We start from the raw sequence: 57,671 nt of genomic DNA on the forward strand, positions 1-57,671 counted from the left end.
CTTCTTCCCAACTGGCCACATCATGGACCTGCACAACTACCCCGCCCCCGCCATGCCCAGCCCGGACTTATTCGGCAGCAAACAGGTACTGGTACTGGGTGAATACGGTGGGCTGGGTTTGCCCGTGGAAGGACACACCTGGCAGGAGAAAAACAACTGGGGCTACCAGACCTTCAAGACGTCCGATGAGATGTTTGACCGTTATCAGGGCTTCATTAAGAACATTACCGGACTAATCAAAGACGGTCTTTCGGCCGCCATCTATACCCAAACTACCGACGTGGAAGTAGAGGTAAACGGCCTGATGACCTATGACCGTAAGGTGCAAAAAGTACCCGTAGAAAAGCTCCATGATGTACATCAGAAACTATACAACGCTTCGCTGGTGAACATGAAAAAATAAATAATTTCAGATAAACAAAAAAGACCCGCAGTATTGATACTGTGGGTCTTTTTTGTTTATCTTTTCTCTCTAACGGCCAGTATGATAACTAAAACCTTATACAGCGGGTTAAGCTCTTGTTTTTCAACCTAAAACTAAACCGATGAAAGTAATTTCTCCCAAGTTTCACGCTATTCTTGATTATCTGGTGGTGGTTTCACTCTGGGCCGTAGCTGGCCTGTACAGTTGGGACTCTTCCCTATCTACTTTTACGTTTGTATTGGGAGGGATACATTTGGCTCTAACACTCCTGACCCGTTTTCCGGGTGGCATGTTCAAAATTATACCTCTGCCCATTCATGGCTACATAGAGCTGGTAGTAGGCATTCTGGCCGTAGCGGCCGCTCTGTTCTACCTTGAAGATGAACTGGCCCGAAACTTCTACCTGGGTTTTGGCATAGTTGTCCTGCTGGTATGGTTCCTGACCGACTACCAAAGCAGCGCAGCAACCTCTTAAAACCATTGCCTTCTGGATTGACTACCGTCTGTTGCGAGTTTCTGCCCGGCTACCAGCCATGCTCCGGGTTTTTAAAGAGCAGGTCTGGCATTATCTTTTTCATAGTACTGACTTGAACCTTTTAAACAGAATAAAGCTATGATTCGTATTCCGACACGTGCCCATGGTATCATGGACCTGATATACAGCGGGGCCCTGATGGCAGCGCCGCTGGTACTAAAAGCCATGACTAATGGCCCGGTAAAGGGCCAGGGTATTGCCAATAAATTACTGCCCACCATAGGCGCGGGTATCCTGACCCAGGGACTCATGTCCAACCATGAAGTAGGAGCTGTAAAAGCCCTTGACATGAAAACGCACATGAAAATGGACCTGGGTATCAGCGCGTTGATGATGGCCGCGCCCTACGTAATGAACCTCGACAAACGGATAAAGTACCCCATGATAGCCCTGGGGGTGATTGGCCTGGGCCTGGCGCTCATGACCAAGACCAAGCCCAGCTACGAGCAGGCTCCCACTGAGAAGCCGGATAACTTTCTAGAGCACGTCGAAAAACAGGTTCACTAAAAAAAGCACGGGCACTGGCTCTTACGCCAGTGCCCGTGTTACTTGCAGATAGCCAGGTACTTACAAACTACCCGTTTTGCCCCCGTCCACGGGAATGTTAATGCCACTGATACTGGCGGCCGCCGGGCTGCAGAGGAAAGCTACCGCAGCCGCTACTTCTTCGGGTTCGGCGAAGCGCCCTACCGGTATCTCCGACTCCATGTGATCGGCTACCTCATCCACCGTTTTACCCTGCGCCTCGGCGCGCATACCCAATACGGCATCAAGCCGACTGGTGCGGGTGTAGCCGGGCAATACATTATTAACCGTAATACCATAGCGCCCCAGCTCCAGCGACAGGGTTTTGGCCCAGCTGGCCACGGCCCCGCGAATGGTATTGGACACACCCAGGCCCGCAATAGGTTGCTTAACGGAAGTACTGATAATATTAACAATACGGCCAAAGCCAGCCTTCTGCATGCTGGGTACCACCGCCTGAGCCAGCAACTGGTTGTTGACCAGGTGCATGTGGAAGGTTTTCACAAACTGGTCGGTTTCTGCCTCAATGATAGCTCCTCCGGCCGGGCCGCCGGTATTATTAACCAGAATATGTACATCAGGTACCAGTCTCAGGTAGCCGTTTATGGCCTCCTGAACCGAAGCGGTATCCGCAAAATCGGCTACTATGAAGCGGTGGAGCTGTCCTTTTGAAATATCCAGAGAATCAACGGCCTCGCCTAGTTTTTGCTCATTACGCGCCATGAGGGTTACGTTAGCGCCCATCAGCGCCAGCTCCACCGCCGAGGCGTAGCCAATTCCCTGGGTGCTGCCGCATACCAGGGCGGTTTTTCCGGTAAGGTCCAGATTCATTTTAGAAAGTAAGAGTTAGTTAGGTAGTAGCAAAATCAGTACGTCTGACCGCCGAAGCAAGTATATAAAAATTAAGCCGGGATGCTATGCGCTCCCGGCTTTCAAACCCGTTGTTGTACTTAAATTTTTCTTTACATAGCCGGTCAGGTACCTGCTATGTAGTGCTCCAGGTAGTCGATATGCTCTCCCTGCTCCCGAATCAGCGCCATTACAATATCTCCTATACTGAGTATACCTACCACCTGACCCCCATCCATCACCGGCAGGTGCCTGATTTTTTTCTGGGACATCAGCTCCATACAATCTGTAATATCCATTTCGGGAGATACGGTAAAAACCTTGGGGGTCATTACTTCCGTCACGGGCGTGCTTTTGGCTTTTCTGCCCTGAATAATTCCCTTTCGGGCGTAGTCACGCTCTGAAAAAATGCCGGTCAGCGTTTGTCCGTCCATTACCGGAAGGGCACCAATTCCTTTCTCGGCCATGAGGTGAAGCGCGTCAATCACCATGTGCTGCGGAGTTACGTACCACACGCTCTGGTTTTTCTTGTCTTTTACTAGTTTTTCTACCGTACACATACGCCTGAGATTTAGGTTAATAAACACTATTTTTACTGGGCCGGTACGAGGAGAGTTATTTTAAAAGGGAAACTAATTTATTAAATAATTATTTGAAAGTCAAATCAGCCACGGCAAACACCCGCCAGCAGCGGCCCGTTTAACTCAACCGAACGCTCCTTATTCTTAGGCGCAGATTGCCCCTGGTACGGAGCGTCACCAAAGGATCCTGCTCCACCCGCTGCCCCGAATGAAGCAACTGAACGTCAAAATCCCGTACCAGTAGCGCCAGCACAACCTGCATCTCTAGCAGAGCGAAGTTATTACCGATGCACATCCTGGGACCGCCCCCAAAAGGCAGGTAGGCGTAGGTAGGGCGGGTTTTTACCGCCTCCGGCGCAAAGTGCTCGGGATTGAATACGTCCGGTTCCTGCCAGTAGTCCGGGTGCCGGTGCAGTACGTAGGGGCTTATCAGTACATACGAGTTTTCCGCAACCGGGTAGTCGCCCAGCTGGTCGGCGGCCAGGGCCTTGCGGCCAATCATCCAGGCAGGTGGGTACAGCCGCATTACCTCCTGTACTACCTGCAGGGTATAGCTGAGTTGCCGGGCCGTGTTGAAGGTAGGTACCCCCTGCGGACCAAGTACTTCCTGTATCTCCGTCCGCATTTTATTAACAACCTCCGGATGCTGCGCCAGTACATACAGCGCCCACGCCAGCGCATTGGCGGTAGTTTCGTGTCCGGCCATAAAGATAGTCATCACCTCATCGCGCAGTTGCTGGTCCGACATACCCTCGCCCGTTTCTTCGTCGCGGGCGTGCAAGAGCATATCAAGCAGGTCGTCGTGGCGGGCCTCCGGATTCAGGGTACTTTCCTGTCGGCGGTTGTTGATAATGTCATAAACAACCGTTTCAACCGTTTCAACCGCCCGCAGGAAACGCTGGTTACCGGGCGTAGGGTACTTAAGCGGAATATGAATAAAACTTTTTAAGGCGTTGTCGGCATAATACATGATGTCATCGAGGGCGCCGGATATACCCGCCACCCGGCTGCCCACGTCGGCACTAAACAGGGCCTTGTTTACAATGTTGAGGGTAAGCCCCAGCATATCGGTCGTAATGTCCCGGGCCCGGATAGGGTCGTGCCGGGTCCACTCGGCCATTAGTACCTGCGTTTCGTGCACCATCATGTCCGTCATCAGGGCCAGGCGCTGTTTGTAAAAAGCCGGCTGCGCCAGTTTGCGCTGTCGTCGCCAGAAGTCGCCTTCGCTGTTGAGCAGGCCGTTCCCCAGAAAAATAGCCAGTATTTTATACGCTTCGCTCTTGTGGTAGTTGCGGTTGTTTTCCTGCAGTACGTACTTCGAGTCCTCCGCCGTCAGGACTACAGTAATTTCCCGTCCCACCACTTTCACCTTTACCAGCCGGGGGTACTTTTCCCGCAGTCTGAGAAGAAAGCCCAGCGGGTCGCGCACAAAATGCCAGGTATTACCAACCACCGGCAGACCCTTGTGGCGGGGCGCAGCCGGAGAAGCAGAGGTTAGAGTTTGCATAATAGTTACTATTAGTTCAGGATTACACTATCTTTGCGGCTTATTTGAGACAGAGCCCCTTCCGGGGGTACTTTCCTGTTGGACAAGAACCTCTGTTTCACTACCTCTGAACATTTTTTTACTAAAATACGACCGAAGCTTCGCAATGTCTAAAAAAATTCAATCTGCGCTCATTTCTGTGTATTACAAAGATGGCCTGGAACCCATCGTCAGGCTCCTGCACGACCATGGGGTGCAACTTTATTCTACCGGAGGTACCCAAACGTTTATTGAAGAAATGGGGATTCCGGTAACGGCCGTTGAGTCGCTCACGGGCTATCCTTCCATTTTCGGCGGGCGCGTCAAAACCCTGCATCCGGCCGTTTTTGGCGGTATTCTGTACCGCCGTGACCACGCGGGCGACCAGGCTCAGGCCGCCGAGTACAACATTCCGGCGCTGGACATGGTGGTGGTAGACCTTTACCCTTTTGAGGAAACCGTAGCCTCCGGAGCGGGTGAAGAGGATATAATCGAGAAGATTGACATCGGCGGTATTTCCCTCATCCGGGCCGCCGCCAAGAACTTCCGGGATACGCTCATTGTATCGACCCGCAACCAGTACGCTCAGGTACTGGCCCTGCTCACCGAAAAGGGCTGCGCCACCGACCTCGACGACCGCCGCGCCTACGCCCAGCAGGCTTTTGGTACCTCCTCGCACTACGACACCGCCATCAACAACTACTTCCTGGGTATCGGCACCGACTTATATAATTTCCATAACCTGCCGTCGCAGACGCTCCGTTACGGGGAGAACCCCCACCAGAAAGCTACCTACTACGGAGACCTCGACGCCATGTTTGACAAGCTGCACGGCAAGGATCTCTCGTACAACAACCTGGTAGACGTAGACGCCTGCGTGGGGCTGATTGACGAGTTCGCGGAGGCGGGTCCTACCTTTGCCATTATTAAACATACCAACGCCTGCGGTATCGCTACGGCGGCTACGGCGCAGCAGGCTTACCTCAACGCCCTGGCCTGCGACCCGGTGTCGGCTTTTGGGGGGGTGGTCATTACCAATACCAAAGTAGATAAAGCCTCGGCCGAGGAACTGAACAAGCTATTCATGGAAATCCTGATTGCACCGGACTACGAACCCGAAGCCCTGGAAGTACTTAAATCAAAGAAAAACCGCATACTGCTGCAGCGTAAACCCCTGGCTCTGCCCGGCGAAATGTTTAAAACCATCCTGAACGGGGTACTGGTACAGGACAAGGATCTCGCTACCGAAACGGCCGCTCAGATGGCTACCGTTACCCAAAAAGCACCAACCGAAGCCGAGCTACGCGCCCTGGAGTTTGCGCTCAAAGTGTGCAAGCACACCAAGTCCAATACCATAGTACTGGCCAAAGAAGACCAGCTGCTGGCCAGCGGTACCGGCCAGACTTCCCGCGTGGATGCCCTGCGTCAGGCGATCGAAAAGGCGAAGTCGTTTGGCTTTGACCTCAGCGGGTCGGTGATGGCCTCGGATGCTTTCTTCCCCTTCCCCGACTGCGTCGAGATTGCCAAGGAAGCCGGTATTACGGCGGTGGTACAGCCCGGCGGCTCCATCCGTGACAAGGATTCCATAGAGTACTGCAACGCCAACGGCGTAGCTATGGTAACTACCGGCATACGGCATTTCAAGCATTGAAATACGCTGTAGGCTATATGCTTTAGGCGATAGGCTTCTTTTGCAGGAACACGACTATTTAAGCTAATAAGCAAAAGAAAAACTCCTCTGACAGCAGAGGAGTTTTTCTTTATATAATCTAATTAAATTAGCGGCTTCATACTCCTGACCCTACTAAAAGTACATGCGTATCCTTTCACTGCTCTATACCGTCTGGTGCGCTTTCTGGTTTGTGACGATTTTTCTGCTGCTGTTTCCTTTTACATACGTGTTTCTGCAAAGGGAAAAGTGGAAACCCTATGCACACTACATCAATCGCCTTTGGGGCAAGCTATTCTTTCCGCTGGCGGGCATCCGGTTTAGGATTGAATACCGCTTTCGACCCGAGCCGCGGGGTACCTACGTGTTCTGCGCCAACCATTTCTCCTACCTCGACATTGCCACAATGGGCGTTATTCTGGACAACTACTACGCTTTTGTGGGTAAGCACGGGGTGAAGCGGGTACCCCTGTTTGGTTATATGTTCGCGAAGCTGCACATTCAGGTAGACCGCGAAAAAGGGCAAAGCCGCGCTTACTCTCTTAATAAATCCATCCGGACGCTGGCTCAGAGCCGTAGTGTGATGATATTTCCGGAGGGTGGTATTTTCACCAAACACCCGCCTAAGCTGCACCTGCCCATCCAGAAGGGGGCTTTTATTATGGCCATTCAGCAGCAGATACCCGTAGTGCCCATTACCCTCCTGACCAACCACCTGTTACTCCCCGACGAAGTGCCCCTGCGCCTTCATCCCGGCACGGTACGGGCCATAGTTCACGAACCCATTTATACTACCGGCCTGACCCAGGACGACTTGCCAGCCCTGATAGAGAAGTGGCGGAGTGTAGTAGAGAGAGCGCTGGAAGGGGAAGGGGAGGGGGTGTAGGGGCGTTGGAAATCCTGCCCGATAGTACCTGGTAAAGCGGACTGGAACACAGTTTGTCTTTAATCAGGCTGCACTTTTGTCAAATCTCCTGATGCTATTCAGTTCCTCCGACTTGGTAACCGCCTCCTCTTCCAGATCATAGTCATCCTGTAGGCCCAGCCAAAACTTAGGCGAATTCCCAAAGTAGCAACTTAGACGCAGCGCTGTATCAGCCGTAATGCGCCGATTGCCTTTCAGGATTTCTGATACTCTCGTCTGTGGTATCCCTACGTCTTTGGCTAGTCGGTAGGCGGTAATGCCCAAAGGAATAAGAAATTCTTCCTGTAGTATCTCTCCCGGATGTACATTAGGTAAGCGTTCCATGTTTTGCTTTGTTAATGGTAGTCTACGATTTCTACTTCTGCGGCCTGACCATTACTCCATTGAAATATGATTCGATTTTTCTGTTTCCTTTGTACCAAAAGATACTATCATACTTCTGCGCTAAGGTAGTAACGTCAAAAGTTAAGTATAAAGTTTGAAGGCCAAAAGTGCAAAGTAATAATTACCTGGTATGCTCCACCCAAATCAGCTCAGATGTGTCGTAGCCGAGGCTGCGGGCCTGCTCGAGGTACTTCTGTTTTACGCTTTCGGGCATGGTGGTTTCACGGGAGAGCAGCCAGAGGTAATCCCGGTCTTTGCCAGCTACCATCTCGTACTTGTATTCAGGGTCTAGGGCAATGACGTTATAGCCTGAATAAAACGGCCCGAAAAAGGATACTTTAAGTTTCCCGGTATTGGCATCTTCCACAAACTTCGCTTTGCCAGTGGCATCTTCCCACTCCTGCTTTTTGAAGTTATACCCGCGGTTATCAACCTTGATACTACCGTCCGGATTCAATGAATAGGTAGCCGTTACATTGTTCAGGTTCTTTTCAAAGCGGTAGTTAAACCGGGCTATCTCATACCATTTCCCAAGGTACTTCTCCGCATCGAACGGCTGAACCGCCGCCACTCCTTTCGGAATAGTACGGCAGGAACTCAGCGCCCAAATAGCTACTACGCTAAGCAGGGTACCTCCGAGGAGTAATTTGCTTTTGTTCATTGTATTTACTCTTTTACAAGTACCTAACCTGTACCTGCCGATAAGGTTTTGTCCGGACCGCACTCTCTCATTCTCTCATTCAAACAATAAGCGCCCGCGCCATCTGCAAACCCGACTGAAAAGCTCCTTCCACATTCCCCATTCCGAAACCATCACCACCTAGTAACATAGTAAACGGGCCGCTAAACCGCAGGTAGGGCTCAGGATAGCGCTGGTCGGCCAGGCTGTACCGCCAGCGGTGTACCTGGTAGCTCGCTACGGACCCGGCAGGTATCCACTCGCTAAGGTGGTGTAGTAAATCCTGGCCTACCTCGTTCAGGTCGCCTTCCAGGTGCTCGCGGCTGTATTGAGGGCTGGCGTGGATGGTGACGGTAATTGGGTCACTGGCGATACCTTTCTGCTGGTTGTCGGCTACCCATGAGATTGGGCCTTCCGCGTATCTTATGTTACCGGGAGCGGGAATCCCGCTCGGCTGGTTTAGTACCGCAATAACGGCAATACAGGGCTGGTAGGAGATGGTGTCAAAGACGGAACGTTCGTGGGCAGTGAGCTGGATACCGCTGTCGCTAAGTAAGATCGAGGCCTGCGGTGCCGGGATGGTGATAAGAAGAGTATCGGCGCGGTAGGTAGTACCGGTTTCGGTCCGGACGGTGCAGCCGCTATTTTCCTGCTGAATGTGGATGACCCGCTCGCCGGTCCGGATGTCGAGCCCTTCGGCCAGGTACTTGGGTACGCTGCTCATGCCACCGGAGCCAATAAAGCGCGGATGGCTGTCGCCCACCGCCAGGTTCCACTCCTGCACTACCCCGGCCTCTTTCATGGAATGTACCAATTGCTGAAACTCGGGGGTGCGGGCCGAGAAGTACTGCGCGCCGTGGTCGGCGCGGGATGTACCTATGCGACGGGTGGCCATGCGTCCGCCTACGCCCCGTCCTTTGTCCAGTAGGATGACCTGCCAGTGATGTTGGGTGAGTTCGCGGGCGGCAGTAAGACCGGCCAGGCCGGCGCCAATGATTAGACAGGTAGGCATACTTTAAAAAAAATTGTTCGATGGAGGTGGGTGAGATAAAAAAGGATACTCCCTATTTTTGAAATTCAGAGTACTATTACTCACAACTACAAAACCCGGGATTTGTTGAACACCGCCCCTTTTTTGAAAAGCTGGCTATTTAAGGCCGGACGCTGGATTGGGGCGGGTATGCTGGCGGTGCTGGTGGGCTACTACAGTATTTATCCGCATATCTTTCACTGCCAGACCATCCAATTCTCCGATTTTGAACAGATCAATGAAAAACTGTACGTAAGCCCGGCGATCACCGCTTCCCAGCGCCAGCAAATGTACCGGACCATTGCGCGGAGTCGCCGGCGGGTAGCCCGCTTCTGGGGTACCTCCGTGGGCGAGGCTACCTTTATTCTGTGCAGCAGCCCCGCGCAGTACCAGAAGTACTGCCACAGCAGCCAGGGCGCGGGCTGCAGCCTGGGTACCCCCTGGGGCGACTCCTACATCATCCTGAATCCTTTTGGCCTGAACGAAGACGTTGTCAGCCACGAAATGTGCCACGACGAGTTGTTTACGCGCCTGGGCTGGTGGACCACCACGACGCAGGTACCCCAGTGGTTCAACGAAGGACTGGCCCTGATGCTGGACCGCCGCTTTGTGAGCAGTACCGACTCCATCCAAAGGTACCTCGACTACCTCGACGAGTGGATGTACCTGACCAGAGGTGCCCAGGAGTTTCTGGAACTGGAGGAGATCAACAGCATGCGGGGCTTTTTTGGCGGAGATCAGCGGCACGTGATGCTGGCCTACATGACGGCGGGTATGGAGGTGTCGCGGTGGATGGCGCTGACAGGTACTTCGGGGGTTCAGAAATTAACGGCCGGTCTTAAAAAAAAGAGGTCTTTCCGGGAGCTGTACAGGAAACTGGAAAAGGAAGGCAGCCGGGGCCATCCCAACCCATTACCCGGAAACCCGCTCCACTACCCGTAGCGTCCGTATTTTTCTGACCTTGGGGCCCCCACCCTGGGGTTGTCCTCAGAACAGTAGTTTTTTAGAGCAATAGCTCTATATGTATAGTGAACATCTTTCAAAAAAAAAGTACATTTCGAATCCATTTCCTTTAACCACTAAAACTACCCTCATTACCAAGTCTCATGCAACAGTTACAGCTCCTTGATTACCTTGTATTCCTGGTTTATTTTCTGGTAGTAGCCATATACGGTTACTGGATTTACCACAAGAAAAAATCGGCCGAAGCCTCCACTACCGACTTCTTTCTGGCCGAAGGCTCCCTGACCTGGTGGGCCATTGGTGCCTCCCTTATCGCCTCTAACATTTCGGCCGAGCAGTTTATCGGTATGTCGGGTAACGGCTTCACGATGGGTCTGGCTATTTCGACCTACGAGTGGATGGCCGCCGCCACGCTCATTATCGTAGCTATTTTCTTCATGCCCATTTACCTGAAGAATAATATTTATACCATGCCCCAGTTCCTTAATCAGCGCTACAACAAGTCGGTTAGCTTGATTATGGCCGTTTTCTGGCTGGCCCTGTACATCCTGGTCAACCTTACCTCCATCCTGTACCTGGGGGCGCTGGCGGTGTCGGGTATCTCGGGTATCGATTTCTATACCTGTATGGTTGGGCTGGCCATTTTTGCAATTATCATTACCCTGGGTGGTATGAAGGTAATTGGGTATACCGACGTAATTCAAGTGTTCTTTCTGGTTATTGGTGGTTTGGCTACGACCTACCTGGCCCTGAACCTGGTATCTGACGACGCCGGACGGACGGGTATGATCCAGGGATTCAATCTGATGCTGGACAGCCACGACGACCACTTCCACATGATTTTCCCCAAGGCAAACCCCTACTACATGCAGCTACCGGGCCTAACCGTACTGCTGGGTGGTATGTGGATCGTGAACCTCAACTACTGGGGCTGTAACCAGTACATCACGCAACGCGCCCTGGGTGCCGACCTAAAAACGGCCCGTAACGGTATCCTGTTCGCAGCCTTCCTGAAACTGCTGATGCCGGTGATCGTGGTACTGCCCGGTATTGCGGCTTATGCGCTGTATAACCGGGGTATGTTTCAGCAGGAAATGCTCGGCGAAGATGGTTTAATTAATGCCGACAAAGCCTACCCGGTGCTGCTTAACCTATTGCCCGTCGGACTGAAAGGACTATCATTTGCGGCTCTGACGGCCGCCGTAGTAGCTTCCCTGGCCGGTAAAGCCAACAGTATCTCTACGATATTTACCCTGGATATTTTCAAGTACTACTTTGGTAAAAACGCCAGCGAAAAGCACCTGGTGGTAGTAGGACGTATAGTGGTAGTAGTGGCCATGATTATCGCCATTGTGGCTTCTCCTTACATGGGTATTGATAAAAAAGGAGGCTTCCAGTTTATTCAGGAAATGACGGGTCTGCTTTCGCCGGGTATTTTTGCGGCCTTCAGTATGGGCTTCTTCTGGAAGCGTACCAACTCGGCCGGTGCCATGTTTGCCATTGTAGGTGGCTTTCTTATTGCCCTGAGTATGCACAACAACTGGCTCCCCTTTGCCGACTGGTCGGAGGTACCCTTCCTGGACCGCATGGGCTGGGTGTACCTTATTTGTGTCGTGGTGATGGTCATCCTGGGTTATGCGCTGCCAAGTGAAGAAAAAGGATTGACCATTGACGCTTCGATGTTTAAAACACACCGTACTTTCACCATCGGCGCGGCGGTAGTTATTGCTTTGATTACCTTCCTGTACACCTACTTCTGGTAGAGGGTACTTAGTAAAAAATAGCAAAGCCGGGTGGAATACGTTCTACCCGGCTTTGCTATTTACCTGCTATCTTCTTTTCAATAAACTCTTTATGCCGCTTCATTTCCGCCCTCACCAGTTCGTTTATTTCTTCTTCAGTCAGCTGCTCACCGTACGGCCGTTCCAGTTTAGCGGTTTTATCATCAAGCAAAACAAAGTAGGTACTATCTCCCAGCATAACATCAATTTTTGCGTTATGATTAAAATTCCCATACTCCGAATTAGCAAATACCCGGTACGAATAAAGCATCCCAAATTGTGTTGACTTCTCTGTAATCCTACTTTTTATTGCCGGTATTGCAGTATAAATATTATCTGATGCATAGTCGCTACTATTTAAGGAAAGATAATGCCTTGGCTGCACATAAAACCGCTCAAACTTCTTTCCTTCCTCCATAAACCTCTGAAACAGAGGAATAATAGACTTTTCATACAATTCCTGCACCACCTCCACCGTTTTTTCTACCTCCTGCTTTCCCTTTTTTAAACGCTGCTCCAGCAGCGCCAGCTCTTTGTCAAAGTCCTCCGGCTCTTCGATACTTTCTCCCTTAGCCCCCCGAATCATCAGGTCCAGCGACTGCACCAGATTGGTAGCGATGTAGGTAATAAAGGGTTCAATAATACCGGCATCCGCCTGACGGAGCGCGGACAGGTAGTTACTCTTTTCTTCGGTTTTAATAATAACGGGCGGAAAACCGTACTTCATCAGGATAAAGTTCATCAGAATACGGGCTGTTCGGCCGTTGCCGTCGTCGAAGGGGTGGATTCTGATGAAACGGTAGTGAAACTCGGCCGCCAGCAAAACAGGATTTACCTCGTCAGAAGCAGTTTTTTTTCGATACCACTTCATCAAATCGTCCATTTGAGCGGGCGTTTCTTCGGGCGTGGCAAAGTAAAACATCTCCCCCGTCGACGTTTGTACATGATTGGGTAAGCTTTTGTATTTCCCTACCTCCACCTTCTTTCTGGTGGGTGCCCCTTCGGGTGTCATGGCGTCAACCCAGTACGGTTGTTTCAGTAGCAACTGATGAAGCTCCCGGATAAAACTTTCGGTCAGGGGGTACTCGCCTTTTACCCTTTCCATTACCCATTCGATGGCTTCATTGTGGCCCTCCATTTCCAGGTGGTCTTTCAGAGGCTTTCCCTGCGCTGTAATACCGTGTAGCAACAGGGCCTTTGTCTCGCCATAGGTGAGGGAATTACCTTCCAGATGATTGGAATGATAATTCCAGTCCAGCCGGAACTTCTGCATGATTCTCAGCTCCTGCTCTCGGCTCAGGGGCCTTAAAGAATCAAGCTCTTCTTTCAGTACTAGGGCTTTTTCTACCTGGGTCATACGTACTTTTCTGTTCAGGGTAAATATAAAACTTTACCGGCGGAAAACCCTGATGTTGCTTTGTATTGGGCCAAACAGCAGCAGGGCCGAACCGGATACTACCCGTTCGGCCCTGCTGCTGTTTGAGAAGTACCTGCTTACGCCTCCTCTTCGTGGATGGTAATTTTCAGGATTTTATCGCCCTGCTTGATGTCGTCCACGATATCCACTCCCTCCACTACTTTCCCGAAGCAGGTATGGTTGCGGTCGAGGTGAGCGGTGTTGCGGCGGCTGTGGCAGATAAAAAACTGGGAACCTCCGGTATTGCGTCCGGCGTGGGCCATAGAAAGTACCCCCCGGTCGTGGTATTGGTTTTCACCGTCGAGCTCGCAGGGAATGTGGTAGCCGGGGCCACCGCGTCCGGTACCTTGCGGACATCCGCCCTGAATGACGAAGTCAGGGATAACCCGGTGGAACGAAAGTCCGTCGTAGAATCCTTTTTTTGATAGACCTACAAAATTTTCAACTGTCTTCGGTGCGTCCTTTTCGTAGAACTCAATCCACATCGTCCCCTTTTCGGTGACCATTTCAGCTTTCAGCATAGCAGTAACAATATTTTTTTGAATAAAAAAGTGCCTGTTTTCAGACCATACATCACTGATCAGCGCACATACATCACAAAGGTAATGACTCCTGCTTGGGATTTGAAAGTGAATGTTTAATTTACGCACTTGTTAAGCCTGAATTCAGCAAAAGAGTACCCTACCATTTAAAAACAAACTCCTCCTTACTTCTGCCATGAAGAAAAAGTTACTCCTGGCCGGGTTGTTCCTGGCTACTAGCGCTGTGGCCCAGGAAGCCCCTGTGCATTTTACCTCTTTCCCCACGCTTACTCCCGACGGCCAGACGGTCGTTTTTAGTTACGAATCAGACTTGTGGAAAGCTGACGTGGCTACCGGAGGGGCCACCCGCCTGACGGCCATGCAGGGGTCCGAAACCCGCCCGCACGTATCACCCGACGGAAAATGGATTGCTTTCACCAGTACCGAAAACGGAAACAGCGACGTGTACGTGATGGCTCTGGCGGGCGGGCCGGTCCGGCAGCTTACCTACCATAGTACCTACGACCTGGTGGAGGGGTGGTCGTGGGACTCCCAGACGATCTATTTTGAATCGGGGGTACAAAATGGGGGTACTACCTATACCATAGCCCTGAAGGGAGGTACTCCCCAGCGCCTGTTCAAGCACTTCTTTAACCGCATTCATAACGTAGCCGAGGCCCCCAACGGCGAACTGTACTTCAATGATACCTGGGAAAGCGAAAGCCAGGCCATGCGTAAAGGCTATCAGGGCGAATTTAACCCGGATATTCAATCCTATCATCTCAAAACCAAAGCCTATAAGCGCTATACCGACTACCGGGGCAAGGATATGTGGGCAACCGTAGACCGGGCCGGTAAGCTGTACTTTGTGTCGGACGAGGCCAACGGGCAGTACAATCTGTACACTTTTGAAGGAGGAAAAAAGACTCCGCTGACCAGTTTTACGGAGTCCATCAAGCGTCCTCAGGTAAGTGCTGACGGCCGTAAAGTGGTTTTTGAGAAGGATTACCAGTTGTGGCAGTATGATGTAGCCAGCCGCACCGCTCAGCCCATAAAACTAAGTACCGTACAGAACTTTACCCTTCCCAAAGCACAGGAGTTTAGTACCAGGGATAAAATCTCGGCCTTTGATGTAGCGCCCGACAACAAAAAGCTGGCCTTTGTGTCGCGCGGGGAGCTGTTTGTGTCCGACCACGAAGGGAAGTACGTCAAGCAATTGACAACCCGCCCCGACGCCCGCGTGCTGGAGGTGAAGTGGCTGGCCGATAGCGTAACGCTTCTTTTCAGCCAAACCGTAGGCGGGTACTCCAACTGGTTCACCATCCGGGCCGATGGCAAGGGTACCGAAAAGCAGCTGACTTCCGACCTTCAAAACAACCGTAGCATCAGCCTGAACAAGAAGCGCACCATGGGCGTGTACCTGAGCGGGCGCAACGAAGTCCGAACCATTGACCTCAAAACGCTGGAAAGCAAACCCATTCTAAAGGAGGAACTGTGGGGTTTTTACAACGACATGCCCAGTTTCTCGCCCAACGACGAGTACATCCTGTTTACAGCCTTCCGAAATTTTGAACGGGATATTTTTCTGCACCACATCAAGAAAAACGAAACCCTGAACCTGACCCAGACGGGTATATCCGAAGGGGAGCCTACCTGGTCGCCGGACAGCAAGTACCTGTATTTTTCCTGCGATCCTATGAATCCCACTTATCCGTTTGGGTCCCGGAATTTAAAAGTTTACCGGCTGGCGCTTACCAGGCTGGACGACCCCTACCGGACGGATAAGTTTGACGAGCTTTTCAAAAAAGAAACCATAGCTGCCGCCGAAGACAAGAGCGCCAAAGACAAAAAAGAGGAAGGAAACAAGAAAAGCAAAAACGCTAAAAAAGAAGAAAAGAAGCCGGAAGAAGCACCGGTAAAGCCCATTGACATAGACATGGAAGATATCCTGGACCGGATGGAGCAGGTGAGTCCTTCCTTCGGGGAGCAAGGGGCACCCCTGGTTATCCAGAAAGACGACAAAACGTACGTTTTCTATCTTTCGAATCATGATAAAGGCAAAACCGGCCTCTGGCGTACTACCTACCAGCCCTTTGAAGACCCCAAAACCGAAAAAGTGGAGGATGGTGTAAGTGGCTATGACCTGGCTCAGGCTGGTGATAAGTACTATATCCTAATCAATGGTACCATCAGCAAATTCCATTACGAAAACTGCAAGACCGATCCTATCCAGATTAACCATACTTTCCAGCGTAACCTGGCGGCCGAATTTAACCAGATGTTTCACGAAGCCTGGGCCGGCGTGGAAGAAAACTTCTATAACGAAACCTTCCACGGCGCCGACTGGAAAGCCATTCGGGACCGCTACGCCAGGTACCTGCCCTACCTGACCAACCGCGACGATTTCCGGACGCTGTTTAACGACATGCTCGGCGAGCTGAATGCCTCTCACCTGGGTTTCTATTCCAATGGCCCCGAAGAAAAGGTGTACTTTAAAAACAGTACCCTGGAGACCGGCCTGCTTTTTGAAAATAGACGCCCTTACGTAGTACAGCGGGTGGTGAAGCGCAGTGCCGCCGACAAAACGGATAAGAAAATTCTGGCCGGTGACCGCCTTACCCACGTCAATGGCCTGGCGGTGGATACCCTCCAAAACCGCGACTGGTACTTTACCAAGCCTGCCCGCGACCCCGAAATAGAGCTGACCCTACGCCGGACCGGAGCGGACACCTCGTATACGGTTCGTATTCACCCGCAGGTGTCGCTCAGCAGCAACCTGTACGACGAGTGGATGGACGGAAACCAAAAATACGTTGACGAAAAAAGCAAGAAACGCATCGCTTACGTCCACATGAAAAATATGGGTATGCAGGAATACGAGCGTTTTGTAGTAGACATGACCCGCGACTGGTACCGCAAGGATGCCCTGATTCTGGACCTGCGCTACAACACCGGCGGCAATGTACACGACCTGGTACTTAACTTCCTGTCGCAGCGCCCCTACCTGCAGTGGAAGTACCGCGAAGGCGCTCTAACCCCGCAACCCAACTTCGGCGTAGCGGCTAAGCCCATCGTACTGTTGATTAACGAGCAGTCCCTCTCCGATGCGGAAATGACCGCCACGGGATTCAAAGAACTCAAGCTGGGTAAGATTATTGGTACCGAAACCTACCGCTGGATTATATTCACTTCCGGCAAAGGACTGGTAGACGGCTCCTTTTACCGCCTGCCCTCCTGGGGATGCTACACGCTTGATGGAAAAAATATTGAGAAAGAGGGTGTCACCCCAGATATTTACGTGAAGCAGACCTTTGAAGACCGCCTCCTTGACCGCGATCCTCAGCTGGAAAAAGCCATTGAAGAAATCCTGACGACGCTGACGCTGAAATAGGGAAAAACAATCAAAAGCCTCTCCTTAGTCAAGGAGAGGCTTTTTGTCACTACTATTGCGTTGTAATAGAGAAAAAGATTGGTACTAGGAACCAGCCGCAGCCAGTACTGCTCTGACTACAGCACCTTCTTCAATTAACTTTTGAGTCTCGCTGATTTTAGCAATTCGCCTGAATACATCCTTGGCCCGCCATTCCTGGCACCGCTCCGGATTTGTAAACCATTCCTTGGCAGCTACTAATCTGAAAACGTACTGTGAGGTTTCCTGATTCATGCGCAGTGCGAAGTAGTCCTCATTTCCCTGTTGAACTACATGCCGACTAATGCGTCCGGGGCCGGCATTATAGGCCGCTGCTACTAAGGTCCAGGAACCCAACTGGCGGTGAAGCCGAAGCAGGTACTTGCAGGCAGCATGGGTAGACTTAACAAGGTTTTTACGATCATCAGCGGTACTGTCAACTGTAAGGCCAAATTCACGGGCAGTTTCCGGCATAAATTGCCAGTAACCTACGGCTCCTTTTGGTGATACAGCCGAAGCTGTCATGGTGCTTTCTACAATGGGAATGTACTTTAGATCGGTCGGAATACCGTAACGTTTGAGAATGGGCTCAATAACCTTCATGTTATTCTTTACCCGTTTTCTCATTTTTCTGAAGGTAGGATTATCGTAATCCTGAATGGTGCGGTGGTAGCGCTTAGCTACATATACTTGCTTCAGAGGGATAGTATCACCACAAAAGTTGATATCGATAAGCTTAGTATCAATATCCTCCACAATGACCAACTCGTTCTTTTCTTCTACTTTCTCTACACTCTGATTACTAAACTTAAATACTCCAAAGGACGCAATAGCAAGCATTAAAATTAGGATTCTTAGCATGCATGGTTGTTTTGGTTCTACATAATTTAATATTCAGGTTTCTTAACGGCATAGAAATTAAAAATGTTTCATCGTATTTTAAAAAACTGATTTTCAGGTAATAATACTACCATATTATTGTACAAAACTAAGTAATACAGAAGCAGGAGTATGTATAATATACAATTCGTCAGGGAAAGAAAAACATCAAGAAAATAGCCTAATACGCCCTTGATTAGGGTAAACGATGCACTACGTGCCAGTAGGATAAGAGGAGGAAAAAAAATTACGAAAAATGTAACGTAATTAATGAAATTCTCGGGAGGGGCTTCTCAAAAAGGCAGCTGTTGTTGCTGATTCTGCTACGAATATATAACAATTATTTAAATTGCAAAGGAAGTAGATTTAAAATTTATTATACGGCATATAGACCTTATACAATTCTCAATATTTAACCGCCTTTAAACAACAAAAATCTCTGCTTTCGCCCGGCTTAGCAGCTGTTTCTTTCTGATGCTAAAATCTCCTCGGCTTCCCATGTTTTAGGGACCTGAAAAGTGCTTTACCCCCACGCTCCCGCCGCGCCTACGCCTCCTTTCAAATGCCTGATGGTATGCCCGGGAAGCTCTTCCCGCAACAGCTCCAGGGCCTTCCGGCTCCGCATACCCGACTGGCAATAAAGTACTATATCAGGCTGCTCAAGTAGCTCGGGCAGGTGTTGCGTCAGAGTTTTCAGCGGCCAGTTAACTCCGGCAATATCGAATCGTTCGTGCTCGTGCGGCTCCCGCACGTCAATCAGGAATGGGGGATTGGTACCTTCCATCAACTCTTGCAACTCCGGGTAGGTTAACTCCTCTATTGCCGGGGCGGGTACCGCGCAGGCCAGGCCGTAATCGTCCCGCAGCCCCCGCCGCTCCCGCGAGGCCGGATTGGACTGGAAGCGGTAGGTCTGGAAGGTTGCGTGGAGGGCATCGTACAGCAGCAACCGACCGCTCAGTACCTCACCGGTACCGGTAATGAGCTTGATGGCTTCGGTAGCCTGCAGGGTACCTACTACGCCGGGCAGGATACCCAGCACACCTATTTCGGCGCAGTTGGGTACTTCGTTCTCGGCGGGCGGGATGGGGTACAGGCAGCGGTAGGTGGGACCGCCCTGGTAGTTGAATACCGTCACCTGCCCCTCAAATTTATAAATAGACCCAAATACCAGCGGCTTGTCCAGCAGCAGACAGGCATCGTTGACCAGGTACCGGGTAGGAAAATTATCCGAGCCATCCACTACTATGTCGTAATCGGCCATCAGCCGCAGGACGTTCTCCGTGGTCAGTTGCTTGTCGTAGGCCTGCACTTTAATGTACGGATTCTGGCCCCGCAGCCGCGCGGCGGCGGCCAGTGCTTTGGACTTACCTATATCATCCACGCCGAAGAGTACCTGCCGGTGCAGGTTGCTGGCTTCTACCTTATCAAAATCAATTACGCCCAGGATACCTACGCCCGCCGCCGCCAGGTAAGTCAGTACCGGACAGCCCAGCCCACCCGCCCCAATGACCAGCACGCTGGCCCCTTTCAGGCGCTGTTGTCCTTCCGGGCCAAACCCGGGAAGTGAAAGCTGACGGGCGTAAAACTGCTGTTCCTGCGGTGAAAACATAGGTAGTCTTGAAAAATGATAGAATTGTTCGTAGGCATTCCGGAGCAGCGTCCGTACATTTCGAAATAGAAGGTACCTACTTCAAGTCTTTATTTATACGCAAGAAAATGGTTAGCGTTCAGGAAGCAAAACAATTGGTGGTTGAAAATACGTTCCCGCTGCCGGCGGAGGAGCGCGATGTACACGAGGCCGTTGGCTACGTACTGGCAGCTGACGTACGGGCACCCCTGTCGCTACCGCTGTTCCGGCAGTCGTCCATGGATGGCTACGCGGTTCACCACGAAGATATTGAACGGGCGGGCGTGGCGCTGCCAGTGGTTGCCGAGTCGCAGGCCGGTGCGCCGGAATTGCTCACGCTCGAACGTGGTACCGCCGTTCGGATATTCACCGGTGCTCCCGTTCCGGACGGAGCCACCGCCGTGGTGATGCAGGAAAAAACAGGGCGGGAGGCCGACAAGGTACTTATTCAGGAATATCCGGTAAACGAGAAGCAGAATGTACGCGCCATTGGGCAGCAGATAAGGGAGGGCGATGTAGCTCTGCCCAAAGGTACCTACCTGACGCCCGGCTCGGTGGGTTTTCTGCTGGGAATGAACGTTCGGCGGGTGGAGGTGTACCGCAAGCCCAGCGTGGGTATCCTGGTCACCGGCGACGAGCTGGTGCAGCCGGGCAATCCACTGCGCTTTGGGCAGGTATTTGAATCCAACTCCTCCATGCTGGCGGCCACCCTGCGGCAGGAGGGCCTAACGCAGATTGACATTCAGTACGTAGACGATAATCCCGAAGCGACTACCCAGGCTCTACTTGAGCTGACCGAGCAGCATGACGTAGTATTGGCAACGGGCGGCATTTCGGTGGGCGACTATGATTACGTAGGTACTTCGCTGCAGGAAATTGGCGTTGAAACCATTTTCTATAAAGTACGCCAGCGCCCCGGCAAGCCGCTGCTGTTTGGTAAAAAGGAAGGTACCCTGTTCTTTGCCCTACCCGGTAATCCGGCTTCCTCGCTGGTATGCTACTACGAGTACGTACTGCCAGCCCTGCGCCGTCTATCCGGCCGGGTCGACGCTTTTCTGCCGACGCTGCGCCTGCCTATGACCCATGCCTACTCCTTTAAAGGCGAGCGGGATGAGCTGCTGAAAGCCTCCGCTACTACCCTGGGCGTGACGCCCCTGGAAGGACAGGAGTCGTTTGCGCTACGTTCTTTTGCCGTGGCTAACGCACTGATTTACCTGCCTTCTACCCAGCAGTCGGTGCAGCCCGGCGACCTGGTAGAGGTACATATACTGCCGTTTTTTTGTTAGGGGAGTATTGATAATGAATGTATAGGCAACTGTAGTACCTTAGTTTGCGTTATGGAGGAGATTAGTAAACTTTTCTACCACAGAGTTAAATGAGTTTTTGCACAGAGTTTACGCTGCGTACTTCTGTGCTTACCTCCCCTAAACTCGGTGGTAAAAATATAAATTATCAACAGGCGTATAGCATATAGCCTACCGCCTAAAGCCCTAAAAAATGACCCTTAGTATCCTTTATTTTGGCATGCTGGCCGAAGCCACCGGCCACCCCTCCGAAACCTGGGAGGTGACCGACCCACTATCGGTAGGACAGCTTCGCGAACAGCTTTTACAAAAGTACCCCAGCCTGCGCGACCGCAAGTTCCAGTTGGCCGTAAACCAGCAGGTAGCCGACCCGGCCACCCCAATTGACACTAACGCCGAAGTAGCTTTGCTTCCACCTTTTGCCGGTGGGTAGTAGTCCCAATAGCACACTACCGCAGGTACCGCTTTATTTTGAACCATGGAAAAAACACATACACCCAAAAAGGTATTCGTCGACGGCCCCATCAGTCCGCAGTTCATCAGCGACTCCATAGCGAAGCACCAGTCCAAAACCAACATTGGTGCCCACGCTATCTTCCTGGGGCAGATTCGGGCCGACCAAAAGGAAGGCGGCCCCGTAACGGGTATTGAGTACACGGCCTACACCGACATGGCCGAAAAGGCCTTTCACACGATTCGCGAAGCGGCTTTTGCGCGCTTTGACCTGGTGTGTATGCACATTTATCATAGTCTCGGGCTGGTACCTACGGGCGAAGTGAGCTTGTTTGTGTTTGTTTCCTCCGCTCACCGCCGCGCCAGCTTTGAAGCCCTGGAATTCGTAGTGGAAGAAATTAAGGCCAAGGTACCTATCTTTGGGAAAGAGCTCGTCGGCGAAGCGGGCGAGTACACCTGGAAAGAGAATAAGTAGCATGGTTGACATTACCCATAAAACCAATACCCTCCGTATTGCCACCGCGCAGGCTATAGTGCAGGTGAGCAAGCCGGAAACGATTGAGGCTATCCTGAACCGTACGGTACCCAAGGGCGATGTGTACGAAATGGCTAAAGCCGCCGGGCTGCTGGCCGTCAAGAAAACCCCCTACATGCTACCCGACTGCCACCCGCTACCGATTGAGTCCACCACGGTGGCCTACCGGGTAGAGGACCTTACGGTGGTAGTAGAAATGACGGTGAAGACCATTTACAAAACGGGTGTTGAGGTAGAGGCCATGCACGGGGTGTCGGTGGTAGCCCTGACCATGTACGACATGCTGAAGCCCATTGACAAGGGCGTGGAGATCCGGCATATTAAATTACTGGAAAAGAAGGGCGGCAAAAGCGACCGCAAGGCGCAGATGCCCGATCTCAAAACGGCCGTGGTGGTATGCTCGGATAGTATTTCAAAGGGTATCGGAGAAGATAAATCCGGTCGGCGCATCATTGAAAAGCTGAAACCGTTTGCGATAAAAGTGAGCGATTACAGTATCATCCCCGACGATAAAGACCTGATTCAGGAAAAGATTCGGGGATTGTGTGATATGGCCTTCCGCCTCGTGCTGGTCACAGGTGGTACCGGCCTTTCGCCCCGCGACGTAACGCCCGAGGCTGTGGGTGAACTCATAGAAGTACCCATTGACGGTATCGTCGAAACGGCCCGGCAGTACGGGCAGGAGCGCATCCCTACCGCTATGCTGTCACGCGCGGTGGCCGGTCTGGTTGGCAATACCCTGGTCATTACCATGCCGGGTAGTACCGGTGGCGTAACGGACACCATGGATGCACTGTTCCCGCACGTATTGCATGTGTTTAGCGTTATGGAAGGAGCGAGGCATTAAGTAGGGGTTAGATTTTATTATGCATAAGGTACTTTCGGAAAATATGGATAGGATTCAGGCTTTGTGCAAAAGGTACAATGTGAAGTCTCTCCATGCCTTTGGCTCCGTCTGTACTGACCGTTTTTCAGAGAAAAGCGATATAGACCTGCTGGTTTCGTTTCACCCGATGGACTACGGCGATTATGCGGATACTTATTTTGAACTGGCCGATAAATTAGAAGAACTTTTGCAGCGTCCGGTGGACCTCGTAACAGATAAATCGTTAGCTAATCCTTATTTTATTGATTCTGTTAATCAAACCAAAACCCTTCTCTATGAATCAAGAAGTCAAAAAGTTTCTTTTTGATATAAGAGAATCCGTAACTTCCATAGAGAGCTATCTTGGCGACAAACGAGATTTCAATAGCTACAGGTCTAATAAAATGCTACGTAGAGCGGTTGAGAGAGAATTTGAGATAATTGGTGAAGCCCTAAATAGAATAGATAAAATTGATTCATCTGTTTCTATTTCCAATAAAAAACAGATAATCAGTATGCGAAATAGGGTAATTCATGGTTATGATAAAATTGATGATGAAATAATCTGGGGTACTATCACCAGGCACCTGCCTGTCCTGAAAAGTGAAATTGAGAAACTACTAAGCGAATGAACCCACCCATTGTAGACAAATTCGGACGCGTTCATAACTACCTCCGCATCTCCCTGACGGACAAGTGCAACCTGCGCTGCAACTACTGCATGCCGCAGGAGGATATGCAGTTTATGCCGTCGGCCTGGCTAATGTCGGCCGGGGAAATCCAGACGCTGGCCGGAATCTTTGTGGACATGGGGGTTCAGAAAATCAGGCTGACGGGTGGTGAGCCGCTGGTTCGTAAAGATGTAGGTACTATTATCGAGTCACTGGGTAAACTACCTACCTCGCTTACCCTAACCACCAACGCGGTTTTTATTGAACAGTATATAAGTACCCTGAAAAACGCGGGCGTTCGATCGCTAAATATCAGTCTGGATACATTGGACGAAGAGCGCTTCCGCAGCATCACTAAGCGCGATCACTTTACCAAGACGCTTGCTAATATCCGCCTGCTGCTGGCCGAAGGCTTCAGTGTAAAGTTGAATATGGTAGTCATGCGGGATGTGAACGTGGAGGAGGTCAATGATTTTGTGCGCATGACACTTACCGAGCCTAACCTGCACGTGCGCTTCATTGAGTTTATGCCTTTCAATGGCAACCAGTGGGACTTCTCCCGCATTGTTTCCTATAATGATTTGCTGAGTCGCATTAGCGAGGAGTTTATATTTGCCCCACTCTCCGGCGAACCCAATGATACAGCCCGTACCTTCCGGGTAGAGGGGGGCCAGGGTACCTTCGGCATTATCAGTACCATTACCAACCATTTCTGCGATAGCTGCAACCGCATCCGCCTTACGGCCGATGGAAAGCTTAAAAACTGCCTCTTCGACACCTCCGAAGTAGACCTGCTGACGCCCCTGCGTAAGGGAGAAGATATACGGGCTATCATCTACGACCACTTTCAGCAAAAGCACTTTGCCCACGGTGGCCATACCGAATTCACCAATAAGGACGCTAAATCCGAGTACGAGCAGAATCGGAGGATGATTGCTATTGGTGGGTAGGTATTGAGCTTTGAGAAAATCAGGAAGTAGAGCCTTTTAAATAAGCTCACCGCCAGCCCTATACTCTCCCTAGTGTTTGCTCGTTAATGAATACCTCCAGCGGCAGTCCCAGATGCTTGTGCAGGTTGTGAATCTGCTGCAGGGTAAAGTACCGCTTCCGGTTTAAAATCTCAGATATTCTTGATTTTGGGCCAAGCAGAGGTCCCAGGTCTTTGTTTTTCCATCCGTTTTCCACCATCAGGTACTTTATAGCGTCAATAGGGTCGGGGTAAGGCAAGGCATGATGTTCCTGCTCATAGGTGTGTACCAGCGTACTAAGTACGTCCAGTTCATCATCCAGTTCTGAATAAGGTTCCGGGTTCAGAGCCAGCAGCTCGTCTATGCGGTTGAGTGCACGCTGGTAATCCTCTTCGGTTCGTATGGGTGTTACAGTTACTGTGTTCATAATTCATCTGTTGAAAAAGCAGCTCATTTTAAACCGAATGAGCATCTATTTTATCATACTCGGCGTGGGTGCCAATCCATCGAATATACACCGTCTGCCGGTGGACGAGCACTACCGTTACTATTCTGTACTTGTTTCCTTTGATATCAAAAATAACCCGGTTGTTGCCGATTATATCCACCGAATTGGCTACCTGTTTTAACTCGTTTAGATTCTGAATAGAAATTTCCTTCATCCTGGCTAGCCACACTTCCAGAGCAGTTTTAGCATCCGCATGTGTATGATAGTACTCTCTTACTCGAGAAGGGGTAATGATCCTCATAAAGTACTGTTTGCAGTAAAGTTACACATTTTGTAACTTTACTGCAAACATAGTTGGTTCCCTTTATTAGATAATATAGATACCCCCTACCGACTATTCCGCTCCAGTGAGTCAAAATCCGGCATACCGGAGCGTTCCTCTTTTTCTGAATCCCGAAATTGTACCGCAGGTTGAGGCCGATCCGGCGGGCGTCGTTGATGCGGACACCGGAGGCCGACACCGATCCCTGGTTGAGCGTAAACTGGTACTTATTGGCAAAAAACACATCGCTGACGCTCGTCAGCAGCTTCTTGTTCAGCAACTGCCGGTTAATAGTCAGATTGAGGTACTCGTAGGTGGGGCGCGTGATGGAGCGGCGCATCACCACAGCAACAAGGCAACGCCTTGTTTTCAAATCAGGACTTTCCATAAACGTCCTTCCAGGACCAGCCAGCGTTTCGTAATAAAGCCGTAAGTTGTTTTCTGTGCTCTTTTGCTTCCTCCTCGGCAACTGCCATGGCGCTGGAAGTACTTAGCGGAACGCCGGCCCTGATCAAAGCCTCCATATCTGGTACTGGTGCCTGCTCGTCCTCAACCCTGATCACCATAGGGTATACTTTAACCATTTCCAGATACGAATCGAGAGCCGTTCGCAGCATTGTAAGTTGTAGGGAGTCGTGTTGGATGGTGGAAGCCAGCCGGTATTCAAGAAACTGGATGGTTTCGTCGAGTAGTACGATGCATTTTTTAACGGCAAGATTAGACTGGCTTTTGTGAAAGTAATGAACCAGGGGGTAGGCATGATGATCCAGCGTGTGCTTCATTAACATTTCACACAGGTTGGACGAGTTACCAAGCAAGGACGAAAAGTCTTTTCCGTTCCAGCTGTTCAGGAGTACCTCCTGCGGAGTTTTCCCCATACTGAAGATGTACAGGCTTAGTTTGTTCTGCAGATTTACGGCCGTAAGTACTGAAACTATATACGTGATAGCCGCGGTAATAAACGCCAGTCCGGTAAAGGAGCTGATACTTGTAACTATTCGCCACAGGTTGTTTGAAGCCGTATAATCCCCGATTCCCAGAGAAGATAGCGTAAAGCCTGCATAGTATAGTTTTTCGAGCATACCAGCCGGTACCATGGTCTTACCGTTCAGAATTGAGCTGGAATCGGATAAGAGTAGTAAAAGCATACCTCCCCACAGCCCCAGAATCCATACGCATAAAATCCCGATGAGTATGGTCGGGCCAGCAAAATCGAGGATTCGGGAGTATCCATTGCGCTTGGAGGCAAAAAAGAAAAGCTTCCAGGTCCACTTGCAGAACACATTTGTAATTACCCCTCCCCCATTTAAGGTAAAAGTTGCCAAAATGATGTCAAAAGAAATGGCTATAAAAATTAGTATTCCCAGAATCAGGTAAAAAACATTCATAAGCAAAAGCAATTAATCGCACCAGCGCCCGTCTTTTTGGCCGTTTCGGACCCGTTCATGACCCGATGAACACCCGCCGCTTCTGTTAGTATTTTTTCAGCTAAGTTTTTATCACAGGGTCAGGTCTTGACAGTCTGCTTTCTCAGATTGGTCTATTTAACTACCTCAACTTTGCTATATTTGTTTAGCCAACCATGGCAACTCATCAACCAGATCTTAACCAACTATGCTCCTGCTGAACTATTTTCGACCTATTGCCTGGCTGTTGCTCCTGAACCTGCTTACCTCGGCTACCCAGGCGCAGAAAATCCCAACGCCCAAAGAGCATTTCGGCTTTGCCATCGGCGACGACTACCAGCTTGCTACCTATACCCAGACCGAAGCCTACTTCAAAAAACTGGCTGCGGCCTCGCCCCGCGCGCAGCTGGTGGATATGGGCCTGACCGAAGAGGGGCGGCACCAGTACATGCTGGTGGTGTCTTCCCCCGAAAACCTTAAAAAAATAAATCAATATAAATCCATTTCCCAACGAATGGGCCGGGCCGACGGGCTGACCGAGGAACAGGCCCGGGCGCTGGCAGCGGAGGGAAAGGCGGTGGTATGGATTGACGGCGGGCTACACGCCACCGAAACAGTGGGAGCGCACCAGCTCATCGAAACGGCTTACCAGCTGGTCAACCGGCAGGATGCTGAGACGAGGCGCATCCTGAATGAAGTGGTGATACTACTGGCGCACGCCAACCCTGACGGGCAGGAACTGGTAAGTACCTGGTACATGCGCAACGCTATACCTGAGAAGCGCAGCCTGGACCATCTGCCCCGGTTGTACCAGAAGTACATTGGTCACGATAACAACCGCGATTTTTTTATGATGAACATGAAGGAGTCGGCCAATATTGGTAAGCAACTGTACGTCGAGTGGATTCCGCAGATTGTCTACAACCACCACCAGGCGGGACCGGCGGGCTCGGTAGTGGCCGGACCGCCCTACCGCGACCCGTTCAACCACGTCTATGATCCCCTGATTATTACGAGTCTTGATGCCGTGGGCGCGGCCATGAACTCCCGCCTCAACGCCGAAGGCAAACCCGGCTATACCCAGCGGGCGGGCTCGGTGTACTCAACCTGGTGGAACGGGGGCCTGCGCACGGCTCCCTACTTCCACAACATGATTGGTATCCTGACCGAAATTATCGGAAACCCTACCCCGGCGCAGGTACCTTTGGTCCCCCAACGCCTGATACCCAACGGCGCTACCAGTTTTCCCATTACCCCCCAGAAATGGCATTTCCGGCAGTCCATTGATTACTCCGTGTCGCTCAACTACGCTGTACTTAACTACGCCGCCCGCCACCGCGATGAGCTGCTTTACAACATTTACCGGATGGGAAAGAATGCCATTGACCGGGGCCATAAGGATACATGGACTTTTTATCCCAAGCGGATAAAGGAAATAGAAGACGCTTACCAGGAAGATAAAAAGAAAGGCAAGGTACCTGCTACCACTACCCCCGAATCCTATGGACTGGGGGGTGGTAGTATTCCCCGCAGGTACTACGACTCCGTCATGACCACGCCTTCGCTGCGCGACCCGCGCGGGTACATCCTGTCGGCCGCTCAGCCCGATTTTCCTACGGCGACTAAGTTCGTCAATGCGCTTATCAAATCCGGTGTGCAGGTACATCAGGCTACGGCTCCTTTCACGGTGGCGGGGCGCTCCTACCCGCTGGGTTCGTATGTAGTTAAAACGAGTCAGGCCTTCCGGCCGCACGTACTGGATATGTTTGAACCGCAAGACCACCCCAATGATTTCCAGTATCCCGGCGGACCGCCCATTCGCCCCTACGACGCCGCCGGCTGGACCCTGGCCTACCAGATGGGCGTGCAGTTTGACCGCGTGCTCGACAGCTTCGAAGGCCCGTTTAAGGCCCTGCCCTACGGGGAGCTGCAACAGCCAAAGACCACACTACCAGCAGCCACGGCCGGTTATGTGCTGAGTCCACAGGTCAATGACTCCTACACCGCCGTCAACGATCTCCTGAAAGCGGGCGTGGAGGTATACCGCACTACCGAGTCTACTTCTTTACCCGCCGGGTCGTTCTTTGTCCCGTCCTCTGCGCCGGCCAAAGCCGTTCTGGGACGGGCCGCTAACGAGCTGGGGATACAGGTGAAGGAAGTAGCGCAGCGACCGGCAACGGCGCTGGCCAAAGTAAGTCCGCTGCGGATTGGCTTGTGGGATACCTACGGCGGTTCTATGCCGTCGGGCTGGGTACGCTGGCTGAGTGAGCAGTTCCATTTTCCGGTGGAAGTCGTGTATGCGCCGACCATCAATGCCGGTGAATTACGCAAGAAGTACGATGTACTGCTGTTTGTAACGGGAGCCATTCCGCCGGTAACGGGCGCGGGTACCCCGCGTAAAGAACCCAAAGCCGACTCTATTCCGGCGGAGTACCGCAACCACCTGGGCCGGATTTCGGCCGATACCTCGGTGGTACAGCTTCGTAAATTTATGGAAGAAGGAGGTACCGTTCTGACCATCGGCAACAGTACCAACCTGGCCTACCACCTCAAGCTCCCCGTCAAAAACGCGTTGGTGGAGGTGCTGAGTGATGGTACCGAACGACGCTTACCCGGCGAGAAGTACTATATTCCGGGCAGTATCCTGCGGGTCAGCGTTGATTCTACCCGCGCCATCAGTTGGGGTATGCCCGCTCAGGCCGATGTCTATTTTGAGAACAGTCCCGTTTTCAACATTATGCCCGATGCGCTGTCCAAAGGTACTATCAAGCCACTGATGTGGTTTAGCAATGCCAGCCCGCTGCGCAGCGGCTGGGCCTACGGACAGGCTTACCTACAGGGAGGCGTTACGGCTTTTGAAGCCAAGGTAGGTGCGGGTAAGCTCTACGCCTTCGGGCCTGAGATTACCTTCCGGGCGCAGTCACATGGTACCTTTAAGCTGGTATTTAATGCGCTTTATTCGACGGCCTCCGCGCCTGCGGCCACCGTTACGGGTGGCGAGTAGTACTTTAACCTTATCTTGTAAACACATGAGAAAGTCTCAATCCCTGAACCGCCGGAAGTTTCTGACCCGCACCGCCCAATCGGCGGGCTTACTGGCTCTGGCCGACCTGCAACCGCTGATAGCCTCATCTACCACTGTGCCGACTCTTAAAAGCTGGACGGTGCAAGAGGTGATAGACCTGATAATGAAAGAAGGAGGACTTTCGCCCGTAAAAGACACTGTTGATACCCTCAAATCCGGCAAAGCTGACCAGGTGGTGAAGGGTATCGTCACCACCATGTTTCCGACCATTACCGTTATCAAAGAAGCTGCCCGGCTGGGAGCCAATTTTATCATGGCCCACGAACCTACCTTCTATAACCACCTCGATAATCCGGACTGGGTAGAGAAAAACTCGGTAGTTCAACAAAAGCAGCAATTACTCGAAAAGCACAACATAGTACTCTGGCGCTTTCACGATTATATTCACCGGCTCCGTCCGGACGCTATCAGCTACGGCGTTGCCAAAAAGGCCGGTTGGCTGCCGTATTACAAGACCGGCCAGTCTATGCTTACCATTCCCTCTGTTCCGCTGAAGCAGCTGGTACAACAGCTAAAGTCGTCACTCGGCATTACGAACCTGCGGGTCATTGGTGACCCCAATCAGGCCTGCCAGCGCATTGGCCTGCTGCCCGGCGCTATTGGTGGTCAGCGACAAGTGGCCCTGGCCGAACGCGAAAAGCCCGATGTACTCATAGTAGGCGAAGCGCCCGAGTGGGAAACCGTCGAGTACATCCGCGATGCCCGGCTGCTGGGCCGTACCATTTCTCTGATTGTGCTGGGCCACGCCGTCAGCGAGGAGCCGGGCATGGAGTACTTTGTGGACTGGCTTCAACCCAAACTACCTGACCTAAAAATAACCCATGTAGCGTCCAAAGACCCTTTTACCTGGATGTAATTGACCTATAAGTTTCTTTTGCAAATCTCTTTTATGAATAAAATTACCCCGCTCGTCCTGCTGAGTTTACTGACCTGTTCACTGGTTTGGGCCCAGTCGCCCGAGGTACTTGCCATCCGAAAGCACAGAAACCAACAGGCCGACCAGCTTATCCGGGAGTACACTACCTTTCTTTCCTTACCTAATGTAGCCACGGACTCGGTTAATATCCGGAAAAATGCCGCCTTTATTATGGACATGATGCAAAAGCGGGGCATTGGCAACGTACAGCTTTTGGAAGCTAACAAAGCAGGAGCGCCACCGGCCGTATACGGTGAAGTAAAGGTACCCGGCGCTACTCAGACCCTCATTTTTTACGCCCACTACGACGGCCAGCCCGTCAATCCGGCCCAGTGGGCACAGGGGTTGAGCCCGTTTCAGCCGAAGCTATACACCGCCGCTCTGGACCGAAACGGAACGGCCCTGCCTTTCCCGGCCGATGGGAAGTACCAAGACGACTGGCGCATCTACGGCCGTAGTGCTTCGGATGATAAAGCGGGCGTTTTTGCTATCCTGAGCGCCTACGAGGCCCTGACCAAAAGCGGACTGCAACCCGGCTCCAACCTAAAATTTTTCTTTGAAGGAGAAGAAGAAGCCGGTTCGCCCCACCTGGACCAAATCCTGGAAAAACACAAAGCCCTGCTGCAGTCGGACCTCTGGATTATCTGCGACGGACCGGTACATCAGTCGGGCAAGAAGCAGTTGGTATTCGGGGTACGGGGCGACGCGCACCTTGACCTGACGGTGTACGGCCCCAAACGCCCCCTGCACAGCGGCCACTACGGCAACTGGGCACCTAATCCGGCCCTGCTGCTGTCCAAACTGCTGGCTTCCATGAAAGATGATAACGGACGGGTACTTGTCAGGGGTTTTTACGACGACGTCACGCCGCTGAGTACCTCCGAAAAGAAAGCGATGCAGGAAGTGCCTTCGGTAGAGGAGCAGATGAAAAAGGAGTTGGGTATCAATGCCGTAGAAATGCCGGGTGCCCTGCTGAGTGAGGCGATCAGTCAACCTTCGCTGAACATCAACGGCATGCAGAGCGGCAACGTGGGTAAAATGGCCTCCAACCAGATACCTACCTTCGCCACCGCAGTTATTGACCTGCGGCTGGTACTTGGCAACGACTGGCGCAGGCAGCAGCAAAAGGTCGTGGACCACATCAAAGCCCAGGGCTACCACGTCATTGACCACGACCCGACCGACGCCGAAAGAGCAGCCCACGCAAAGCTCATCAAAGTTATACCTGGCAACGATGGCTACAACGCCCAGCGTACCTCCATGGACCTGCCCATTGCCCAAAAGGTTATCAAAGCCGTACAAACCACCACCACCGACCCGCTGGTGCTGCAGCCTACCTCAGGGGGTAGCCTGCCGCTGTACCTGTTCCAAAAGTACCTTGGGGCCAAAACCATCACCGTCCCCATCGCCAACCACGACAACAACCAGCACGCCGAGAATGAAAATATCCGTCTGGGAAATCTGTTTGAAGGAATAGAGACCATGGGGGCGGTCATGCTGATGAAGTAGGGAGAAGGTAAAAATTGCAGCAGGTTACTCAACTAATAACATTCTGTTTTTGCTAAATTTGGTAGATGATATACCTCGACAACAACGCCACCACCCGCATCGACCCGCGCGTACTGGACGCCATGATGCCCTACTTGACGGATAACTTCGCCAATGCCGCCTCTACGCACCCGTTTGGGCAAGGGGCCAGCGAAGCCGTAAAAAAGGCCCGACAACAGGTGGCCGAATTGATTGGTGCCCGGAGTAATGAGATTGTATTTACCTCCGGCGCTACGGAGGCTATTAACACGGCCATCAAAGGAGTGGCCGAAAGCTACGCCCACAAAGGACGACACATTATCACGGTACAAACCGAACACTCCGCTGTATTGGATGTTTGCCGGCATCTCGAAAACAAAGGCTTTGAGGTAACCTACCTGCCTGTACTACCCGATGGGCTGCTGGATTTGGATATGCTTAAAGCAGCTTTGCGGCCCGAAACTATTCTGGTTTCGGTGATGCTGGTCAATAACGAAACGGGCATTATTCAGCCCCTCAAAGCCATTGCCGACTTAACCCATGCGGCCGGGGCATTGTGCATGACCGACGCGACGCAAGCCATTGGCAAACTATCCTTCAACGTAGCGGAAATGGGCATTGACCTCATGACGATGTCCGCGCATAAGTTTTATGGACCTAAGGGCGTAGGCGCGCTATATGTACGGCAGCGGTACGTGAAGCTGGAAGCCCTGCTGCATGGCGGTGGGCACGAAGGCGGCCGCCGATCCGGTACACTCAACGTAGCTGGCATTGTGGGTATAGGGAAAGCCGCCGAGATAGCGCAAAAAGAACTTCATGCCGATGCTGAACGCGTTGGCCAGCTACGAGACATGCTGGAAAGCGAACTGCTCAAAATTGAGAGTACCCTGGTAAATGGAAACCGCGAACAGCGGCTTTACAATGTGACGAACATACTATTTCAAGGCTGCGACTCCGACGCCCTTATTATGGGACTGGAAGACATCGCCGTATCCAATGGCTCGGCCTGTACCTCCGCTTCTATTGAACCCTCACACGTACTACTGGCCCACGGACTGTCTGAAACGGAAGCGTTTTTCTGTATTCGGTTTAGCTTGGGACGGTTTAATACAGCTGAGGAAATGCAACAGGTGGTAGAAGCGATTAACAGATCGGTAGCATATTTACGGACTTTTGTTTAATTCGGCTCGTTGATTATAAGACTATGAACTCTTTAAATTGAAAAAATTAACCAGCAGATTCTATAATTTCTTTTCTTTTTTGGAGACGAACATCATCTTTACTTGTGGGTGGCCAAATTTTCAAATTCATGTCATAATAAAGTAAATTGGCCGCTTTATTTGAGAATGGATAAATATTATTATCACCAAAATCTATACTCTTACTTCTATCAAGATATAAAGTATATATATTTTTATTTGTTCTTTCTTCATCAGAAGTTACTATTATGAGAATATCATTCAAAATCCTTAATAGTGCTTGATAACCTACGGTTGTTTGAAGTATGTTGGTAGGTTTCATTGTTTCTGGGTTAAAGTCCCAATAAGATGTACCATCTTTTCTTTTAAATGTTTCTTTAACTGATGAAAAATAGTAATAAAATATATCTGAAATCTTTGTATCTTGATTAGTAGCGTAATAGTGTCGCATTGGCAAATATTTTGAAGAACTATCCGATCTTTTATTCAAATCTTTTCTTGAACGGTTCCTGTCTAGTTCTGCTTCTCTTAAACTTTCACTTATCAAATTAACTATTGACTTAACCATTCCTGCTTGGGATAGAGGAGGACTTTGATTTCTTTCGTAACTTCCACCATATAACTTTATGCGATTAAAAAAAGGTGAATTTTTATGAGAATTTAATGCTAATGTTATTTGAAGTGCAGTTTTATGAGGCGAATCTTTTGTAGAAAGGCCAAAAAGGCTAGATACTAAACTTTCAGAGACGCGTTTTTGTGTTCTATTAATTGTAGAAAAAATCATTGCTTGATATTCAAGAGTTTTATCAATAAAGAACGAAACCACAAGCTGGATGTTTAATAAATCTTCTAGACGCTGTTGGTAATAATATAATTTTTCTTGCAAACTTATTGAACTACCTCTTCCCAAAGTCTTTATTATCTCTTTGATATTTATTTTAAGTCTATCTATCGCTACTTCAATTCCACGAATTCGATGTTGGCCATCAATAATGGTAATATGAATATCGCCTGTATCTACTTGCTTATTTTCTTTTTCTACACCAATAAAAACGTCTTCATCCAATAATATTTCAATAAACCCTCCATTCAAATTTTGACTTTTAATAACTCGTAGGGGTATAGACAAAACTATATTAGTTGGAAATGTTGCCTCTGGATCTTCAATCAAAAAATCAGCAATTTTCTCAACTCTGCTTTTCTCTATCTCTCTTTGAATATGATCATTATATATTGGATTATTCTCATCATCATAAGAGATTATTAATCTCTTAGTGTATTTAGTAAATTTTAATATTTTCTTTATTGAAAATACACCAATAATAAACTCTTGCTGATTTTGAACAACAGGTATTCCAGATATTAAATTATCATTTAAGTTATTCATAATTAACTCCAATTATTTCCGTGACCTATATCATTACCTCTCATCTTTTTATAAAATGACTGATCACTCAGCTTTTCGTTATCTGCATTTGCTAATATCCAAACACATAAAGAAATGATTAAGCCACTAATAGCAGGTAGAAACGCAAAGGATGATTTTGTAGAGTATGTTAACAAAAAAAGCAGAAATGCTATACCTAAAAGTGCAATTGAATTTATTATTAAACTTGCAATATTCTTAATTGAAGTTGATAAATTTAAATCCACAACACTTGCCGCAATTATTGCCATAAAGTAGGTTGCTATATTTTGAGCAATTTTATATTTCTCATACCAGCAACTTTTATATGAATCCCATATTGAAATAAATACACCACAACCTCCAAAGAATATAACTATAAAAACAAAATATGATACAAAAGCAGAATAACGCCAAGGCATCATAAACCTATCATATATTTCTTGATAAAAGTTCTTTTCCATGATTATATAGTTGCGATATCATTTGTCAAATAAGAGTCTTGGAAAAGTGTGTTATTTTACAAACTCTTCCAAAACTGCCCAACCTCAAACAACTCTCCCTTTTTGAACTCCTTCAAATTCGAAACCGCCTGTCCTTTTTCGATGCGTTCCATGCTACGGGCTAATACGGTTGCCTCACGCTCGCTGAGGCCCAGGAACTTCTGCATGGTTTTGAGGTTCTTGTCCTTAATGTTGAGCAGAAACGCGTTTTCGCATTCGCTCGAAAAATCGAAGGTAGGCTGGTTGAACTCGTCTATGCCCTGCGAGAGGAGCATCACCACTACGCCCTTCGAACGGATTTCGCGGAGCATACTTTCCAGCAGTGCGTGGCTTTTTTTATCCTTGAACAGTACGTGAGCTTCGTCAATTAGCAACACGTAGCGTAGGGACTGGTAATCGCCATTGACGGGCGCGTTCTCCATATTCATGAACGTGTTATAGAGGTAGTTAATGGCCAAGAAAGTAGCCGTAAAGCGTACCGTCCGGTCTAGGTCACCCGATAGGCTGAAATAGTAGTTCTTATTCAGAAAATCGAGGTTAGGATGCGGTTGTGCATCAAAGAGTTCGTATTCGCTCAAACTTTGGATAATCTGCGTGAGGGTATCGGGACGTTGGCCTGTTACGGCAAATAAGCGGTCGGCAATATCTTTTAAGCTAGGGTACTCCCCACTTTTTGCGTCGGTGAATGCCTCCTTGGTAGCATCTTTTAGTACCTGTGCCTGCGCCGGTCCCATACGGGGGGCGTAGGTAGTGACGATATCCACAAACTTGCTGATTCCCATTAGACGTTCCTTTTCGTTAATGAGGTTGATAAAACCCAGCGGATTGAGAGGAAAAGGTTGCTTGGGGGCGTCAATAAAGGTGGTGTTGGTACGCTCAAAAAATGGTTGCATTTCGTTTACGTCATCCTGCTTCAGGCCTTTAAAATCAAGGTACATGAAGTTGATAGTACCACCCGAAATTTCTGAAAACTGCCGGAGTATATCGAGGGCAAACTGGGTTTTGCCCGTCCCGCTGCTCCCCGCTACGGCCGTATGGGCATTGTTCCGGATGACTTTGTTGTTGATTTCTACAAAAACAGGTTCATCGGAACCTACCTGAGTACCTACATGCAGTTTTACGGGATCAGCAAAGGCACCCTTCTGTATTCTTTGAGAACTATTACGGACACTGTCAGGTACCTCGGCTTCTTCCAATACATCGGTACCGCGCTCAATGTGTTCCATCAGAAAATCAAACCCACTGTACCGGGGGTTATCCGTAAAAACCTTGTCTAACCGCTCTAAGCCATCATCAATGTGCATCTTCAGGTACTTGGCAATGTCGCGGTCGGAGTGGTGAAGGCCGTAATGCTGGCAGATAAGCGCCACGTACAGGTCGCGGTACGACCCGAACAGAATATCTTCTTTGTACTCTTTTCCCCGGCTATCCTGTACCATTTCGACAGACTCAAAGCGTATCCCTTTTGATAGCGAATAGGACAAGGCCACCCTGGCAACGAAGTTTTCCGGGCCACCCTGCGGGAATAGCTTACGGGTCAATTCCGTAACGACCGTCTTGTTAGCCTCGGAGGTTTTTATGTTGATAAGCATGGATAACTATAATCAATGATACATTTCGTCGTACTTATGAAACAATTCCTGAGCCGGAACCGGTACAAACTCGGAATGATCGGCGGTACGGTTGACAATAAAGTAGGCCCCGGCAACCCGATCAGCCAGGAGTGAATATTCACTGGCAATAAGCTCTTTATTGATCAGTGGGAAAATAACAACCTGTTCGGAAATACTCGGGTAAAAGAATTGGATAATATTCTGGGCGTGTTCATCATCAAACTTCTGCATGGGAGAATCAATAAAAACGGGGAACTCAATCTCGGATTCCTCTACCAGTCCCCGCAGTAAAGCTGTTGCGTACATTTGTTGTTCGCCCTTTGAAAGGGCTTCCTTACGAATACGCTCGTTACGTTTGTTCAGCAAATGAATATCAATTACATCCCGACTAATCTCCACCTCCACCGCATGAATAAAGTCCTTTTTGTGCATCAGTTCATGCAGGCCTTTCAGTATCTGTTGTTCCAGCGACTTTTTCTTGCGCTGCTTAAATTTAGCAACATAGTCACTCAGCCCGCTTGACAGCTGATTGGATAGGTCGTTTTTAGCTTTATTTTGGTCAGAAATATCAAACTTCTTTTTCAGTTCGCTCAATTGACGTTCTTTCTGGGCTATTTCATTTTGCCTTATTCCTATTTCGATTTCCAACTCCCGTATCCGGCCGTCTATTTCGGCTATGTTCTTTTCAAGTTCTGCCTTTTTCTCCCGGTCAGCTCGCACTACGGCGTCATCGGCAATAGCTTCGGCATCAGCCACGCGGCGGCGTACCTGTACCAGGTCATTTTTGACCATGTTATATCCCTGGGTGAGCCGCTTGAATTTTTCGCGAAAAGAGAGCCGAAGGTTTTGAAGTAGCGTGTTCAGGGATTGCTGCTGCGAATCAGAAAATTCGTGTAGTACCTTAAAGTCCTCGGGGATTTCCAAGGTATCGGGGAAGAGGTGTTTTTTTACCAGTTTCTTTATTGTGGAGAAATAAAAGTTTTGAATTTCGAGGCTTAAAACGCCTTTATAGTTCTTTTGTTCATTCAGCAAATCATTTATAATTTGGTCTGCTTTTTCTTCAATATCATCATAGCGGTATTGACTTAGTTTAACTTTAAGTTCTGCTTCTACTTGCAGAACAATTTCTAAAAACTTTCCCCCGGCGATAGCAAAAGGTACTATGTCGTAAGACTCTTCCAACTCACGTTGCAGCTCGCGCATAGTACTATTCAAATTTTCTTCTTCTCGTTTGATTGCTTCTAATTCCTCTATTGTAATAGAATCACCCAAGCGAATCAATCTATACTGTAGCTCGTCAACATCAAATTTCAAGCCTGCTCGCTTCTCCTTTAAATCGAATATTAAATATTGATTACGCTCTATAACTAATTTTGCATTTGCAATGTCTGTTTTTGAAGTATTATAGGCCATTTGATCTTTGGGCTTATCCAATGCACCTAGCCTAGTTCTAACATCTTCGTATTCCCGCTGTAATTCTTCATATTTCTTTATTCCAAGAATCTCTGAATACGCAAGACTTAATTTTTTACGCTGTTCATTCGTATTAATTTCGGCAAGTGTTACAATTTTTTCTGCATCAAAAAAGAAAAATTTGGCTATCTCAATCGGTAATAAAAAATCTCGAATAAAAATCTCCTCTCCATTAAATCGATCTGTTCGAAGGTCAGAAATTAACTGGTTTTGAAATCCATCGATAAGTATAGACAGGCTTTCACCGGTTTTTGTACTATATTCTCTTCTGATTGTAATTTCTTTACATGTGAGTTCTGGAATTATTGCATCTGTAATTGTTATTGTTACTGAAAATGATTCCGTTCCCTCAATTTTAGCCTGCCTGTTAAGACTATTTACGATATATTTTGGATAACCACCTTGATCATTGATCTCTTTATTATACAGTTCATCAACATCAGGCATTTGCCTACCGTAGAGACACCAAACCAACGACATTAAAAATGTTGTTTTTCCAAAGCCATTTTTTCCACTTACTATAAATATATTTTTCCCTTCACTTGTGTGGAGTTCTATCTCGTTTTTTCCGTAATAAATTCGAAAATTTTCTAGTGTTATTTTCCGGATAACCATTCGTTTAGTTCTTCAATTTGAATTTCCAATCTTATTTTTTTACGCTCAAGCATTGTATTGAACAGTTCCTTTTCGTTTTCTGACATTTCCAAGTCAATAGAAAATGGTATTTGGTTCACTCGCTCGCTTAGCCAATTTGATAATGACTCCGGAAGTATTGAGTCATCACGTGTCTCAAATTGTTCCGTTTTATAAATCTTACCTTTGTAAGTAAAGAACGGAGAGTAAGGTGGATGATCCAAATCAATGATTGGTCTTGCTACAATTCCATTAGGATCTTCAAATACAGCTAGTTCGAAAGGAGAGTAAGGGTAGTTTAGATATGCAAAAGAGAAATCATATCTTTCTTTATAAGCTATCATCCCTTTCTCTGTTTTTTCTTCACCAAAAACTCCTCCAGCAGATTTTCAATATCATTCTGCAAACCGCGTTTACGAACCATCAGAGACTTGGTCTTCATGATTTTGAGGGATTTCTGGATTAAATCCACGTGATCGGGCTCAAATACTTCGTGCAGGAGTTCTTCCTCCTCCCGAAACTTGTCTTCGTGCTTACTCATGTCAATCGGTGTCTCGTAGATACGGTTATAGATGTCGGATACTTTCTGGTTAAAAATCCCGTCGCGGTACCACAACACCTGTATCGCCACGAGTTCCTGATGGGAAATAAGCTGGATAGTTTCACCCTGCGATTGTTGAATCTCGCGCTGGGCTTTCAGCACCATATCCAGTATTTTGGCCCGGTATTCGGGCGTATACGGTCCCCACCCTTCTTCGTCATCCGCTTCCCGTATTTTAAGGCGATCCTGCCGGCGAAATACTTCCCGCATCTCCCGATTATTTCGGTTAAGTACCAGTTCATCCCGAAGTTCCATAAGTGGCCACATCCACTCCTCACCGTTTTCAATAAGCCCTTCCATGGATTTGTCCCGGCTTACCACCGTACACACCCAGCAACCAAAACGGCTGTTGCCGCAGGATGGTGTGGTGTCGTCAATAACCAACGGGCAGTCGCCGCTGTTGGCATTGCGGTACAGTGTTACGAGTTCCTTATGGGTACCGCCCCAGGGTGGAGGTACCTGCATGAGGTACTGCCATACTTCGTTGGTTTCAATGTCTTTGATGGGTGCGTACACAAAGGCATTTTGCAGGATATGCTTGCGGAGGCGCTGGCCTTTTACCTCGTATTTTTTGATACTGCGGGCCCGGTTAGAACTTTCGGCCGAACGTGTTCCCAGCAAGATAATTACTTCCCCCTTCTGACTGATTTGACTTTGAATAAATCGGGTGGTAGGGTCTATTTTGAGGCGTTCGGTACACCACCGGAACGAATTATTTGGAGCGGGATAACCCAAACCCAGCAGTTTTACCCAAAAAGTATCTTCCAAAACCGGGGAAGTTCGTTGTACTTTGAAAGGTATGTCCTGAATAACCGCGGCCTCTTCTAATCGATGTAGGGTACGTTCAACAAACTGAACAATGCGTGGATTTTCAACCAGCGTGTCGTTACATACAATGTATATATCTCGGAGATAGCGTGTTCCCTCAGGGAGTTGCTTCAGGGCATTCCATACTAATTGTAACAAAAGCGTTGAGTCTTTTCCTCCACTGAAACCGATCACCCATGGACGATTATTATCTTCGATAAGATATTGGTCTAATATTTCCTGTTCAATGAAGGGTATTCTTATAGACATGTGGAGCACTAATTTAAGTAGTGTTGTAAGGTAATAGGTTTTTTTAAAATTCGGAAAACTATCCCTTAGTAGTCCAACTCAGGTGGGTACTCTATACTAAAAGAAGATCTTTAAAAATCTATCCAGACTCCCATGCAGGTACTTACTACCCTCACGCAAACACCTCCGCCAACTCTATTCGCAGCCCTGAAAAAATGGCGGACTGCACTACCTCAGTGGCGGGCTGAAGGCCGATGTACCGCTCCTGCTCGTTGAGGACGTAGATGAGTACAATTTCGTCGTTGGGCTCCACGAGCCAGTACTCCCGCACCCCGGCTTCTTCGTAGAGTTCGTACTTTTCGCTCATCTCGCGCTTGGTGTTACCCGGCGAAAGGATCTCAATCACCAGATCGGGCGCGCCGTTGCAACCCTGCTCGTCCAGCTTAGTTTCATCGCAGATCACGCACAGGTCGGGTTGTACTACCGTAAAGATATCCTTACTGGCTTTTTTTGACTTTTTACGGTTATAAAGCCGCACGTCAAAGGGGGCATAAAAAAGCTGACATTGGTTATCACGAAACAGGTTGCCCATTTGTAAATGCAAACGAGCCGAAATCCGCTGGTGCCGCACGCTGGGAGCGGGTGTCATTTTTTGGATTTTCCCTCTCAATAGCTCCACCCGCTCCTGAAACTGCCACGTCAGGTAGTCGGCGTAGGAGTAGGTTCCGTCTAGGTCGAGTTGTGAAAGATCCGTGATTGCAGGCATAGCTGGGGTGGAATATTTAACTAAAAATACAAGCAAATCCCCATAACTCCTACGGCAAAGTCCTTTTACCTTCGCTAGCCCCGATTTGAAGGCGGGCGCGACCCGGCCATGGTTGTATTTACTATCAATTGTAAATTTGGGCTAGCGATTTGATACCTTTTTGTGATCGTTGCTAAAATAGGCCAATGAGGGATGGCACTCTTTTTTAGAGTTTATTCTTTGTCTCAATCCGGTATAAATTTAATCATTTGAATAGGAGTAACTACTGGTAAAAGGTCTGTATTCTGGACCGCAAAGTCTTTCAGATTACCCGTAACGAAATAGCTGAGGTCTTTCCTATGCAAAGCTACTTCGTATTGAAAAGCATCTTCCAAATCCTTCATATTCCCCAAGCAGGCTTTCTGGTAAGGTGCATTATTTGTTTCTACAATGTGTAGTACCCTGAAGATTTGCTGCATTGTAGTTCGTAGTCTGGCTCCTTTCAGGCCCGACTTTTCCAGAACATAAGCCAATGTATACACTGAACCGGAAGAAATAAAGGCTTCAATAGTACCAGATTCGGCTGCTTCTATGAGACTAGTCGCCTCATCGGCAAAGGCATCCTGCCGATCCAAAAGCCAGTCCAGCAGAACGTTGGTATCCAAAAATACCTTCATATACCGTACTTGTCCTTGTACATCATAGCCCGGATTTCTTTATCCGTTTTTTTGGATAAAGTTGATTTGGCAATTCCGCGAAGTTGTAGGGCTGTGCTCATATTCCGGGAGAAAGAGCCGCTCTCTACCGGTTCAGCAGACGCCAGGTACTCTTCTATCATCTCGGACAGCGACTTTCGGTTTCGCTTGGCAACTACTTTGGCATGAGCCACTACTGACTCTTCTATGGTTAAGGTTAATTTTACCTTGGTCATGTATACGTGTATTTTATTCTATTGACTAAAAATACGTATTATTTATATTAAAATCAATGCAGAATCGTAGCAATGCACTTTGGGTAGTACTACAAAAAAGTGCGTAGTTCATTCAGAATAAAAAATCAGGCCTCCTACAACTTTGTCTTTAGGTACGCTACCATTACTTCCAGGCCGACGTCGAAGCGGTGGTTATTGTTAATGACGATGTCGGCTTCCGAGCGCAGGGGCTTGATGTACTTCTCGTAAGTAGGCGCTACGTGGTGTTCCCAGCGGTAGAGTACGTCGTCGAGGTCGTAGCCGCGTTCGCTGTTGTCACGGATAATGCGCCGCTTGATCTTAACGTACTCTTTGGTATCTACGAATATCTTGAGGTCAATGAGCCGGGCTACTTCGGGGTAGTAGTACACAAATATTCCCTCCACGATAATGATAGGCAGCGGATTGAAGACCAGTACTTTGGGCTCCAGCAGCGGATTGTTAAACGTATACTCCTTCTGCTGTACTGTGTTTCCCTGACGAAGCTCGGAAATGTGCCGGGCAAACAGCTGGTGGTTAATGGCCTCGGGCAAATCAAAATTTTCTACTCCGTTTTCATCCCTTGGAATCTCGTGGAGCGGGCGGTAGTAGTTGTCCTGCGAAAGTCGGCAGATGTCCTGCTCCGAAAACGATTCGATTAATTTTTTCATAAAGTACGTCTTTCCGGACGCACTACCTCCTGTTATACCAATAATGAAAGGGGGTTTTTGTTGATTGATCATGATAGTAGTTTGCAATGAAAATATTCGGCAGCCGGTTTTGTTGTTTCTCCTACCGAAAGTCGGGGGCTTACTGCTACAAAGGTACGAAGTCTTCGAAGACCTTCCCGAAGAATCTCCTGATTTCGCAGGCAGACTTCACTCCACAATGGCTAGCTTTCCCGCCAGACTTTCGGTTCCATCCCCGGCAACAAGCAGTACCAGGTATATCCCGCCACGCGCCCGGCGTCCGGTATAATCCCGCAGATTCCAGGTGGCCGTTCCGCCCTGCGAGCGGGTTTCGTGCACCAGCCGCCCCGACAAGTCCGTAATTTTTACTACTGTATTTTCAATCAGGCCTTTTATACCTACTACCCCGTCGTAACCGGGTCGCACCGGATTGGGAAAAACCAGGGCGGTAGTCAGCGTTGGCTCGGGCGTAGTGGCTCCACTGCGGTAAGACACCATGCCGTTGGGGGTATCGACGTACAGGTACCCGGCCGTATCGTCAAAGCGCAGGGCGCGAATAGCATTAGAAGGTAAAGGACTGTTCTCCATCGTAAATTGCTGAATCAGCTCGGTGCCATCGGCCGAAAACAGGTACAGTCCATTGCGGGTGCCAATCCACTTGCGATTGCCCGGCTCCACCGCCAGGGCGGTGGAGCGTTCGTTAGCCAGCAGGCGACGCTGCCCGTAAACGGGTAACACGGCATCTATCCGCCCCCCCGACAAGACCCCGTCCGGCACCAGGTACCCAACGCCCCGGTCCGTCGCAAACCAAATCAGCCCTTCCCGGTCCGCCACCACGCTGTTGACCACAGCCGAAGGCAAACCGCCACTACCCGGAGCGGTAGAGAGGTAGCGTTGCCTGCCGGTACCCGGCTCACTCACTGCTATACCGCCGCCCAGGTAGCCGGGCAAGCGCGCCCACACCAGCCCGTTCCGGTCCAGTACGGAGGAGTCAGCGCGTACGGCAATGGTCGTATCAGCTGTTGGTGGACTGTAGGAACGGAAAGTACCTCCGGCATGACTGAGGAGTCCATTGCGCCGGTCGGCGATCCATAAGGTACCCGCAGCATCCAGGGTAGCGTCCTGCGGCGAAACCAGCAGATTATGGGTATAGGCTGTCAGTTGCTCCGGCGGTGTAAGTACTACCACCGCCCGGTCCAGAGAGATGAGTAATCTACCGCTTTCGGTACGCAGGTGGTAGTAGGGGCTGGTACCCGGGTAAAGTATCTTCCAGGTACCTCCTTCCCTTCGGTACACGCCCCGGCCCGGAAAGCCCGCGTAAACCGCTCCGTTCAGTACGGCTACAGCCCGGGGTAGTGGAAAGGGAGTGGCAATGGCTCGCCAGTTGCCAAAGAAGGGGCGGTTCACTGCGGGAGCCAGGGTAGTAGCCAGCAGTCCCTGCGAGGTAGCGGCAAAGAGGCTATCGGAAGAGAAAGCCAGTCCGTACACGGCCACTTCGGCCCCGGCCGGACCAATGTACCGATAGGTTTCGCGCACTTCGCGGCGCGGCGGGTCCAGCACTATTACGCCAAAGTCGGTAGCCAGGTACGCCAGCCCCCCCTGAAAACGGATTTGCCGGATACGTCGGTTATTGGGCAGGTCGGCGGCATTGCGCAGCAGGGGCCAGTTTATAATTTCGGTGGGCTCCGCTTTTTCATTGAGGTACAGCAGGTCCAGATTGCCGGAGCGGTACCCCAGCAGCAGGAGCTTTTGGTCAGGCTCGTAGGCCATACTACTCACGCCCACGTCACTCAGTCCGTTAATCCTGGAGTATTCAATGATACTATTATCCGAAGGATTGATACTGAAAAAACCATTGTAGGAAGCAACAAACAGCTTACCCTGCGCCTGCACTACGCTGTGCGCCGACAGGTAGCTAAAGTGCGTCCGCCAGCCGTTGAGAGGTACCTCCTGCGCCAGGCTATCAAATAGGCTCAGGCTGCCCAGCAGTACAAGGAGCAGGTACTTTTTCATATACCATAAGCGGTCAGGACCAGCCGCCGGCCGGAGGCGTGGTCGCGGTGCTCGCACAGGTAAATGCCCTGCCAGGTACCCAGGTTAAGCCGACCATTGGTAATGGGTATCGTGACGGAGCTATCCAGTAATGACGCTTTGATGTGCGCCGGCATGTCGTCCGGTCCTTCGTAGTTGTGGCGGTAGTAGGGGGCATTTTCGGGTACCATCTTATTAAAATGGCTTTCAAAGTCCTGGCGCACGGTCGGGTCCGCGTTTTCGTTCAGGGTCAGGCTGGCGGAAGTATGCTGGATAAATACGTGGAGGAGTCCGGTTTTGATTTGCCGGAGCTCGGGTAAGGCCTTGAGTACCCGGTCAGAGATAAGATGAAAGCCGCGCGGAAAGGGCGGCAGGGTACATTCGTTCTGAAATACGAGCATGCTGTTTAGTTAGAAAGTACCTGTTAGTAGCAGGTACAGTGGTGGCCGGTCAGACTGCCTGAGAAGGCCAGTTTCCGATCATACCCGGGCGGTTGTTCTTCAACTCCGCCGGGCTCATTTTCAGGTAAGAAGCCAGAATTTTCTCGGGTACTACTTCCATGAGCCCCGGGTACTCTTCATGAAAGCTGTCAAGTCGCGCCTGAATACTCTGACTGGCCAGCATACGGCCCAGCGCCCGCTGCCGCTGTACTTCCTCTACCAGCTTTTGTACCAGACGCGCCCAAGCCGGAATTTCGCCGAAGAGATTGACCATATCTTCGTATTTCAGGATCCAGAGGCGGGTTTCGGTTACAGCCTGTATGTTTTCGGTAGCGGGTGCCTGGTAGCGGAAGCTATCGGGTAGTACCGCCAGATTTCCATTGGTAATAAAATAACGCGTTACTTCGTCGTCATGGTCAAAATGTAATACCCGAAGTACGCCTTCCGTCACGAACCCGATATGCCGGCAAACGTTTCTTTCGCGCAGGAAATAGTCGCCCGGCGCCAGTTCCACTTCCCGCAGGTAGGAAACGAGCAGCTCAATTTGAGCATCCGATAACGACATGTACCGTAAAAGGTACGATTTTAGTGGTTCCATAACAGGTACAAAACTCACTTAATCACGATGTTGTTGCCCAGATTCTGATATTTATTTAGATAATTTCCAGGAAACTTATTACTTCTCTACCGTCACAATAGCGGTGCCCATACTCGTACCACTGCCGCAGGCGCTCTTTAGCGAGCTGATGGTAAATTCGGAGGTAGCCGTGGGCGACACCGTAATCAGGTACGGATTCAGGAAAGTACCCTGTACCGTTGAACCATCCGAAAGTGTAAAAGACCAGGGGGGTAGTCCGTTTTTAAATTTCAGCCGGATACGGGTCGAACCGCCCGAAGCTATGACCCCCCGGCCCGACACTTCACCGATGGCCGCATCGGGCGCAATGACTTTGATTTCACGCGGCTCACTCACAACCGACGGGGCCGTAGCCAGAATACGCAGGCGCTGAGCGCTGATGGTATCGCCCTGAAAAGTAGGCGTAATCTTTACTTTCAGCGGACTTTCCTTACCCGTAGTAGGCAGATTGACCCAGTTACCGTTTTCATCGGCTACCTGCACTATAAATTTATTAGCCAGGTAGAAGCGGCCCGTGGAGGTAAAGGGTATTTCGACTTCCCCCCCCGAGCAAATGATACTTTGCGAGGGCACTCCCATGGCAATGGTCGAAGGCGGTACTTTTACGTACACGTGGGCTCGTCCCGTAAAACTTCCTACCCCGCACAAACCACCCGCCGAGGTAATCTGGTAATTGGTCGGGTTCAGCGGGTTTACTTTAAGGGTATGGGGCGACGAAAGAATATTATTCTCATAGGTACCATCCGACAGCAGTACAAACCAGGGACCGCCACCTTCAAACCGCAGGGTCAGCTCGGCGCTTTCTCCCTCTTTGACCGACAGCGAATCGCTTTGCAGTGCGACCCGCGTGGGCGCAGCCACCACTATGGTAGTGGTATCACTGTACAGCAGCGGCGCCGAAGCCGCTACCCGCAAACGGTACTGTCCGGCTTTGGTAGCGAGTGGTACCCGCGCCACCAGCGGACCAACGGTATCGGCCGGAGAGATGGTTCTGAATTCTCCGCCGGGTTCGGCAATCTGAACTACAAAATTATTACCGGCCTTGTATACACCCGTGGCGCTGATAGGTACCTGAAAAGGCGTATTGGTACATACCCTGAAACCTTTTTCAGCATCTTTCAGGGCGAGTCGCGGCTCGGGATTCGGGTCCACGTTGACAATGACTTGTCCGTCTACGGTACCGCTGCCGCAGGCATTGGCAACACCAGTGAGCTTGTAGGCCTGAATCTGCTCCGGCTTTATGGAGAAATAGTAGGGGTTACTCAGGGTCTGGCGAACGGTAGTACCGTCGGATACCCGAAAGGACCAGGGGCCGCTGCCGCTCAGGGTAACCCGCAGTTGGGCTTCCTGTCCGGGCATGATGCGGGAGGACGTAGAGCCGTCGGCCGTTTCGAGCCTGGCCGTGGGGCCCGTCAGCAGCCGGATAGCCACTTCGTTACCAACCACCGCCGGACTGGTAGACACCACCCGCAGGCGGTACAGGTGCCCGCCTTTTTTATCGGCCGGTATGACCGCCGTCAGTGGTCCGCTTTTGGCGGGGACCGATATGATTACAAAATTATTACTGGCGTCTACCAGCTGCACCACAAACTGGTTGTCGGCGTTGAAAGTGCCGGAAGGCGTAAATGGTACCTGCACAGTACTACCCGCACAAACCGACAGGAAGGAGACATCCCCCGTAAAGATAAGGGCGGCCCCGGCGGTACTATCGCGCGCGGCGGCTCTCTGGGTAGAATCCGGGTCCAGAATGCGCAGCATGTCGGGTACCAGCGGCGTAACCACGTTGCGCCTGGCCGGAGTAACGGTATCACTCTGAAGGGGAAGTGTGGTGGTATTGAGCGGTGTAACTACGTTACGACCGGCGGGGGTTCTGGAAAGGGTGGTGTCGGCCTGGGGCATGGTAGGCACTACCTGCGCCCGGGCCTGCAGAGCCATACTTAGTAATAATCCTAAAATAACCTTAGTAAAAGCTTTTGACATAACAGCAGGTAGTAATAAACACTAACCAATGAAACGAATAAAATACAACAATCCATAAAATCGCACACTCCAAATTTATTCGGTAAGCCAGCCGAAGTACTCCCTTAATCCATAGCTACCAGGGCGCTTCCTCTCAGCACAGGTACCACGTCGTAGAGGTCGGTCTGTAAAGAGTAGGAAATATCCTTGTGTATACCCAGCCGCTGCAGGCGCCGCACGTGCGAGGAGTTGGCCACATAAGAAAGCAGATTATCTTTCCCCTGCAGGTACATCCGCTGCGCCATAATGGTACTGTCTTCCAGGATCATGAACTCATTTTTGAGGGCTTCCGCAAGGGCTCCGGCGTAGAGGGTATCTTCCAGGTTGGGGCGTCCCTTCCAGCCCGCGCAAAGTACCAGTACGTCGTAGGGTTCGGAACGGAGCTGATTCACCAGGGCCCCCAGGTTCAGGAAAGCGCCTACCAGTATTTTCACCGCCGCGGGCCGGGCTTTGGCAATGGACAAGGTACCGTTCGTAGTAGTCATGGCAATGTGGGAGCCAATGAGTCGTTCGTTCATAAAGCTGAATGGCGAGTTATCCAGGTCAAACCCGGCTACCATCTGCGCGTTGCGCTCAGCGGCGGCTATGTAGCCTTTCTCCTGCAATAGCTTACACTCTTCTACGGTAGCGACCGGCGTGATACTTTTTACACCATAGGCCAGGCCCGTGACCATGCAGGAAGTAGCCCGGAAAATATCGGCTACCACGACAATACAATTGTCCAGCTTATGAAGGTGCAGCAAGTCAGGGGTCAGGCAAACATCAAGTTGTTTCATCAGGATGCGTAATAATAAGGCTTTACTTTACAAAAGGTAACTTTACAACCTGCGCTTTCAGAAGGCGGTCGCGTACCTTAACGTACAGCTCGGTACCGGGCTGGCTGTATTCTTTCCGGACGAACCCCATGCCAATGCCTTTCTGTAGCGTAGGCGACTGGGTACCTGAGGTTACTTCACCAATGGGAGTACCTTCGGCATCACACAGCTCGTAGTGGCTGCGCGGAATGCCCCGGTCCAGCATTTCAAAACCCACTAGTTTGCGGGTTACGCCCTGCTCCTTCTGGGCTTTAAGTACCTCGGAGTTGTTGAAGGCTTTGGTAAATTTGGTCACCCAGCCCAGTCCGGCTTCAATGGGCGAGGTAGTATCGGTTATATCGTTGCCGTAGAGGCAGAAACCTTTTTCGAGGCGCAGGGTATCGCGGGCGCCCAACCCGATGGGTTTTATGCCAAATTCCGCTCCGGCTTCAAAAATCGCCTCCCACATCCTGGCCGCGTCCTGATTCCATACGTACACTTCAAATCCGCCCGCTCCGGTATAACCCGTCGCCGATATAATTACATCATCAATACCGGCTACTGTTCCCGCTTTGAAGGTATAGTACTCCATCGCGGACAGGTCCATCTCCGTCAGCTTCTGGAGCGTAGCCGCCGCTTGGGGCCCCTGTACCGCCAGCAGACACAGCCGATCCGAGATATTTTCCATCTCTACGCCTTCGGTATTGTGGCTCATGATCCAGTCCCAGTCTTTTTCGATGTTGGAAGCATTCACCACCAGGTAGTACTCATTGTTGTCGTAGCGGTACACGAGCAGGTCATCCACTACACCACCGTCCGCGTTGGGCAGGTAGCTGTATTGTACCTTCCCGTCGAACAGGGTTGAGGCGTCGTTGGCGGATACCCGCTGGATCAGGTCCAGGGCTTTGGGACCGCGCAGCACAAATTCTCCCATATGCGACACGTCAAATACACCCACCCCATTCCGGACCGCGTGGTGTTCGTCGAGGTCGGAGGTATAGCGGACGGGCATCATAAAACCCGCAAAAGGTACCATTTTAGCGCCTAACTGAACGTGTATGTCGTGAAGTGGGATGGTTTTCATCTGGTATTTAGTTGTATGCGAGTGCAAAAGTAGGAAATGCGGCTAAAAGACTGACAGTACCGGTAGATAATTCAGCTATTACTGCCTAAATACTTATTTATAAATAATCAGTATCTTGCCTTTGTACCCATAACACCGGTTGAATTATCCTGCTTTATTATGAAAAAAATAGTACTCTCTGCGCTCGTGGTCCTGCTGCTGCAATCCGGCGAGCTGGTGGCTCAATCCAAAATTATCCAGACCGAAAAGGCCCCCGTTCCCATCGGGCCCTATAGCCAGGGCGTAGCCGCCAACGGCCTGCTGTTTGTAGCCGGACAGATTGGACTGGAGCCCGTTTCGCGCAAATTGGTAGCAGGAGGCGTAGAAAAGGAAATCGCCCAGATCATGGAGAATATAAAGGCTATTCTGACTGCCGCCGGCCTCGACCTGACGCGGGTAGTAAACACGACCATCTACATCAAAGATATCGGGCAGTTTGGAAAAGTAAATGAGGTGTATGGAAGGTACTTTACGGGTCAGTATCCGGCCCGTACTACCGTAGGTGTAGCTGATTTGCCCGGCGGGGCGGCCGTAGAAATTGCCGTCATAGCGGCTTTCCCCAGATAAAAAGGCATAAAATAAGGGTAGTGACTCCGGTCCTACCCCTCTAATCGCCTGCCTGCCAGATATATCATCAGGCGGTTACTGCCTGGTGCTCTTCCAGATAGGAAAGCAGGCTCCGCATGTTTGTAATTTTAGCGTAATCTTCATCAGGAATACTGATGGCAAACTCCTGCTCCAGCTGCATCATCAGATCTACGGTATCCAGGCTATCAAAACCCAGGTCTTTGATGAAGTGCGCTTCTTCGGTTATGGCAGATCCTTCAACACCAAAATTCTTTAAGATAGTAATAATACGTTGTTTCATGGGCCTTGTGTTTTTGAGATGAGCGGATGGTACTTAAATTCTATGTTCGTAACGAAAACAGGTTATTCTTAGTACGCCAAAAAAGTCCAAAATGTTTCAATAGGCGCAACTATTTTTTAAGCCGTTAAAATTCAAAGTTTTAACAATATTATTTATTGATAAATAACAATTCTATGGTTGCAAAGCAACTATGTTTATTCCAAAAAAGCATACGGTATTAACTCAGACGGCATTATTTCCCCATGAACCCGCAGAATAGAGGGATAAACAGTTACCGCCGGATTGGAAGAAGGTTTGAAAACAGCGGGTGGTAATTAATCCATCCAAACCGCAGGAAATTGGTTTTGTTTTGCATTTTTTGGTGAGTAGAAATAGGGCCTCCTTCGTTTATTTTAAAGTTGTCAGCGAACCCCCGCTGTGGGGTAGTTCTCAGACCTTTTTATTCTCCAAATTCTACTGTTCCAATTACTAACCTGTATGAGAGTTTTCGCCGCTTTACTACTACCACTTATGTGGGTGCTGACCGTTGCCGCACCCGCTTCCGCTCAAACCAACGACGCGCGCCTGTATGAAATGCGGGTGTACTACTGCGAGCCGGGACGACTGGATGCCCTGCTTACCCGCTTCCGCGACCATACCACCAAACTTTTTGAAAAACACGGTATGACCAACGTCGGCTACTGGGTACCCCTCGAAAACCCGGACAACAAACTGATCTATATACTATCGTACCCTGACAAAGAAGCCCGCGAGGCTTCCTGGAAGGCCTTTGGCTCGGACCCGGTCTGGAAAAAGGCCCAGGGTGAGTCAGAAAAGGACGGCAAGATTGTAAAGAAAGTTGACCGCGTTTATATGCGTGCTGCCGATTTCTCCCCTGCCATCAATACCGCCTCCGTTGATCCCAAAGGGAGGGTTTTTGAACTACGTACCTACACTACCTACCCCGGTAAGCTGCCCGACCTGCAGGCCCGGTTCCGCGACCATACGGTAGGTTTGTTTAAAAAGCACGGTATGACCAATGTAGGGTACTGGCTGCCCGAGGAGCAGGACAACACCCTTATTTATATACTGGCACACCCCAGCGAAGAAGCCGGCAAGAAAGCCTTTGATGCCTTCCGTAACGACCCCAGCTGGGTAAAAGCCCGCGACGCCTCCGAGCGCAACGGAAAACTGGCCGAGAAAGTGGAGTCAGTTTATATGAAAGCGATGGACTTTTCAACCATCCGGTAAGTACTTCTTTCTAATCTGTTTACGTTTATTATAGCAATAAGACCTGCTGTCAAAGTTGGGTTTTATTGCTATATTGCGATTAAATGTACCCTTTACACGTATACAGTAATGCTTTCTTTAACCAGAATCATTTCCCTGCTGCTGATTTCCTGCCCGCTGCTGCTTTCAGCCCAGTCTGACCGGGGCAACTATACCTTAGTACCACTGAATGACCTCGGGGCTTTCAGCCAGGCCGGTTCCAACTGGTCGGTCAAGGGCGGTGTATCCATGCACCCCGACAACGCATCTTCGGTAAAAACCCAGGCTGGAAATGGCATACTGGTAGGTACACCGGGCGCGCCCCTAAGTACCCAACTCAAAGCCCGCGACCTGCGGCTGCGCATGGAGTTTATGCTATCACCCGGAGCCGAAGGCTACGTGCAGCTGCCCGGCGGACAGCGGGTACACCTGGCCGACAGCCGCCAACAACCTGGCCCCAACGCCCAAACCGCTGGCTACATCGGGCAATTCCCCGCCCAGAATGCCGCCAAGGCCCCAGGTATCTGGCAAACCCTGGAACTGGCCTATGATGCTTCTGTCCCCACCCAAGCCGGTTCGGCCCTGCTGAATACCCTGGCGCTCAATGATGTTACCGTACAGCAAAGCGTGTACCTGCCCCTCGCCAGACCGGTGGCGGAGTCGCAGTCGCTGAGTATGGAGGTAACCAAGGGTACTATTGCCTTCCGGAATATTGGCTACCAGCTACTGGCTGACCGCAAACCGCTGGCTCTGAAAGGTATGTCCTATAAGCTTTACAGCGACTCCTGGAACAATCCCAATCCGGTGAAAGTAGTACGTGAACAAAAAACAGATGTACTGACCCAGGAAGTCGGGGCCGGTATGCGGGAATTTCATGTGGTATATGAGGGAGACATGGCCGTAGAAGAACCTGGTATTTACATATTTACTACGGCCTACACCGGCCCGGCTCTAAAACTGGATATTGACGGCAAAAGCGTTATCGCGGCCGGAGAAACTACCTCGCAGGATATTCATTCGGGATCAATGCAGCTCAACAAAGGTAACCACCGCTTCCGGCTGTACTACTCGCGCTTTCCTTGGCGTCCGGCGGCTATGGGCTTGCGTGTCGAAGCGGCGGGCGTACGTCCTTATGACCTGAACCCCCTGTCGTCACTGCCGGTACCGGAGCCCAAGCCCTACATGGGTGTCACTCCCGCGGGCCAACCCGAAATGATTCGTTCGTTCATTCAGCTCAGCAACGAGAAACAAAAGCGTACCCACTGTATTTCGGTGGGAAGCCCGGCGGGCTGGCACTATACCATGGACCTGAACCGGGGTGCCCTGTTGCAGGCCTGGCGCGGGCAGTTTGCCAACGTAACCGAAATGTGGTACGAGCGCGGCGAGCCGCAGTTACTCTTCACCGCCGGCCTGACGGTACCAGTATCGGGTAAAAGCAGCGTGGCCATCCTGAAAAATACCAATACCGCCTGGCCCGACTCCGCCGACCTCAACTACCTGGGCTACCGTCTGGACGCGCAGGGCTACCCCATGATGCGCTACGCGGCAGGTTCGGCTACGATTAACGATTACCTGGTACCCGGCACCGACGGACTGGTACGTACCATCAACGTAGACGGTACGCTCAGCGGAGGTACCCTTTATACCCTGGTAGGTGCCGGTCAGCAAATTGAAATGGTAGACAAAGGCCTTTATAAAGTAGATAACCAGTACTTTGTCCGGATGGACAAAAAGGCGAAAGCAGTCGTACGTAAGTCGGGCGGACAGCAGGAGTTGCTGCTGCCGGTGACTGGCTCAACCAGCTACACCCTGTTCTGGTAGTCGCTCCTCAACAAACCCGCTTTTTGGATTAAGACATACTTGCAGTAAAAATGAAAAATATACTATTATCAGCCCTTCTGGCCGTAGGTAGCCTTGCAGCGTTGCAGGCGCAAACCGCCCGTCCTGTCACCGAGGACGACTACTACCGCATTATCACCATGCCGATTCCCGAAAATATCGAGCTGGAAGTAGGCGGACTGTCGGTACTGCCGGACGGACGGCTGGCAGCTTCTACCCGCCGGGGCGAGGTATGGATGATCACCAATCCGTACATGAAAGGCAACGGCCGACCTTCGTTCAGCCGCTTTGCCTACGGGCTGCACGAACCCCTGGGACTCCTGTACCGCGGCGACCATTTTCTGGTTTCACAGCGGGGTGAAGTGACCAAACTGGTCGACACCAACAACGACGGTCAGGCCGATATTTACGATTCGTTTGCCCGATGGCCACTGTCGGGCAACTACCACCAGTACTCTTACGGACCCGTACCCATGCCCAACGGGGAAATGATCGTAACCCTTAACCTCGACTGGATCGGGCACGGGGCCAGCCAGTCCAAGTGGCGGGGCTGGATGCTCAAGCTCAGTGAAGACGGCAAGTTGACTCCCTGGGCTACGGGTCTGCGCTCTCCGGCGGGCTTCGGTTCTTTTCAGGGAGATATTTTTTATACCGAAAATCAGGGAGACTGGGTTGGCTCGGGCCGCATGACACACCTGGAAAAAGGCGATTTTGCGGGTAATCCCGAAGGGTTGCGGTGGAGCGACAGCCCCGGCTCGCCGGTTAAGCTAAAGGCTAAAGATGTACCTGACACGGGCGAACCCCTGTATGACGTTGCCAAGCGCGTGCCGGGTATCAAGCCTCCGGCCGTATGGTTTCCGCATACCCTCATGGGAATTTCAACTTCCGATTTTAAAGAAGATACCACCCGCGGGGCTTTTGGACCTTTCGAAGGCCAAATGTTCGTTGGTGACCAGGGGCACAGTAAAATCATGCGCGTTGATATGGAAAAAGTCAATGGCGTATGGCAGGGTGCCTGCTTCCCCTTCCGCGAAGGATTTCAGTCCGGCCTGATTCGCCTGGTATGGGGTCTGGACGGCTCCCTGTTCGTGGGGCAAACCAGCCGGGGCTGGTCGGCTACGGGTAAGTCGCCTTTTGGTATTCAGCGCCTGGTATGGACCGGCAAGACCCCCTTCGAAATGAAGTCTATCCGCTCTATGCCCGATGGCTTTGAGGTTACTTTTACCCTACCAGCCGACAAAGCCACCGCCTCTGATCCGGCTTCGTACCAGCTCAACAGCTTTACCTATAAGTACCACCACAACTACGGCAGCCCGATAATCAATGCCAAAGAAATGGGTATTAAAGGAATAGTAGTATCAGAAGATGGTCTGCGCGCGCGCCTGGTGGTGGATACTGACAGCCTGCGCAAAGGGTACATTCACGAACTGAAAGCCGAAGGTGTAAAGTCTAATGATGGACTTTCGCTGCTGCATACCTTTGGCTACTATACCCTGAACGAAATTGCTCCCGGAGAAAAAGCGACTCTACCAGTTATGACGGCCAGTGCAGCTACCAGCGTTCATGCCGGACACACCATGCCCGCGGCAAACAATACAAGTACTTCAGCGGCCGCTGCGGCGGCCTCAGCCAAGCGCCTTACTACCATGCCCGCCGACTGGACCAACGGCCCCGATCAGGTAGTTACGCTGGGGACCAAGCCGGGCCTGAAGTTTGATGCTCCCGAAGTACGGGTAAAAGCAGGGAGCCGGGTGAAGTGGGTATTTAATAATGACGACGATATGCTCCACAACTGCGTAATTACCAAGCCCGGCACGGCCAATCAGGTGGGTGAAGCAGCCCTTACTTTAGGCTTGAAAGGTCCTGAAATGCAATACGTACCGGAGTCGGCTAATGTTATTTATCATACCAATATTCTGCAGCCCGAAACCAGCGAAGCCATCTACTTTGTAGCTCCCAAACAGGCCGGTGACTACACCTACGTGTGTACCTTCCCGGGTCATTATATAGTTATGCAGGGAAAGCTGAAAGTTGTAAAATAAGTATTCCTGCTGCTGCCCTACCTGTGGAGTGAGCAACTCACACCACAGGTAGGGCACTTTTTAAGTCTTATCTGACAACCCGCTCTTCACCAGGTACCTGTATTCTTTTGTTCTTTTTTTCTGCCTGAATTACCCTACCTGCTCCGGACTCTTTTTTTCTACTTTGACTGGGTTGTATTTACCCTAAGTGGCCTGATTTTTTTGCCGGAATGAGAGTTGTTTATAAAACCTCAATCCCAGCAAAAACTATGATAACATCAGAAATTGGTATGGCCAGTACCAAAGAGCAAACTTCAATCGAACCCATTGCCAGTGGTTCGTCCAGAACTAACGTAGGTACCACCGAGCGTATTATTTCGACCACCGTAGGAGCATTACTTACTTACTACGGTTTACGCAAACCTACCTTAGGTCGCTTATTAGTAGCTACTTTCGGGGCGTCGCTTCTGCACCGGGGTACCACCGGTTACTGCTATGTGAACAATGCTATCGGGCGAAATACCGCCGGTCGTGACACAGATGCCATCAATATGTCAAGCACCGTCACTATCAACAAACCCCGGGCCGAAGTGTACAAGTTCTGGCGACAGCTCGAAAACCTGCCCCAGTTCATGCACCACCTGGAAAAGGTTACCCAGATTGACAACCGGCGTTCGCACTGGTCGGCCCCCGTACCGGGAGGTATTGGCAAGGTAGCATGGGACGCCGAAATTGTGGAGGACCGCGAAAATGAATGCATCATGTGGCGCTCCGTACCGGGTGCTGACGTGGATAACGCCGGTGAAGTACGCTTCAAAGACTCCATAGACGGTAAGGGCACCGAGGTACATGCCATTATTAAATATCAGCCACCAGCGGGCTACCTGGGCGAAACCGTCGGGAAGCTGTTCAATCCGGCCTTTAAGAAAATGGTTAAAAATGACCTGCGCCGCTTTAAACACCTGATGGAAACCGGTGAAAACTTTGTGGTACCGCACCCTACCGCCAAACATACCGGCTCTGATCCCAATAGTGTTCAGGAAACGCAGGAATTCCAGGGTACTTTGCATTCCTGACAGGGAAAGGCTTGCTGAGCAACTGACACGCTACCTACCGGGCTCTCGTACTATTTATGGCTACGAGAGCCCGGTAGGTATATCTGTCTGCTTTTACCCGGTTTCTTTTCCCATTCCAATTAGGTAGTATTGCAATCTGGAGCAAAGCAAAGTTGTATCTTTCCGAAGGCGGTTTCCCGGCCCTCTTTTCCCAGGCTCCTGGTCAGTTCATCCTTTTTCTACCCCATGCAACAAAACAACCTGATTAAAACAGAAGCCTACGTAAACGGTAAGTGGCTGAAAGCCACAAGCGGTAAAACGTTTGATGTCACTAACCCGGCTACGGGCGAAGTGATAGCGGCTGTGCCCGATATGAGTCGGGAGGAGGTACGTCAGGCGATTGACGCAGCGGACCGGGCCTGGCCCGCGTACCGTGATATGACGGCGAAGGAGCGCTCCGCCCTGATGCGGAGGTGGTTTGATCTGATTATGGAGCACAAAGAAGAG

56 protein-coding genes (2 of these 56 running past the window's edge) are annotated in these 57,671 nt (G+C 50.4%); 26 read left to right on the plus strand and 30 right to left on the minus strand.

Annotated elements, in window-relative coordinates; translation table 11 throughout:
* The 3 genes from VGN67_RS06065 to VGN67_RS06075 all read left to right on the plus strand — a co-directional run.
* Positions 1-403 carry the final stretch of a glycoside hydrolase family 2 protein gene (locus VGN67_RS06065; RefSeq protein ID WP_327485887.1) on the plus strand. It extends 1,448 nt beyond the left edge of the window, so the window shows 403 of its 1,851 coding nt (coding positions 1,449-1,851); its start codon lies off the left edge, out of view; the stop codon is at positions 401-403.
* Between the two features lie 142 nt (positions 404-545).
* On the plus strand, positions 546-899 hold the full coding sequence (locus tag VGN67_RS06070) for a hypothetical protein (RefSeq protein WP_327485888.1): 354 nt from the start codon (positions 546-548) through the stop codon (positions 897-899).
* Between the two features lie 138 nt (positions 900-1,037).
* Positions 1,038-1,466 (plus strand): hypothetical protein, encoded by a 429-nt coding sequence (locus VGN67_RS06075; RefSeq protein ID WP_327485889.1) that lies wholly within the window; start codon positions 1,038-1,040, stop codon positions 1,464-1,466.
* Positions 1,467-1,526: 60 nt separating this feature from the next.
* Here VGN67_RS06075 and VGN67_RS06080 read toward each other — a convergent pair whose 3' ends face one another.
* The 3 genes from VGN67_RS06080 to VGN67_RS06090 form a co-directional block, all read right to left on the minus strand.
* Complete coding sequence (locus tag VGN67_RS06080) at positions 1,527-2,315, minus strand: SDR family oxidoreductase (protein WP_327485890.1); 789 nt, start codon at positions 2,313-2,315, stop codon at positions 1,527-1,529.
* A gap of 143 nt (positions 2,316-2,458) precedes the next feature.
* Positions 2,459-2,893 carry a CBS domain-containing protein gene (locus tag VGN67_RS06085; RefSeq protein ID WP_327485891.1) on the minus strand — a complete coding sequence of 145 codons (435 nt, stop codon included), beginning with the start codon at positions 2,891-2,893 and terminating at the stop codon, positions 2,459-2,461.
* 139 nt (positions 2,894-3,032) lie between these two features.
* Complete coding sequence (locus VGN67_RS06090) at positions 3,033-4,421, minus strand: cytochrome P450 (RefSeq protein ID WP_327485892.1); 1,389 nt, start codon at positions 4,419-4,421, stop codon at positions 3,033-3,035.
* A gap of 145 nt (positions 4,422-4,566) precedes the next feature.
* On the opposite strand from VGN67_RS06090, the gene purH reads away from it, so the two are divergent.
* Both purH and VGN67_RS06100 read left to right on the plus strand, forming a co-directional pair.
* Entirely contained in the window at positions 4,567-6,090 is a 1,524-nt protein-coding gene (gene purH, locus VGN67_RS06095; protein WP_327485893.1) for a bifunctional phosphoribosylaminoimidazolecarboxamide formyltransferase/IMP cyclohydrolase, read from the plus strand.
* A 163-nt stretch (positions 6,091-6,253) separates the two neighbouring features.
* Positions 6,254-6,994: a lysophospholipid acyltransferase family protein gene (locus tag VGN67_RS06100; protein WP_327485894.1), complete on the plus strand. Its 741-nt coding sequence runs from the start codon at positions 6,254-6,256 to the stop codon at positions 6,992-6,994.
* A gap of 63 nt (positions 6,995-7,057) precedes the next feature.
* On the opposite strand, the gene VGN67_RS06105 is transcribed toward VGN67_RS06100, so the two are convergent.
* The 3 genes from VGN67_RS06105 to VGN67_RS06115 all read right to left on the minus strand — a co-directional run bounded on the left by VGN67_RS06105 (position 7,058) and on the right by VGN67_RS06115 (position 9,108).
* Positions 7,058-7,357: a HigA family addiction module antitoxin gene (locus VGN67_RS06105; RefSeq protein WP_327485895.1), complete on the minus strand. Its 300-nt coding sequence runs from the start codon at positions 7,355-7,357 to the stop codon at positions 7,058-7,060.
* A gap of 181 nt (positions 7,358-7,538) precedes the next feature.
* A complete protein-coding gene (locus VGN67_RS06110) occupies positions 7,539-8,078 on the minus strand; it encodes a lipocalin family protein (protein ID WP_327485896.1) in 540 nt (179 codons plus the stop codon).
* 79 nt (positions 8,079-8,157) lie between these two features.
* A complete protein-coding gene (locus VGN67_RS06115) occupies positions 8,158-9,108 on the minus strand; it encodes an NAD(P)/FAD-dependent oxidoreductase (protein WP_327485897.1) in 951 nt (316 codons plus the stop codon).
* Positions 9,109-9,231: 123 nt separating this feature from the next.
* Here VGN67_RS06115 and VGN67_RS06120 point away from each other — a divergent pair, with 123 nt between their 5' ends.
* Both VGN67_RS06120 and VGN67_RS06125 read left to right on the plus strand, forming a co-directional pair.
* Positions 9,232-10,068, plus strand: a complete 837-nt coding sequence (locus VGN67_RS06120) for a hypothetical protein (protein WP_327485898.1) — start codon at positions 9,232-9,234, stop codon at positions 10,066-10,068.
* A gap of 164 nt (positions 10,069-10,232) precedes the next feature.
* Positions 10,233-11,852 carry a sodium:solute symporter family transporter gene (locus VGN67_RS06125; RefSeq protein ID WP_327485899.1) on the plus strand — a complete coding sequence of 540 codons (1,620 nt, stop codon included), beginning with the start codon at positions 10,233-10,235 and terminating at the stop codon, positions 11,850-11,852.
* 55 nt (positions 11,853-11,907) lie between these two features.
* Here VGN67_RS06125 and VGN67_RS06130 read toward each other — a convergent pair whose 3' ends face one another.
* Together VGN67_RS06130 and VGN67_RS06135 are read right to left on the minus strand one after the other, a co-directional pair.
* A complete protein-coding gene (locus VGN67_RS06130; protein ID WP_327485900.1) occupies positions 11,908-13,227 on the minus strand; it encodes a Fic family protein in 1,320 nt (439 codons plus the stop codon).
* 137 nt (positions 13,228-13,364) lie between these two features.
* Entirely contained in the window at positions 13,365-13,808 is a 444-nt protein-coding gene (locus VGN67_RS06135; protein WP_327485901.1) for a peptidylprolyl isomerase, read from the minus strand.
* A 196-nt stretch (positions 13,809-14,004) separates the two neighbouring features.
* On the opposite strand from VGN67_RS06135, the gene VGN67_RS06140 reads away from it, so the two are divergent.
* The gene (locus VGN67_RS06140) at positions 14,005-17,199 is read left to right on the plus strand and encodes a S41 family peptidase (RefSeq protein ID WP_327485902.1); all 3,195 of its coding nucleotides are present in this window, start codon (positions 14,005-14,007) and stop codon (positions 17,197-17,199) included.
* A gap of 84 nt (positions 17,200-17,283) precedes the next feature.
* On the opposite strand, the gene VGN67_RS06145 is transcribed toward VGN67_RS06140, so the two are convergent.
* Complete coding sequence (locus VGN67_RS06145) at positions 17,284-18,078, minus strand: lytic transglycosylase domain-containing protein (protein WP_327485903.1); 795 nt, start codon at positions 18,076-18,078, stop codon at positions 17,284-17,286.
* Between the two features lie 541 nt (positions 18,079-18,619).
* Positions 18,620-19,705, minus strand: a complete 1,086-nt coding sequence (gene moeB, locus VGN67_RS06150) for a molybdopterin-synthase adenylyltransferase MoeB (RefSeq protein WP_327485904.1) — start codon at positions 19,703-19,705, stop codon at positions 18,620-18,622.
* An 8-nt stretch (positions 19,706-19,713) separates the two neighbouring features.
* On the opposite strand from moeB, the gene glp reads away from it, so the two are divergent.
* From glp to moaA, 7 genes are all read left to right on the plus strand, one after another.
* Entirely contained in the window at positions 19,714-21,009 is a 1,296-nt protein-coding gene (gene glp / locus VGN67_RS06155) for a gephyrin-like molybdotransferase Glp (protein WP_327485905.1), read from the plus strand.
* A 211-nt stretch (positions 21,010-21,220) separates the two neighbouring features.
* A complete protein-coding gene (locus VGN67_RS06160) occupies positions 21,221-21,460 on the plus strand; it encodes a MoaD/ThiS family protein (protein WP_327485907.1) in 240 nt (79 codons plus the stop codon).
* 45 nt (positions 21,461-21,505) lie between these two features.
* Positions 21,506-21,955, plus strand: a complete 450-nt coding sequence (locus VGN67_RS06165; RefSeq protein ID WP_327485908.1) for a molybdenum cofactor biosynthesis protein MoaE — start codon at positions 21,506-21,508, stop codon at positions 21,953-21,955.
* Position 21,956: 1 nt separating this feature from the next.
* Entirely contained in the window at positions 21,957-22,862 is a 906-nt protein-coding gene (moaCB, locus tag VGN67_RS06170; protein ID WP_327485909.1) for a bifunctional molybdenum cofactor biosynthesis protein MoaC/MoaB, read from the plus strand.
* 19 nt (positions 22,863-22,881) lie between these two features.
* Complete coding sequence (locus tag VGN67_RS06175; protein WP_327485910.1) at positions 22,882-23,208, plus strand: nucleotidyltransferase family protein; 327 nt, start codon at positions 22,882-22,884, stop codon at positions 23,206-23,208.
* Positions 23,177-23,512: a DUF86 domain-containing protein gene (locus tag VGN67_RS06180; protein WP_327485911.1), complete on the plus strand. Its 336-nt coding sequence runs from the start codon at positions 23,177-23,179 to the stop codon at positions 23,510-23,512. Before VGN67_RS06175 ends, VGN67_RS06180 begins: the two co-directional genes overlap by 32 nt.
* The gene (gene moaA, locus VGN67_RS06185) at positions 23,509-24,501 is read left to right on the plus strand and encodes a GTP 3',8-cyclase MoaA (RefSeq protein ID WP_327485912.1); all 993 of its coding nucleotides are present in this window, start codon (positions 23,509-23,511) and stop codon (positions 24,499-24,501) included. Before VGN67_RS06180 ends, moaA begins: the two co-directional genes overlap by 4 nt.
* A 58-nt stretch (positions 24,502-24,559) precedes the next feature.
* Here moaA and VGN67_RS06190 read toward each other — a convergent pair whose 3' ends face one another.
* Both VGN67_RS06190 and VGN67_RS06195 read right to left on the minus strand, forming a co-directional pair.
* Positions 24,560-24,946 carry a transcriptional regulator gene (locus VGN67_RS06190; RefSeq protein WP_327485913.1) on the minus strand — a complete coding sequence of 129 codons (387 nt, stop codon included), beginning with the start codon at positions 24,944-24,946 and terminating at the stop codon, positions 24,560-24,562.
* A 28-nt stretch (positions 24,947-24,974) separates the two neighbouring features.
* Entirely contained in the window at positions 24,975-25,268 is a 294-nt protein-coding gene (locus tag VGN67_RS06195) for a type II toxin-antitoxin system HigB family toxin (protein ID WP_327485914.1), read from the minus strand.
* A gap of 106 nt (positions 25,269-25,374) precedes the next feature.
* Between VGN67_RS06195 and VGN67_RS06200 the strand changes: the two genes are divergently transcribed.
* On the plus strand, positions 25,375-25,722 hold the full coding sequence (locus tag VGN67_RS06200; RefSeq protein WP_327485915.1) for a hypothetical protein: 348 nt from the start codon (positions 25,375-25,377) through the stop codon (positions 25,720-25,722).
* Here the strand turns inward: VGN67_RS06200 and VGN67_RS06205 are convergent.
* Positions 25,664-26,677, minus strand: a complete 1,014-nt coding sequence (locus tag VGN67_RS06205) for a potassium channel family protein (protein ID WP_327485916.1) — start codon at positions 26,675-26,677, stop codon at positions 25,664-25,666. The genes VGN67_RS06200 and VGN67_RS06205 overlap by 59 nt on opposite strands.
* 226 nt (positions 26,678-26,903) lie before the next feature.
* Here VGN67_RS06205 and VGN67_RS06210 point away from each other — a divergent pair, with 226 nt between their 5' ends.
* The 4 genes from VGN67_RS06210 to VGN67_RS06225 all read left to right on the plus strand — a co-directional run bounded on the left by VGN67_RS06210 (position 26,904) and on the right by VGN67_RS06225 (position 33,404).
* Complete coding sequence (locus tag VGN67_RS06210) at positions 26,904-29,699, plus strand: M14 metallopeptidase family protein (protein ID WP_327485917.1); 2,796 nt, start codon at positions 26,904-26,906, stop codon at positions 29,697-29,699.
* A 25-nt stretch (positions 29,700-29,724) separates the two neighbouring features.
* Positions 29,725-30,636, plus strand: coding sequence for a Nif3-like dinuclear metal center hexameric protein (locus VGN67_RS06215; protein WP_327485918.1), 912 nt, complete (start codon positions 29,725-29,727; stop codon positions 30,634-30,636).
* A gap of 33 nt (positions 30,637-30,669) precedes the next feature.
* Positions 30,670-32,205, plus strand: coding sequence for a M20/M25/M40 family metallo-hydrolase (locus VGN67_RS06220; RefSeq protein ID WP_327485919.1), 1,536 nt, complete (start codon positions 30,670-30,672; stop codon positions 32,203-32,205).
* A 65-nt stretch (positions 32,206-32,270) separates the two neighbouring features.
* Positions 32,271-33,404, plus strand: coding sequence for a cysteine desulfurase family protein (locus VGN67_RS06225; RefSeq protein WP_327485920.1), 1,134 nt, complete (start codon positions 32,271-32,273; stop codon positions 33,402-33,404).
* Positions 33,405-33,450: 46 nt separating this feature from the next.
* Here VGN67_RS06225 and VGN67_RS06230 read toward each other — a convergent pair whose 3' ends face one another.
* The 16 genes from VGN67_RS06230 to gcvT all read right to left on the minus strand — a co-directional run bounded on the left by VGN67_RS06230 (position 33,451) and on the right by gcvT (position 50,094).
* Entirely contained in the window at positions 33,451-34,809 is a 1,359-nt protein-coding gene (locus tag VGN67_RS06230; protein WP_327485921.1) for a DGQHR domain-containing protein, read from the minus strand.
* Positions 34,810-34,811: 2 nt separating this feature from the next.
* Entirely contained in the window at positions 34,812-35,291 is a 480-nt protein-coding gene (locus VGN67_RS06235) for a hypothetical protein (protein WP_327485922.1), read from the minus strand.
* Between the two features lie 56 nt (positions 35,292-35,347).
* Positions 35,348-36,922 (minus strand): helicase HerA-like domain-containing protein, encoded by a 1,575-nt coding sequence (locus tag VGN67_RS06240; RefSeq protein WP_327485923.1) that lies wholly within the window; start codon positions 36,920-36,922, stop codon positions 35,348-35,350.
* Positions 36,923-36,934: 12 nt separating this feature from the next.
* The gene (locus VGN67_RS06245; RefSeq protein ID WP_327485924.1) at positions 36,935-39,031 is read right to left on the minus strand and encodes an AAA family ATPase; all 2,097 of its coding nucleotides are present in this window, start codon (positions 39,029-39,031) and stop codon (positions 36,935-36,937) included.
* Positions 39,013-39,393 (minus strand): hypothetical protein, encoded by a 381-nt coding sequence (locus VGN67_RS06250; RefSeq protein ID WP_327485925.1) that lies wholly within the window; start codon positions 39,391-39,393, stop codon positions 39,013-39,015. Before VGN67_RS06250 ends, VGN67_RS06245 begins: the two co-directional genes overlap by 19 nt.
* A complete protein-coding gene (gene dndC, locus VGN67_RS06255) occupies positions 39,390-40,727 on the minus strand; it encodes a DNA phosphorothioation system sulfurtransferase DndC (RefSeq protein WP_327485926.1) in 1,338 nt (445 codons plus the stop codon). Before dndC ends, VGN67_RS06250 begins: the two co-directional genes overlap by 4 nt.
* A 151-nt stretch (positions 40,728-40,878) precedes the next feature.
* Positions 40,879-41,472, minus strand: a complete 594-nt coding sequence (locus tag VGN67_RS06260; protein ID WP_327485927.1) for a Uma2 family endonuclease — start codon at positions 41,470-41,472, stop codon at positions 40,879-40,881.
* 224 nt (positions 41,473-41,696) lie between these two features.
* Positions 41,697-42,128 (minus strand): PIN domain-containing protein, encoded by a 432-nt coding sequence (locus tag VGN67_RS06265; protein ID WP_327485928.1) that lies wholly within the window; start codon positions 42,126-42,128, stop codon positions 41,697-41,699.
* Positions 42,125-42,382 carry a DUF6364 family protein gene (locus VGN67_RS06270; RefSeq protein WP_327485929.1) on the minus strand — a complete coding sequence of 86 codons (258 nt, stop codon included), beginning with the start codon at positions 42,380-42,382 and terminating at the stop codon, positions 42,125-42,127. The genes VGN67_RS06265 and VGN67_RS06270 overlap by 4 nt, the downstream gene beginning before the upstream one ends.
* Positions 42,383-42,516: 134 nt before the next feature.
* The gene (udk, locus tag VGN67_RS06275) at positions 42,517-43,143 is read right to left on the minus strand and encodes a uridine kinase (protein ID WP_327485930.1); all 627 of its coding nucleotides are present in this window, start codon (positions 43,141-43,143) and stop codon (positions 42,517-42,519) included.
* A 135-nt stretch (positions 43,144-43,278) separates the two neighbouring features.
* The gene (locus VGN67_RS06280; protein WP_327485931.1) at positions 43,279-45,102 is read right to left on the minus strand and encodes a two-component regulator propeller domain-containing protein; all 1,824 of its coding nucleotides are present in this window, start codon (positions 45,100-45,102) and stop codon (positions 43,279-43,281) included.
* Positions 45,099-45,521: a secondary thiamine-phosphate synthase enzyme YjbQ gene (locus VGN67_RS06285; protein ID WP_327485932.1), complete on the minus strand. Its 423-nt coding sequence runs from the start codon at positions 45,519-45,521 to the stop codon at positions 45,099-45,101. The genes VGN67_RS06280 and VGN67_RS06285 overlap by 4 nt, the downstream gene beginning before the upstream one ends.
* 49 nt (positions 45,522-45,570) lie before the next feature.
* The gene (locus tag VGN67_RS06290) at positions 45,571-46,158 is read right to left on the minus strand and encodes a cyclic nucleotide-binding domain-containing protein (protein ID WP_327485933.1); all 588 of its coding nucleotides are present in this window, start codon (positions 46,156-46,158) and stop codon (positions 45,571-45,573) included.
* 78 nt (positions 46,159-46,236) lie between these two features.
* Positions 46,237-48,177 carry a hypothetical protein gene (locus VGN67_RS06295; RefSeq protein WP_327485934.1) on the minus strand — a complete coding sequence of 647 codons (1,941 nt, stop codon included), beginning with the start codon at positions 48,175-48,177 and terminating at the stop codon, positions 46,237-46,239.
* Positions 48,178-48,281: 104 nt separating this feature from the next.
* Complete coding sequence (locus tag VGN67_RS06300) at positions 48,282-48,992, minus strand: 2-phosphosulfolactate phosphatase (protein WP_327485935.1); 711 nt, start codon at positions 48,990-48,992, stop codon at positions 48,282-48,284.
* Between the two features lie 22 nt (positions 48,993-49,014).
* Positions 49,015-50,094 carry a glycine cleavage system aminomethyltransferase GcvT gene (gcvT, locus tag VGN67_RS06305; protein ID WP_327485936.1) on the minus strand — a complete coding sequence of 360 codons (1,080 nt, stop codon included), beginning with the start codon at positions 50,092-50,094 and terminating at the stop codon, positions 49,015-49,017.
* Positions 50,095-50,253: 159 nt separating this feature from the next.
* Here gcvT and VGN67_RS06310 point away from each other — a divergent pair, with 159 nt between their 5' ends.
* Positions 50,254-50,700, plus strand: a complete 447-nt coding sequence (locus VGN67_RS06310; protein WP_327485937.1) for a Rid family detoxifying hydrolase — start codon at positions 50,254-50,256, stop codon at positions 50,698-50,700.
* A gap of 67 nt (positions 50,701-50,767) precedes the next feature.
* On the opposite strand, the gene VGN67_RS06315 is transcribed toward VGN67_RS06310, so the two are convergent.
* Positions 50,768-51,001: an acyl carrier protein gene (locus VGN67_RS06315; protein ID WP_327485938.1), complete on the minus strand. Its 234-nt coding sequence runs from the start codon at positions 50,999-51,001 to the stop codon at positions 50,768-50,770.
* A gap of 477 nt (positions 51,002-51,478) precedes the next feature.
* Here VGN67_RS06315 and VGN67_RS06320 point away from each other — a divergent pair, with 477 nt between their 5' ends.
* The 5 genes from VGN67_RS06320 to VGN67_RS06340 all read left to right on the plus strand — a co-directional run.
* Complete coding sequence (locus VGN67_RS06320) at positions 51,479-52,231, plus strand: NIPSNAP family protein (protein ID WP_327485939.1); 753 nt, start codon at positions 51,479-51,481, stop codon at positions 52,229-52,231.
* A gap of 108 nt (positions 52,232-52,339) precedes the next feature.
* Complete coding sequence (locus tag VGN67_RS06325; protein ID WP_327485940.1) at positions 52,340-54,070, plus strand: family 16 glycoside hydrolase; 1,731 nt, start codon at positions 52,340-52,342, stop codon at positions 54,068-54,070.
* 50 nt (positions 54,071-54,120) lie between these two features.
* Complete coding sequence (locus VGN67_RS06330; protein WP_327485941.1) at positions 54,121-56,130, plus strand: plastocyanin/azurin family copper-binding protein; 2,010 nt, start codon at positions 54,121-54,123, stop codon at positions 56,128-56,130.
* A gap of 248 nt (positions 56,131-56,378) precedes the next feature.
* Positions 56,379-57,185 carry an SRPBCC family protein gene (locus tag VGN67_RS06335; protein WP_327485942.1) on the plus strand — a complete coding sequence of 269 codons (807 nt, stop codon included), beginning with the start codon at positions 56,379-56,381 and terminating at the stop codon, positions 57,183-57,185.
* A gap of 225 nt (positions 57,186-57,410) precedes the next feature.
* Positions 57,411-57,671 carry the 5' end (the start) of an NAD-dependent succinate-semialdehyde dehydrogenase gene (locus tag VGN67_RS06340; protein WP_327485943.1) on the plus strand. 1,191 nt of this gene lie beyond the right edge of the window, so 261 of the gene's 1,452 nt are visible here — the first part of the coding sequence; it begins with the start codon at positions 57,411-57,413; the stop codon falls past the right edge of the window.

The organism is Telluribacter sp., assembly GCF_035998675.1.
GTDB lineage: Bacteria > Bacteroidota > Bacteroidia > Cytophagales > Spirosomataceae > Telluribacter.

Coding starts and splice junctions, on each gene's coding strand:
- VGN67_RS06070 (WP_327485888.1), top strand. CDS start 546: ATGAAAGTAATTTCTCCCAAGTTTCACGCTATTCTTGATTATCTGGTG.
- VGN67_RS06075 (WP_327485889.1), top strand. CDS start 1,038: ATGATTCGTATTCCGACACGTGCCCATGGTATCATGGACCTGATATAC.
- VGN67_RS06080 (WP_327485890.1), bottom strand. CDS start 2,315: ATGAATCTGGACCTTACCGGAAAAACCGCCCTGGTATGCGGCAGCACC.
- VGN67_RS06085 (WP_327485891.1), bottom strand. CDS start 2,893: ATGTGTACGGTAGAAAAACTAGTAAAAGACAAGAAAAACCAGAGCGTG.
- VGN67_RS06090 (WP_327485892.1), bottom strand. CDS start 4,421: ATGCAAACTCTAACCTCTGCTTCTCCGGCTGCGCCCCGCCACAAGGGT.
- purH (WP_327485893.1), top strand. CDS start 4,567: ATGTCTAAAAAAATTCAATCTGCGCTCATTTCTGTGTATTACAAAGAT.
- VGN67_RS06100 (WP_327485894.1), top strand. CDS start 6,254: ATGCGTATCCTTTCACTGCTCTATACCGTCTGGTGCGCTTTCTGGTTT.
- VGN67_RS06105 (WP_327485895.1), bottom strand. CDS start 7,357: ATGGAACGCTTACCTAATGTACATCCGGGAGAGATACTACAGGAAGAA.
- VGN67_RS06110 (WP_327485896.1), bottom strand. CDS start 8,078: ATGAACAAAAGCAAATTACTCCTCGGAGGTACCCTGCTTAGCGTAGTA.
- VGN67_RS06115 (WP_327485897.1), bottom strand. CDS start 9,108: ATGCCTACCTGTCTAATCATTGGCGCCGGCCTGGCCGGTCTTACTGCC.
- VGN67_RS06125 (WP_327485899.1), top strand. CDS start 10,233: ATGCAACAGTTACAGCTCCTTGATTACCTTGTATTCCTGGTTTATTTT.
- VGN67_RS06130 (WP_327485900.1), bottom strand. CDS start 13,227: ATGACCCAGGTAGAAAAAGCCCTAGTACTGAAAGAAGAGCTTGATTCT.
- VGN67_RS06135 (WP_327485901.1), bottom strand. CDS start 13,808: ATGCTGAAAGCTGAAATGGTCACCGAAAAGGGGACGATGTGGATTGAG.
- VGN67_RS06140 (WP_327485902.1), top strand. CDS start 14,005: ATGAAGAAAAAGTTACTCCTGGCCGGGTTGTTCCTGGCTACTAGCGCT.
- VGN67_RS06145 (WP_327485903.1), bottom strand. CDS start 18,078: ATGCTAAGAATCCTAATTTTAATGCTTGCTATTGCGTCCTTTGGAGTA.
- moeB (WP_327485904.1), bottom strand. CDS start 19,705: ATGTTTTCACCGCAGGAACAGCAGTTTTACGCCCGTCAGCTTTCACTT.
- VGN67_RS06160 (WP_327485907.1), top strand. CDS start 21,221: ATGACCCTTAGTATCCTTTATTTTGGCATGCTGGCCGAAGCCACCGGC.
- VGN67_RS06165 (WP_327485908.1), top strand. CDS start 21,506: ATGGAAAAAACACATACACCCAAAAAGGTATTCGTCGACGGCCCCATC.
- moaCB (WP_327485909.1), top strand. CDS start 21,957: ATGGTTGACATTACCCATAAAACCAATACCCTCCGTATTGCCACCGCG.
- VGN67_RS06175 (WP_327485910.1), top strand. CDS start 22,882: ATGCATAAGGTACTTTCGGAAAATATGGATAGGATTCAGGCTTTGTGC.
- VGN67_RS06180 (WP_327485911.1), top strand. CDS start 23,177: ATGAATCAAGAAGTCAAAAAGTTTCTTTTTGATATAAGAGAATCCGTA.
- moaA (WP_327485912.1), top strand. CDS start 23,509: ATGAACCCACCCATTGTAGACAAATTCGGACGCGTTCATAACTACCTC.
- VGN67_RS06190 (WP_327485913.1), bottom strand. CDS start 24,946: ATGAACACAGTAACTGTAACACCCATACGAACCGAAGAGGATTACCAG.
- VGN67_RS06195 (WP_327485914.1), bottom strand. CDS start 25,268: ATGAGGATCATTACCCCTTCTCGAGTAAGAGAGTACTATCATACACAT.
- VGN67_RS06205 (WP_327485916.1), bottom strand. CDS start 26,677: ATGAATGTTTTTTACCTGATTCTGGGAATACTAATTTTTATAGCCATT.
- VGN67_RS06210 (WP_327485917.1), top strand. CDS start 26,904: ATGCTCCTGCTGAACTATTTTCGACCTATTGCCTGGCTGTTGCTCCTG.
- VGN67_RS06215 (WP_327485918.1), top strand. CDS start 29,725: ATGAGAAAGTCTCAATCCCTGAACCGCCGGAAGTTTCTGACCCGCACC.
- VGN67_RS06220 (WP_327485919.1), top strand. CDS start 30,670: ATGAATAAAATTACCCCGCTCGTCCTGCTGAGTTTACTGACCTGTTCA.
- VGN67_RS06225 (WP_327485920.1), top strand. CDS start 32,271: ATGATATACCTCGACAACAACGCCACCACCCGCATCGACCCGCGCGTA.
- VGN67_RS06230 (WP_327485921.1), bottom strand. CDS start 34,809: ATGAATAACTTAAATGATAATTTAATATCTGGAATACCTGTTGTTCAA.
- VGN67_RS06235 (WP_327485922.1), bottom strand. CDS start 35,291: ATGGAAAAGAACTTTTATCAAGAAATATATGATAGGTTTATGATGCCT.
- VGN67_RS06240 (WP_327485923.1), bottom strand. CDS start 36,922: ATGCTTATCAACATAAAAACCTCCGAGGCTAACAAGACGGTCGTTACG.
- VGN67_RS06245 (WP_327485924.1), bottom strand. CDS start 39,031: ATGGTTATCCGGAAAATAACACTAGAAAATTTTCGAATTTATTACGGA.
- VGN67_RS06250 (WP_327485925.1), bottom strand. CDS start 39,393: ATGATAGCTTATAAAGAAAGATATGATTTCTCTTTTGCATATCTAAAC.
- dndC (WP_327485926.1), bottom strand. CDS start 40,727: ATGTCTATAAGAATACCCTTCATTGAACAGGAAATATTAGACCAATAT.
- VGN67_RS06260 (WP_327485927.1), bottom strand. CDS start 41,472: ATGCCTGCAATCACGGATCTTTCACAACTCGACCTAGACGGAACCTAC.
- VGN67_RS06265 (WP_327485928.1), bottom strand. CDS start 42,128: ATGAAGGTATTTTTGGATACCAACGTTCTGCTGGACTGGCTTTTGGAT.
- VGN67_RS06270 (WP_327485929.1), bottom strand. CDS start 42,382: ATGACCAAGGTAAAATTAACCTTAACCATAGAAGAGTCAGTAGTGGCT.
- udk (WP_327485930.1), bottom strand. CDS start 43,143: ATGATCAATCAACAAAAACCCCCTTTCATTATTGGTATAACAGGAGGT.
- VGN67_RS06280 (WP_327485931.1), bottom strand. CDS start 45,102: ATGAAAAAGTACCTGCTCCTTGTACTGCTGGGCAGCCTGAGCCTATTT.
- VGN67_RS06285 (WP_327485932.1), bottom strand. CDS start 45,521: ATGCTCGTATTTCAGAACGAATGTACCCTGCCGCCCTTTCCGCGCGGC.
- VGN67_RS06290 (WP_327485933.1), bottom strand. CDS start 46,158: ATGGAACCACTAAAATCGTACCTTTTACGGTACATGTCGTTATCGGAT.
- VGN67_RS06295 (WP_327485934.1), bottom strand. CDS start 48,177: ATGTCAAAAGCTTTTACTAAGGTTATTTTAGGATTATTACTAAGTATG.
- VGN67_RS06300 (WP_327485935.1), bottom strand. CDS start 48,992: ATGAAACAACTTGATGTTTGCCTGACCCCTGACTTGCTGCACCTTCAT.
- gcvT (WP_327485936.1), bottom strand. CDS start 50,094: ATGAAAACCATCCCACTTCACGACATACACGTTCAGTTAGGCGCTAAA.
- VGN67_RS06310 (WP_327485937.1), top strand. CDS start 50,254: ATGAAAAAAATAGTACTCTCTGCGCTCGTGGTCCTGCTGCTGCAATCC.
- VGN67_RS06315 (WP_327485938.1), bottom strand. CDS start 51,001: ATGAAACAACGTATTATTACTATCTTAAAGAATTTTGGTGTTGAAGGA.
- VGN67_RS06320 (WP_327485939.1), top strand. CDS start 51,479: ATGAGAGTTTTCGCCGCTTTACTACTACCACTTATGTGGGTGCTGACC.
- VGN67_RS06325 (WP_327485940.1), top strand. CDS start 52,340: ATGCTTTCTTTAACCAGAATCATTTCCCTGCTGCTGATTTCCTGCCCG.
- VGN67_RS06330 (WP_327485941.1), top strand. CDS start 54,121: ATGAAAAATATACTATTATCAGCCCTTCTGGCCGTAGGTAGCCTTGCA.
- VGN67_RS06335 (WP_327485942.1), top strand. CDS start 56,379: ATGATAACATCAGAAATTGGTATGGCCAGTACCAAAGAGCAAACTTCA.